Raw genomic sequence first — 55,474 nt, forward strand, 5'->3', positions numbered from 1 at the left:
TTGGTAAAGATGCAACCTTTATTTTAGATGAAGCTGGTGTTTCATACACGGGTCATCCAACGGTTGTAATCTTTGAAGCTAAGAAAGATCACCCATTAGTAACAACAGAAATGTTAATGCCATTATTGCCGATTGTTTCCTGCCCAACGTTTGAAGATGTTTTGAAGACAGCGGTTGAAGTTGAAGGTGGCAACCATCATACTGCTTCAATTCACTCAGAAAACATTCCTCATATCAATAAAGCTGCACATCGGATGAATACTTCAATTTTTGTTGCTAATGGCCCAACCTTTGCTGCAACGGGCGTTGGTGATAATGGTTACTGGAGCGGAGATGCTGCATTAACAATTGCTACTCCAACTGGTGAAGGAACAACAACTGCTAAGACATTTACCCGTCGTCGTCGCTTCAATTGCCCAGAAGGATTCTCATTACGTTCATGGGAGGTCTAATACAAGATGGAAGAAATTCGGATTCCAACTAAAATATTTTCGGGTAATGATAGCTTAGACTGGTTACAGAACCTAAAGGGCAAGAAAATTTTGATGGTTTGCGATGCCTTTTTACCTAATACACCAACGTTGGACAAAATTAAAGGTGAAGTTGACGGTAACAATGACGTGTCGATTTTCTCAGACGTTAAACCTGATCCACCTTTGGATAATATTATGGAAGGCGTTGAACAGTTTGGTAAAGTTAAACCAAACATCATTGTTGGGATTGGTGGTGGCTCTGCCATTGATACCGGTAAAGCCATCCGGTTCTTTGGTGAAAAAGTTTATCATTGCAAGATTGAAAGCTTCGTTGCCATTCCGACGACCAGTGGTACTGGTTCAGAAGTCACCAATACAAGTGTTGTTTCAGATACGAAGAATCATACCAAAATGCCAATTATGAAGGATTATTTAACCCCAGATATTGCGTTACTGGATCCCGAGCTGGTAATGACTGCACCAAAGAGTGTCACCGCATTCTCCGGGCTGGATGTTTTAACCCACTCGCTTGAATCACTGGTTTCTCGTGATGCCAATACCATTACAGATGCTTTGGCTGAAAAGGGAATTGATGTGATTACCCACTGCTTAGTTGAATGTTACAAGCATGGTGATAATGAAGCGGCCCGCAAAGTTGTTCACGAAGCATCGTGTGCAGCCGGAATCGCGTTTAACAACGCCGGTCTAGGAATTGCCCACTCACTAGCCCATCAATTGGGAGCTAACTTCCATGTTCCTCATGGATTAGCTTGTGCAATGCTTTTGCCACACGTTGTTGAATACAATGCCAGTCATTCGGAAACTGCTTTGCACAAATACGGTGCAGCTATTAAGAAAGCTGGTTTAGTATCACAGGGAATGAGTGATCGAATTGCCGTTCAACGAATTGCGGCTAAGATTCGTCAAATGATGGTTCAAATGGATTGCCCACAAACATTACGGGCATTTGGCGTTGACCCTGCTGATGCTGAAAAGAAGACTGACATTGTTGTCGCGGATGCTAAAAAGGACGGTACTTTCCCAGGAAATCCTGTCGTACCAACTGATGACGACTTACGAGCAATTTATCATAAGGTCATTAAGTAATTAAATTATAGACAGAGAGGAAGCACAGTATGATAGAGAAGATTCTTGCAATCAACGCAGGTAGCTCATCGTTGAAGTTTAAGCTGTATTTAATGCCGGATGAACAGGTCATGATTCACGGAATGGTTGATCGAATCGGCCACCAAGATGCCGTGTTTACTTATCAAACGACAAGTGGAGACAAACACAAGACGACTGAAGCCGTTAGTGATCATACAGCTGCAACTGAACTAGTTATCAAAGCGTTGAATGAGAGTGGCGTCATCAAGGATAAATCAGAAATTGTTGGCGTCGGTCATCGAGTTTCTCACGGTGGCAGTTATTACACCCAGTCCGTTGAAATCAACGATGACGTTGCCAAACGAATTTCTGAATTGTCAGTGCTTTCTCCTTTGCACAATCCGGCTAACCTACTAGGAATCCAGGCTTTTGAAAAATTGCTTCCGGAAGCTAGAGAAGTCGCGGTGTTCGATACGTCGTTTCATAGCACAATGCCACCTAAGGCATACACTTATGCGCTACCCTATCGCTATATTGAAAAGTATGGGATTCGCCGTTATGGCTTTCATGGGCAATCACACCAGTATATTTATAGCGTGGTGCGGGAACGATTTGGCGAACAAACGGCGGACAAGCTTATCTCTTGTCACTTAGGAAATGGTGCCAGTATCTGTGCAATTAAGGATGGCAAATCCGTTAATACGTCCATGGGCTTCACACCATTAGCTGGTCTAGTAATGGGAACCCGTTCTGGCGATATTGACCCAGAAATCCTCCCATTTCTTGAGGAAAAAGAACATCTGAATTCAGAGGACGTCAGAGATATGCTGAATCATGAGTCTGGGGTTTTAGGAATTTCAGGCGTTTCAAATGATATTCGAGACGTTTTGAAAGCAGAATCTGAAGGTAACCAACGGGCCAAGTTGGCTTTGGACGTTTATGTCCATCAAATTCAAGAGTTTATTGGTGCCTATACAACGGATCTTGGTGGCCTGAAGGTTTTGTCCTTTACCGCTGGCGTGGGGGAGCATTCCGCCCCAATTCGGGCTCGAGTTTGTCAAGGGCTTGCCTATTTAGGCATTAAGATTGATGACGCCAAAAATGAGGCAAATGACATTGAAATTCAAACAGCAGATAGCAAAGTGAAAGTGGTTGTCATTCCGACCGATGAGGAACTAATTATTGCTCGTGAAACGGCAAAAGTCATCGGTTGAATTGATGATCAAAAGGATGGGGTGGTAAAAGTGGCTAGAGATATTGAACGAAGCATTCAAGAATATGTACCTGGTAAGCAGGTAACGCTGGCTCACATTGTTGCCAACCCGACATCTGATATCTATGAAAAGCTTGGGCTGCAAGCGCATAAGAATGCAATTGGAATTTTAACAATTACACCAAGTGAAGCGTCAATTATTGCGGGTGATATTGCCACTAAGTCAAGTAATGTAACCTTGGGGTTTATTGATCGATTTAGTGGTTCAGTGGTCATAATCGGCGAAGTTTCAGAAGTAGAATCAGCACTCAAAGCAGTGGTTGAAAAGCTTCACGATTTGTTAGATTTTGATATTCCGAAAATCACGAGAACGTAAAGGTGGAGAACAGTGTGATGCAATTACAACAAATTTTGACTGATTACCAGATCAAGAAAGATTTTAAATTGAATAATCGGCTTGTTCTTGCCCCGTTAAATATCCAATCGTCCTTATTTGATGGCAGTGTAAGTCTTAATGATATCGTCTTTCACCAGCAACATGCGCAAAAAGTTGGGATGGATGTTGTCGGTTCTGCCTATGTTTCTCCTGCTGGTAATACCGATTATGGGTCGATAAGTGCGGCGGATGACAAGAGAGTGCCGGGATTGGCTCAGTTGGCTAATGTAATTCACCAGAGTGGCAGTAAAGCAATTCTCCAGCTGGTGCATGCTGGACGAATGACTAACAGGCATATTACCCAAGGCCATCGAGTGGTGGCGCCAAGCGCTATTAAAGCAACGCATGGTCACGTTGATCAGCCAAACGAGCTTACTGAAGCAGAAATCAGTGAGATTATTGATGAATTTGCGGCTGCCACTCGGCGTGCAATTGCAGCTGGTTTTGACGGGATTGAATTGCATGGCGCAAATACGTTTTTGATTCAACAATTCATGTCGCCGCTTTCTAACCAGCGGGAAGATGCTTTTGGGGGATCATTAACCAAACGAATGAAATTTCCAATTTTCTTGGTGAACCAAGTTAAGGCGGTTGTCAAACAACTCGCAACCAAACCATTTATTGTCGGCTATCGATTATCACCAGAGGAAGTTGAAGCTGGTGGTCTGAAAATTAAAGATAACCTGATGTTGGCGATCGTCTTAAAGGAAATCGGCATTGACTATTTGAGCCTGTCATTGCATCAATACAATCAATTACCGTTGACTAGCGATAAACTGCAAGGCTTTTCAATTCCTGATATCTTTAGGCAGGCAGTGGGAAATCAGTTGCCCATTATGGTTGCTGGCGCAATTAATTCAAAAGCGAGCTTGGAAGATGCTCATGCAGATCTAATCGCGGTTGGTAGTAAATTATTTGTCGACCCATATTGGCCAGATGAATTGGCGACCGGTAACCCACATCAAGGGGCACCGATTACCGGCGGCGTTCCTTATAGTAATATTTGGCCGAAATAATTTTTGGAGGGCTGGAAATGGCAGTAGCTAATCGACATATCGAAGTTTCTCATAGCGTTAATATTCGGGACCTCGGTGGCTATCCAACTGTTGACGGCCGGAAAATTAAGTGGCACAAGTTAATTCGGGGTGGCGATCTGTCGGAACTATCAGTTGTCGATCAGCAAACGTTAGTCGACTATGGCATAACCGTTGCCGTGGATCTACGGTCAAATGCCGAACGTCAGAAATATCCTGATCAGGTTCCTGACCAGATTAAATTAATGGCACTACCATTATTTAATGATGACGAGACCGAAAGCCGGACGACGACTCAGCGACTCCAAAAAGCTTATTCTAGTAATCCTCGCAGCGGGTATTTGCGAATGCTGTATGCTTATCGGCGATTAGTGGTCAACGAGCAGCCACAAAAAGCTTATCGTCAATTTTTCTCCTATCTCGAACAGTATGGAACAAATGAAACCGTTTTATTTCATTGCTCAGCGGGCAAAGACCGAACGGGGATGATGACGGTTTTACTGCTCAGCGTTTTAGGCGTTAATCCGGAAATCATTCGAAGGGACTATTTATTAACGAATAAGTTTTCAGTTCCCCGGATTAATCATCGGATCGAACTAGCAAAAAAAGCGCATATGAACCGCTCATTCATTGCTTCACTGAGGGATCTTTCATCAGTGTCGATTGATTACTTTGATCAGGCGATGACAATTATTAATTATGAGTTTGGCGGAATCCAAGCATACTTGAAAGATGTTGTAGGATTGACTGATGCGGATTGCGAAAGATTGAAAGATATATATCTTGAATAAAAAACATAACGATATTAAAAGGCGTTGAATCCAGAAGTTTGGATCCAACGCCTTTTAATATCGTTATGACTGCAAGTACTTTGTAAATTTGGCAACGTTTTTGCCAGTTACCGCCGATACTTGGAACACTTGACTTGCGCCAGCATCTTTAAGCCGGTCGTTTACGAGATTGATCTGTTTTGGTGTCGCAACATCGATCTTAGTCACGATGCCTACCGTTGGCTTAGTGAACATCGTGCTAAAGCCGGTTGGCAATACAACTCGCGGATCGGTCGCGCTTTGCATCAGTACAACGACATCGGCGTCAATTGCCGATGTCATGAGATTTGAGTACATCGCTCGGTGCTCGACATATTCGCCGGGCGTATCGATGATATTGGAATAAAATTCAAGTGTTTGTGTTTTATTGTACGTGAGTTTTAATTTATCTAATCGTTGAATTAAGGTGGTTTTACCGCACCCAATTGCGCCGATAAAGATTGCTTTTTTCAACAAATTCACCTTTCTGTATTAAGTGATGGGCAACGCGACTAGAAGCTGTCAAATAGGCGAGGCCTTTCTAAGTTCGTCGGAGCTAAAACCCACTGACAAATAGGCTTGGCATTCTTTACCAGTAGATTTAAGCGCAGCCTTTGCCTCATAAATCATTGTTCTAAAAATGGGCAAGACCAGATGAATAAAAACCAATCGATACGTCGTTATCAACAAAAAATTTCCAAGTTTGGCATCTTTATTGATAATCCTTTTATCTCTATGGGTTAGTAGCATAGCTATCCCCAATTATTTGCCATTCAAGCCATTAACAGTGAAATACCAATGAACCTTATCGCCAGCGGTAATTCGCTTTTGGTCAGCAGCTTTATCGACGTACTTGCCATTAACCGAATACATCCAACCACTACCGACCTTGATATCATTTTGCTTAAGTCCATTAATCGAGCTGACGTAGACGTGGGGGCTGCTTTGGTAAACTAGCTTGAGGTGAGTTTGCTTTAACAAGGAAAACGCCGTTGTCTTCTTGCTAATCTTTAGGTGGCCGGTATAAAACGTCTTCTTGTATCCTGAAACTTTGATATAGGCTGTGCCGACGGAATTATCTTGTGCGGCCGCCTTTTTTGACTGGCGAGTATGAGTGGCCGTCGTTGTTCTTGGATGGGTACTTTTTGAGTCTTTTGACTTCTCGGAATTAGTTGTTGCGGCTGCCCGAGTTGAAGATGTCTGGCTAGCTTTAGCGTGAGCCCCTTGGCTACTAGTTGCCCCGGACTTGTTTGATTGATCTTGAGTACTGGCGGCGCCTGATTTGGTCTTATGAGCAGTTGGCTTTTTCTGGTTTGCCGTATCCTTTGTCTTCGATGATTTCTGGTTGTCAGCATCATTGTTTGATGCGCTGTTTGAAGACGCGGCTGTCGACTTTGAAGAAGCACTTGTTACTGGTTTGTGATCAGCTCGGTTAGATAACACTTGTTGGACACCAAAGCCAATGCCAATGATTAGAATAAACGCTAAAATGATACCAACGAAACGTCCCTTTTTCATAGATGCCTCACTTTTTAACGGTTAATTACTTCAATGCATAGACTGACTTGTTACTAAGCGCTTGACGATAGGCAGCTGTAGCTAAGCTAACTTGGCCAATCCCAATTAATTGGCTGGTAGCGCCTTTAATTGAGCCGGTCTTATTAACGTAGGTCAGCATTGCATATAGCGGCGAAGCGGTTTGACTTGATTTGCTGGTGCCATTGACGTACTGGAGTGAGCCGGCCTGGGCAGACAAAGCAATGATTCCTTCAGCGGTTGAATTGGCATTTTGAATGGTCTTGCCATTAAACGTGTAGCCATAAGCACCGGAAGGATTAACGGCATTTCGAAGGTATGATTGGCCCTTAGAAATGGCTGATTTGACGGCACTGGTAGTTGCGTTACCACGAATCAAGGCAGTGGTGGCCATTGCGGTAGTGTCGGAGTCAACGCTGGCAGCCTGGTTATTGTAAGCCCAGCCGTTATTTTTCTGTTGATTCTTAACAATTGAGTTGCTCAAACTGTTAATGGTAAATTTAGCGGCCGATGGGCGTTTGAACGATGAACTCATCGTAAGGGCGATCAGTGCTTGACTTTTAACATTGACGGTTTGTTTGGTCATCGATTGCCGATAAAGGGTGGTGACTAAGTTAACGGCTTTCTTGCTGCCGGTTGGGCGAAATTTGGTTGGGTTCATGCCAATGGCTTTTAAGCCTTGGATGGCGTTAGCTAAATCAGCCGGGGTACTTTTACTGTTAATGACTAAATTTGAAGCAACCCGTTTCTTTTGATTAGTCGTGAAGTGATAACCCCAATTTTTTAAGCTAAGTAAGAAGTCGGCGTAACCGCCAGCGGCACCAGTTGTTGGGTAGGCCTTTTTACTGAAAATATAAGCAGTTTTGCCCGACAAGCCGGTCTTATTTTTGGTCATCATTTTTTTAGCATATTGGTAGCTGGCCTTAATTTTGGTGTTTTGGTAGCTTCGACTGGCAGTCTTAACACTGGCAGCCCCAGCACTAATTGAAGGACTAACAGCTCCAAAGGTTAGTAATGCGGCAGCGGAAACTAATAATAAGCGACTTGTAAATTTCATCTATAAAACCGTCCTTTGCATAAATTATTTGGTTGGTAAAATCCGGTATTTTTTAACCAGACGATTGAACAATTTTCCCCATCCTTTATAAAACAAGGTAATGAGAACAGCGTTTGATAGGGCATGGTTAAGATCGAACGGGAAACTTGAAGCATAGGCTAGCAAAAAGCTCTTAATTGTTAGCGGCGAAACATAAGCCAGGGCATACCATAGATCCATGATCCACCCAAAGATGAACCCCCAGGCAAATCCAAAAATGATCATGAAAATCAAGCTATGACTAATTTTGGTTTGAGCCAACAAACCTGCCGTTAACCCCATCAATCCCCAGGCAACCATTTGCCAAGGCGTCCAAGGGCCCTGGCCCAAAAACATATTTGAAACTAATGCAGTTGTTGATCCGGTGATGAATCCCAATTCCGGCCCTAAGCTAACGCCGCCTAAAATGATTACGAAACTAGCTGCTTGAACGCTTGGAATAGAGGCTAAGGGGACTCGTCCAGCTACTGCCAACGCAATTAAAACGGCAATAAACATCAGCGTCTGGGTGCTAATATTGTCTCGTTCAAATCGCCAGTAAGCTGGCAGCAAGCTGCAGACCAGAATCATAAAGCTAAATAATAAATAATGCTGTCCCTTAAGTAATAGAACTAAGGTTAGAAAGGCTGCCATCAGCAAGGTGGCGATTAATAAACGGTAAACATAAGTTATTTCAATTAATTTTCTCAAATAGTGATCACCTCCCTTCAGATATAGGCGTGATGTCGTCAACTAAGAGGGCATCGGCTACCTGATCACGGACGATCCGGTTGATTGGCGTTGTAAAGAAGAAATTATTGGCAAAAAATGATTTGGTTGGCAGCAGGGTATTGACGTGACCGTCAAACATAAAGGCGCAGTGATCAGCAAATTGAGCACAAAATTCCATATCGTGGCTCGCCATGATAATTGTGGTGCCGGCTTGTTGATACTGCTTTAGTAGTCGGCCAATGACAACTTTGGTATACGGGTCTAATCCCTTAGTGGCTTCATCTAAAATTAACAAGTCAGGTTTTGCCAATAATGCAATCGCTAACCCCAGCAGTTGCTGTTGACCACCGCTAATGTCAAACGGATTTTGGTTAAGAATCGACTTTAGGTGGCATTGTTGAATGACGTTGGCAATTCGTGTTGGGGCATCAGATAAGTTGAGTTCGTTGGCCTGAGTGGTGAGTTCATGGCGGACGCTGTCGGCAGTGAATTGTAGCGTTGGTGTTTGTGATAAAAATGACAGCTGACGAATTCGATCAGCGACTTTGATTTGCCAAACGATTTGCTTGTTCAAGTACACTTTGCCGTGTTGAGGGGTTCGCAATCCAGCCAAGAGCGACAACAAGGTTGACTTGCCAGACCCATTTTTGCCAATAATTGCTAACCAGTCATGCTGTTGAACAGTTAAGTTTAAATGATCAATGACGTTTTTAGTTCGATCAAAGGTAAATGAGATATTCTTAACGGTCAACATAGCTGGGGAATTGTCTGTGGTAGATGTCGCGGATTGCCTGGCCTTGGTAAATTTTAAATGGGCGTTTTGGATGGCGGCTTGCCCATCGGCGACCGAGATTGGCAACTTGCTTTCAGTAAGTCGGTTTGTGAGGAACAACTTAGGAATTGATGGGACAAAGTAAGCCAGTTGGTCATCCTTGATCATTTCTTTGATCCCATCTCGCGGCGTTCCATCGAAACTAATTGTCTGGTGTTGGAGGAGGATCATGCGATTAGCCAATCCGGCAATCGTGCTCAACCGATGTTCGGTCAAGACAATGGTGATCCCCAACTCTTGTCGAATTCGGCTTAAAACGGTTAAAAAGTTTTGAGCAGTTAGCGGATCCAGTTGTGATGTAGGCTCATCCAACAAAATGAGCTTTGGCCGAAGAATCAAAACAGAGGCCAAGTTGACTAGTTGAAGTTGGCCGCCTGATAATTCAGAAATGGCGCGGTTGATCATCTGGTCTAATCCCAAAAAGTTAGTGAGTTCCGTAATTCGCCGTTCGATTTCGTCGCTTGGACAACCGATATTTTCAAGCGGAAAGGCTAATTCATCAATAACGGTTGACATGACTGGCTGGGTTTGGGGATCTTGGGCGACGTAACCGATGGTTTGAGCACTCTGCAGTTTAGTCAAGTTAGTAATCGGCGTATTGTTAATCAGGACGTGGCCATGATGAGTTCCAAGCGGGGTCAGTTCCTTTTTTAAATGGTTGAGAAGCGTTGTTTTGCCGCTGCCAGTGTTGCCGGCGATCATTAAAAAATCACCGGAATTGATTGTGAGGTTAATATCTCGGAGTGCTTGATCGGGTTCTTCGGGATAAGCAAATGAGAGGTTTTGAATCGAGACTAGTTTTGACATGCGCGATAGACCCCCTCAGAAAGAATTGGTAACAAAAAGAAGATAAGTAAAAAAACGATTGGTAAACTATCAGCAAACCGAAAAGCAACTGTAAAGTTGGTAACCGAGCGGCTCCAACCAAATTTTAGTAAGCGGATGATAATCATGTTCAGGAGCAATAAAGAAGACAATCCGATAAAAATCCAATCGGAAACCTGCCAGTGATAGGAGCGATAGTGGCTACGTTTTGCTGCGCCAAAGCCGCGGGCATCCATCAAGTTAGCGGTTTCCATTGCTGATGATAGTGAATCTTGGAGCATAATTTCAAAAAGGTGGAGAATCTTTTTGATTCTAGTCATGAGCGAACCACTAGTTGTATCCAAATTTCTGGTTCTTTGTAAGATTAGTAATTTTTTGAATCTCAGAATAAAGTTAGCAACTAAAGTAAACGAAATGGAAACTAACATTGCCAATCTTGGGGCGATGGGGGAAAAAACATAGATTAATCGACTGGGTGTTAGGATTTGATTGAGAAGGGCAAAAACAAATAACATAGCGATTAAGATCAAAGCCATCGCAAGCCCATATAAGAAAGCGGCGTATGAAAACTTGTAAGTTAAAAATCCCCAATGGAACTGCCAAAGAATTGGGTGAAATTTTTGGTTGAGTAACGTGTTAAAGAATAAGATCATAATTAAAAACGAAGCGGCAAATTTTAATTGGCCAATCATTGACTTTTTACCTAGATAATAAAAGCCGCAAATTGTGAGACCAATGACTTCAGTAAGCGCGACGCCAACATGATTGAACAACAAAAGGCAGGTCATCAGCTCTGCAAAATAAATCGTTGAAGCAACCGGATGAACCTGTGAAAAAAATGTCATTTGTAGGGGAACCCGTTTCATGAAAAGAAACCTCTTTCTAGACTGTTCGTAAGCCCTTCCAATAGTATAACATCTGAAAATAAGTGGGTAAATAAGGAGTCAATGGCGTGCAAAATTTTCATATTGTGTACAAGATAATAATGATATGTGGCTGTGATGAAGACGATTTTTTGTTATATATTTAACATTATTTGGCTGCCGGAAGTAGCGAAAACAAATTTTGAGTTATTTGGAATTCTTAATGATTTTTACGGCTAATTATTGGTATGATAAGAGCAGATATATTGTGAAAGCGCTATGGCAATATACCAGGCATCAAATAAAACCGATAGATTGTGAGGAATTGATATGAACAAAATTTCTATTCGTGGCAGTTTGCAGACGAAACAAATCGTAGGTAGTTATTCAGATGTTGAGAAGCGAATCATCGCGGACTTAGATGCCGCCCAAGAGCGTGACGGCAAAAAGCCATTTTCAAAAATTGCCGATGAGGTAGTTGTTGAACCTTATCGTGACGGTGCCTATGCTTATCATGCGTTATTAACGGAGGCCGCCAAGATGTATGATTTGTCGCCGGAAATCCAAAAAAGTGCGAATGTGAGCGGAGAGTGAACATAAAGCATAAAGTGATCATAGTTTGTGATAATAATTGAGAAGGTGACGGTGTGGTATCTAAAAAGCCACCGCCATCTTTTTGGTACTTAACGACGGGATAATCTTTAGTTTGGTTTATGGTGTATATTTCTGGACAAGTTCTTATTGAGAAATTGTGTTGCTTGAATTGCAACTTAATGAAAAATGGGTATCTTGACTTTTGAGGATGGCGGTATGATAGGGATCGTTCAGTGTATTCCCCACGTATGTGGGGGTGATCCCAAAAATCCAGTGTTCGCCTCAGTCGAGTGACAGTATTCCCCATGTATGTGGGGGTGATCCTGATTGAGTTTAATTTTTCGACTTTGTATCGATGTATTCACCACGTATGTGGGGGCAATTCAAGTCAATTTACCTCTCAAGAATATTCAGTTCATATTCTTCATGTGTTAGAAAGCATCTTATTGCATGCCTCTTAACGGCAAAGTCATTTAGCTTAGCGAACATTAATAACACGGCTTAGACTGATTGAAACTGACACTCATTAAGGCTAAAATGTGACCCATAGTCTATTCACCTAGAAGGTGTCACTTTATGACCACAATCGGTTTTTGTTCACCATCAACGCCAATAACGGCGATTTCTCCCATTAGGTTTGAACGCGCACGACATTTCTTAATAAGCAAAGGATTCCGTTTAGTTGCTGGTAAGCTGACTGGCAAGCAGGATTTTTATCGATCTGGCAGTATTCGAGAGCGTTCAGAGGAAGTTAATGATTTAATTCATGATCAGGCCGTTGATATTATCATGACAACTATTGGTGGTACGAACACGAATGCTATTTTACCTTACGTCGATTATGACTACTTGAATCATCATCCTAAAACTTTGATTGGCTACTCAGATGCAACGGCGCTTTTACTGGCTGTTCAAACGCAAGCTCCTAAATGTCGGGTTCTTTATGGGCCGGCTTTGGTTGCTGGCTTTGGTTGCTGGCTTTGGTGAGTGGCCGCCATTTGTAGATGAAAGTTGGCGTCGATTTGAAAAAATAATCAATGCTTCCTATGGAGATAAAGTCACCATTGAATTCCCAGCCTTTTGGGATGATGGATCACTAAACTGGAACGACTTCCAAAAGCCCAAGCAAAAGCACCCCAATCAGTGGAAATCGATTGGCTCACCAGTTCTATCAGGAAGGATAATAGGTGGGAATTTGAATACGATTTACGGTATTTTAGCTTCTAAATATTTCCCCAAATTAACCAAGAACGACTTGCTCTTTATTGAAGATGCCGAAAAGGACGCTTCAACTGTTGAAAAAAATTTTGCAATGTTAAAAGCGGCGGGGATATTTGATCAAGTCAAAGGCACTGTTTTGGGTAAACATGCCTTGTTCGATGATGAAGGTACTGGCAGACAGCCAATTGATATTTTAGTGGAAGTATTAAATGGCCAATCTATTCCGATTATTTACGATTATGATAGCTGTCATACAGTTCCAATGATTACAACTCCATTAGGCGCACGGACAGTAATTGATGCGGTAAATGGTACCATCACCTATACAGACTTCTAAGAGCTAGAAATGGTATCCTACAATCGGCAAATTACTGTTATAATTGAAGCTTCAGTTGGTTATCTTATCTATCTCAATCTTTTTATAAAAATATTGAGATTTGATTTATGGCCCCTAACCAAACCAGAAACGTATATAATATAATCAATGATTCTTCAATTAGAAAGTGTGTATCCTTATTATGAATAAGAAAATCATGTCCGGGTCCTTCTGGCTGTCGTTTGGCAGTATCTTCTCGCGGGTGTTGGGAATTGTTTACCTGATTCCTTGGCTGTATATGATCGGGTCACCAGCTCATAAGAGCGTCGCGATGGCCTTGTTTAATGCTTCGTATAACCCATACGCGCTCTTTATTGCGCTGGGGACGGCCGGGTTCCCATCAGCAATTGCCAGGCGGGTTGCGATTTATAATGGTGAAAATCGTTTTCTGGATTCGAAACAGTTGGCTAAAGTGGGATCGTTTGTGATGCTGTTGTCCGGCATTCTTTGCGGTACCATTCTATGGATAATCGCGCCGATTATTGCTAAAACCAGCCCGGTCGTTTCAACCAGCAGTGCCGTGATATCAATTCGGGTATTGGTTCCAGCAATTGTCATTTTGCCATCAATGAGCAGTATTCGTGGTTGGTTTCAAGGCAATCAAGATCTGAAGCCATACGGGGTTTCCCAACTCTGGGAACAGTTTATTCGGATTGTGTTTATTTTGGCAGCGACTTACGTTGTGATTAATGTTCTCCATAGAAGTTACATAGAAGCCGTTTATTTAAGTGTGATGGCGGCTTTTGTCGGAGCAGTTGCCAGTTACCTTTACTTGGGGATTTATTACAAACGAAAATCGGCTGACTATGCCGCTTTAGCAGCGAAAAGTAAACCTTTTGATCTAACGAGTATTAGAAAAATTTTTTTAATGATTGCGTATGAATCCATCCCGTTTGTGATTGTTGGCTCGGGGATTACGCTGAGCCAGTTGATTGACCAGTTATTTTTCAAACAAGTGATGGAGGGCGTTCAGCATTATTCTGCCGTTTACACCCAGTATATCTATACGCTGTTTTCAGCTAATCCAACTAAAATTACGACGGTGGTTGTTTCATTGGCGTTGGCAGTTGCCGAAACGACGTTACCTTTATTGGCAAACAGTCTAGCTGCTAAGAAGGGGGATATTGGCCAACTAATTTTTCAGAATATGAACATGCTACTGTTCGCATTGTTGCCGATTGTTGCAATTTTGGGCGCACTGTCTTATGAAGTTAACGGCATCTTTTTCAGCTTTAGTTCACTTGGCGGTGACTACCTATTCTGGAATATTATTCAAAGCCTCTTTTTAGGGTTAGCGATCAACGGACTCACTCTCTTGCAGGCCCTACATTATAGTCGAAAAGCTATGTATTACTTATTCATTGGTTTAGTGGCCAAGCTCTTATTCCAGCCACCGCTGGTTATTTTGATGCAGGGCTTTGGTGCCATTCTCTCGACAGCGATTGGGTTTGGCTTCGTTATTTTATTAAGTTACGGAGAAGTTCGTCGTGAATTCCACGTTCCGTTTGGCCGCTTGAAAGTTAACATTCTTGTGAATATTGTCTTCTTTGCGATTGTTATTGGCTTGGCATATGGTATTCATAAGTTGTATGTTCCAAACGGCTTGATTACAGCGTTTTTATTCTGCAGTGTCTTTGGATTGGTGACGCTATTGATTTACCTATTCATGGCAAACCGTACCGGTCTGTCCGCCACCGTCTTTGATCGCAAAATTGGGTATAAATATTTTAGGTATAAGCATTTCCAATAAAAAACTAGCAAACCAATGCTAGTTTTTTTGATAGCCTCATTATTTAACGGGGATACTGATCCAGCCGATAGTATCAAGATAAGAAAAATGCCATACTTTATCGGTTGTCATCTCTTTAACAACCATTGACTTAGTTAGCTGATAATCCGTATGCGATTCAAGGGTGCCCCGATAAGTGAGCGTCACCTGGTTATCGTGGCTGGTTGCTTGGAATACCGTAGTAGGACGATTACCAACGTGATAAGTTTTTGCTGGAAAAGATTCTTGTGACTGTAAAAGATATGTGGGTGGGTTTGACTTGGAGAATAACTTTGTGATATCAAATCCTGGTGATCCAATGATGCCGCTGCCAAAAACGTTACCGCCTGAATTCATTGCTGGCACCTCCTAAAAGTAGTGAGCCAAAGCGGCTAGAAAAAACTAAGTAGGCTAAACCGTCTAAGCTTGTCGGCGTTTAAGTCTGCTTAGTCGGAAATTCTAAATTTATAGTCAATTAAATTTAGTTGTAAGTTACGCCGGAAGTATCATTTTGTACTCAAATTCAGTTTAATGATTACCAAGCAAGCGTCAAGCAAGTTGGCTTAAAAAAACGTCATCCTTCAAGTTGAAGAATGGCGTTTTAGCCTTCCAAGCGTTATTGATAAATCCGATCCATCATTGATCTGCGTAATGAAATGCACCCTTTACTAGCTTAGATGTTTGAACCCAACCATGACCCTTTACATAGTAGAAGGTGTGGTTCTTCTTAGTTGAGAAGCTCTTAACTTTCATTGTTCGGTTGACCTTATATGTTGTACTTGGTTTTAACTTGCCTTGAACCGTCATGGTGACGTAGCCTCTATCAGCGGCGCCAACACTATCATAATAGTTCACAGCATTATCTTTGGTGTGATAATTCTTTGCTTTATAAACTTTCGTTGTTACGTATGAGAACTTGTAGCTCTTAGCTTTGGCGGCGTTGGCACTCAATGGGGCAACGCCAATAAATGGGGCGGCAAGTACGGCGCTTGCGATAACCGTTGCAAATTTGTTCATCACAAACAACTCCTTCCAAACAATTTATCCTTTGAACAACACTAGTGTACAATATGACAAAAAGATGTCAAGAAATGACGTTTCGTTACATAAATGTAACATAAAGCCGTAATACACGGCTGCTAATTAATAACTAATTGGTTAAAAGATTGATGATTTTTTGTCTGAAGCCGGATTATTTGTCCGGTCATCTATTGACCAAATTGGCGTAAACGTCAGTCTAATAATGGCGGAGTCCCTAATAAGTTCATTGTTGCTAACTAATTACCAGGTGGTTCGATGAAAAAAACTGCCGCAATTTTAAATTGGCAGTTTTGGGATTAACTTGGATGAATAAGCTGCATATAAGTTTCGTATACGGGTGAATTATCAAAGTCAAAATGGTGATAAAGCTGCAGTCCCAGCTGATTGGCTGACTTTAATCTAAGTGCAACGCTTTTGGCTTCTGATTCATGCGTGGCCAGCCAAGCTAACTGGATATGGATTAAGGTCAAGAGGGCGCCGGATTGTACCTCAGCAAACTCGCCAAGGATAGCTCTTTTTGACGAGCGGTAAGTAAGGCAATAGCTGGCAAGCTTACCTTGATCATCTAGTAAAACAGTTGGCACCTGTTCGATCAATTGATTACGCAACAGTGCTTGCCAATCAGCTAAAGTAATTTCGCCAACTAGATTATTTGGATGGCCTTGTCGATAGTGTGTGAGGCTAATCTGGGCAACCTGCTGCCATAGTTTTTGTTGGGCCAACAGTTGCGAAGCGGTTACGAGACGGTTGGTTGTTAAAATGCTGGGCGGGTTAGTTTTAAATGCCGACAGTGATAGGAACGGTTCAGTCATTTTTTCAGTCAACCGAAACCCTTGGGCCACCAGCCATTTATTAAACGGATGTTGGGGCGCGTAATCCCGGGTGATGATTCGATCGACGTTGAATTTCCAAGCTAATCGGTGGATGTCAGCCAAGATACGGTTGGATAGCCCCAACTGATCATCGGCTTTGGGGTCGACAAATGCCGCAAAATTGAGTGCGGTGGGGTGAAGCTTATTTAACCAAAAAACCGAAGTGGCATCAATCCGTCGATGGGGGTGATAGATTTTGGCATTATCAGGATAAAGCCGCATTGCTCGGAAAATTTCGTGCTCGTTGTGGGGCGGGGTGGGGATGAAGGTGGTTTTGTTTGGTAAATGAGAATATATCATGGAGGACCTCATTGATTAGATTGCTTATTGACAGAATTTTTAATATGTTAGTTAAATAAGGAATATCTTTGAACTGGGTTATAGCTTAAACTTAAAAATAATTGAAGATATAAATCTGGGATGGTAAAGAACGAATGAAATGCCGTATTTTATAATGACTAAAGTAATGACTAAAGTAGACATAAAATTATCTGCAGGTTATCTGCAGGTTATCTGCAGATTAATTAGAAGAAAATTGCCGGGAAGCTTGGTAATACGGGAAATTACAATTATCCTTTTCTGCAGGTTATCTGCAGGTTATCAGTTGATTGGTCAATTGAAAGTAATTGGAGTGAACAATGTGATTGATTATAATAAGAAATTACCACAAGAGGATGAACACATTGAATATAAAACCAGTAAAAATGCATTTCCAAAGGATGCATGGGAAACTATTTCGGCGTTTATGAATACTGATGGTGGGGTATTAGTTCTTGGCATTGAGGAAATTAAAGGGCATCAATTTATGATCGCTGGGGTTCACGATTCACAGAATATTAAAGACGAATTTTGGTCTAGTATTAATAATAAAAGTGTTCTCAGCTATAATGGCTTCAAAAACAGTGATATTAAAACTATCCGAACGGATACTACAGAAGTTATTCAAATTCAAGTTCGCGAAGCTCCTGATTCAGAGAAACCTGTATTTCTTAGAGGGGATGAACGGCAAGCATATGTCCGTAACGGGGCAACAGATGCTAAAGCCAGAGGAGAGTCGTTAATGACATTAGTGCGTCTTTCAAGAGATAATTTGGATACAAAAGTTTTACCTAATTATGGAATTGATGATTTGAGTGAAAACAGTATACAAGATTATAAAAGTATGCTGGTAAAACGTGAAACCTATCGTTATTATACGAATTATCCTTTGGAGAAATTTCTTCGGGGTATTGGGGTTTTATCAAAAGATTATGATAATAATGGAAAAATAGGGGTGACAGCTGGTGGATTATTGTTTTTTGGACTTAATAACTCTATCCTACATGCCTTTCCAAACTTTCAACTAGATTATTTTGATAAAAGTCATCCGGAGCATGATCGATGGAGTAGAAGAATTTCATCAATTGAAGAAGATTTGAATATATTTTCATTTTTTAGAAGAACTGAAGAAGCATTGCTAGCCAATACCCCCGGAAATTTTGAAATGGATCGAAACGGGCAAAGAATCGATACGTTTGGTTCTATGGCAGTGGCCTTACGCGAAGGACTGATTAACATGTTAATGCATGCAGATTATTTTGGAGAGTCACCACTTGTTGTGAACAATCTAACCAAATATTATGAATTTCAAAATCCGGGGAAAATGAAGATTCCTTCTAATGAATTTTTCACAACTAATAACTCTAGCACAAGAAACCCAATAATTTCAAAGCTGTTTATCCAAATGGGGATTGGTGAACGCGCGGGTCATGGTGGTGAAAAGATATATGAATCCGCGGTTACAAACCATTTCAGACAACCTGAAATTAGGACTGACTTGAAAGGCACTCAACTAACTATTTGGAAAGTAGATTATGCAGAATCCTTTGGTGGAAAAGACATCAATAAAAGAGAAAGAGCTGTTCTGAAAGCGATTGTCAGTTCCCGAAGACCGGGATTATCTCACAAAGAAATCGAAACGCAAACTCAACTTTCAAGATCTAGGGTTACAACAGCTCTAAATTCCTTAATTTTAAAGCAAATTCTGGTAGTTAGTGGTAGAGGACCCTCAACCAGATATGGGCTTCCGCAAACCAATGAACAAATAATTGCCCAAGCGCAGGCTATTCCTGATATGCTGAGGCAATTAATGAGTACAAATAAAAATTCAAAATCTAAAAAATAATTCACTCAAACGGGTGCTCATGCAACAACTTCGTATAAAAACGAATCTCATGAAAAGCATCGTCCAAACGCTCAGAAAAATGATCACTATTTTTGGCATCCAAAACCAAATGGCCAGTGGGCGTGAAGTTCGTATTGGCGTTCCATAGCAAGACCGGCGTTGGTAATACGATCATCTTTAGCATCTGTAGGATTTCCACAAAGGAAGCTGCTGCCAGCATGCCACCGTCGCTATAGTAAGAATAGGAAATGATTTGGACTGGCTTGCGATTGACTTCTGGGCCGACGTAATCTAAGGCGTTTTTTAAAGTTCCCGGGATAGCATGGTCGTATTCCGGGGTCACAATTACGTAACCATCTTCATGGTTGAGTTGACTGAGCCAGCGCTTTTCGTTAGCTTTCAAGTCTTGAATGCCCTCAGATAACGGCGTTTCGTCGTGATGATACGGCTCTAATGGGAAATCATCTAACTTAATCCAATCAAACTGCACATCGTTAGTGTCTGAATACGTCGATTGCAAGTAATTAAAAACGGACTCCCCAAGCTTGCTTCTAACCGATCCTAAAATAACACCAATTTTTACCATTAATTTATGCCTCCCGAATATACTCACGCTTGAAATAAGTTACCACAATAAAACGGGTGCCAGCTATTTGGCACTCCAGTTAAAGTTGAGCGAGCGACCTACTTTGAGGTCAACTGACGATAAAGCTCGTCGCTGATGATGTGGTTGGTCCACATCCAAGCCATGTGACCTAAAGCTTCTGAGAAGTGTTCTTCAACTGGTTGGTCAACGGGTGCTGGAACGGTACCCATTGCCGGCATGACGCCAAGATGACAGGCTCCCCAAACGCCGAGGCCAAATAGTGTCCCTTGGCCGAGTCGAATGAAAGGAACGAAGTGGCCGGCGACACTATAAAAGACGGCAAATGAAGTTGAAAAACCAAAGTGAATGAGATAGCTGACCCAGGGAAGTTGTTGTTCCGAATAGGTGTATGTGGCATGGGTCACTTTTTCAGGCACGCCAAACTGTTGGAGTAATTTCTGCGGCGGATTGGTTTGATCCCGCTTAGGTGTTCGTGGCGGCAGCACATTTTCCCAGCCTAACTTTACTAGTCCAGAAACAACGCCGGCCACGCCACCAGCAATGACGGCTGCTTTCCAATTAATCATTTTCAAAACGATCACGCTCCTTTGAACGTCAAAAGTCACAAGCAACTTTATTAATATAACTTCATTATAACGAAAAACCAATATAAGAGTGAAACTTCTTTCTTTGATGTATGATGAAGGCGAAAAATGAGGAGGTGTTGGTAATGAGGTGGACTGGTTGGCGAATTTCAAACTTGGTATTAGCACTTATCTTTATGATCGTTAGCTTAGTGATTTTGATTCGAAAAACCGATGGCGCCGGGGTTGCGCAATCACCAGAACTAAGAATGATCACGCTAATGATTTGGGTTGGCTTCGTGGCGGCACTGGTGGTTTTGGAGGTGATTGTTCGATTGGTAATGCGGAAGCGAAAGCAGTAATTAGCTTTGATGGAAGGATTACTAAGATGTAATTAATCATAAGAGGGTGCAGTGAAATGAAAAAAGCTGATGAGGGCAGCCAAATTCATCGATTAACAATGACTGCCGGATTATTTTATGTTCAAACAGCGATGCTAATTGGAATTGTGATTTATGATTTTTTCAAACATGGTACTAGTTACGTTGCTAGTCACCCAATTATCTTGGTATTATTTGTTACTTTATTTTTATCTGGTATTTGGGAAATGTGGCTTTCAAATGACTTATCCAAGTCCCACGGCCTTCTCCAAGCCGGAATCGGCATCTTACTTTTTGATTTAGTTGCTGCAATCTTTCTGTTACTTAATTTAGGGAAGCCTGGTGTCATTATTTACGTGAGTTGTATTGTACTGGGTTCACTAATTGTGTTTATTGCAGCTGCTTTGATTATACGAGCCAAGAAATCTTAATGGTCAGTAAGAATAAGTTGCTTGTTACGTTAAAATCCCCTTGGTTGTTGAGCAACTAAGGGGATTTTAAGAACGATTACGGCGTTTATTTTTGTACATAGTTAATGCTAAATCTAATTTACATTACTATAATCCTTTCTCAATTGGTTGATGATTTATCCATTCGTTCAAATCATCAGGTTATTGATAATCCTCAGAAGTCTCTCCGTAGGTTACATATTTTTCAGACAGCATTTCTTCCGAAATCACTGTTTGATGTTTATTGATTTTCCATATTTAAAAAGAAAACATGATTATTTTCTGATTTTACCAACTTTGTCTCGCAGTTACTATTTGTCATGTGAGATCCCCTATTTTCTATTTGATGATTAGAATAATCGGTTAGCATGGTAATAACAGCAGAAGAAAGTAAATTGTTGTCTGACGATCGCCCAACTCAAGATAATATTGACATTCACAGTGACTGTCTTTATATTAAATATAATTCAAAAGTTAAAGTAAAATGATATTTTAATGTGAGATCGAAGTTTACTATCATTGAGGTGATTCACCATGAAATTAAGAGTGATCCTACGCTTTGCTCTTCAAACTGCCATTATTTTGGTGCTGGGTTACTTTTTCAATTTGAACAAAAACGCTCAGTTCAATTTTAATTGGAATGGGTTTAATATCTGGCTCATAGTCTCGTGGGCTTGTCAGTTACCGCTCTGTATTCGAAAACAATTGTACCCGGCATACCGGTCGCTGGCGACTCAAGGGCTTAAGCAATACGGTGAGGATGTTAAGCAATTCGGCGCTAAACAGGTCACTAAGAATGATTGGAGCATCACTAATCCAAGAGCTATTCAGGCTGATCAGACTGTTTTTTATTCCAAACTGCATGATGATCAATATGGGGCAGTGCTCAAAATTGCACTGGCGGTGGTTTACGGACTGCTGGGGCCGGTGGTTTTGTTGGGCTTGGTTGGATTTGACTTTGTGTATCACTCCGGTAGAAGGAGAATTAATAAACGTAGTTAGTAGTAAAATAATCGTTAAAAGGGAGACGCTATTTTATTCAAGAAGATGTTCTTAGTGCTTTCGATTAAAAAATAGCCAGCCAATTAATTTCAGAATGCTAATAATCAAACTATGAGTTTTAATGGACATCGCGCTCTCCTTTAAAATGATTATGACTTTTGCCTATCAAAATATAAAAAATGAGGATCACTTCTTTTATCTATTGAAGTTTTCCTCATTTTATTTTTAAGGACTGCTGTCTCTCATCAAAATCCCAAAAACCAATACCAAGGGCGATAATCAATATTTCCGGGATAGTTAAACATATTAAAATTAAAGCCACCAAGTGCCAACCCGGCCACAAACAGCACGACACCTAAGACCAATAGTAAACCAGCAATTCGCCAATAATTATCTTTTAACCAAATCAATAACATTTTAATAGGCCTCCTTGAACTTACTAATGAGCCACTTTGAAAAAGCAATTGAGGCGATTGAAAAGTATTTAATGCTCCACCAAGCGATGGCACCAACCAGTAGTGCCAAGCTGAACCCAATTAAGGAAGCGCCAAGTTCAGCCGTTCCAATCGCCGAGCCAACCTTGAATAAAGAAACAATTCCGGCTGGTAGCCCATATGCACCAATAATTAGAAATGACAGTGATAAAAGAATGAATCCAGCCGGGATCATCCAAACCAGTAAGTACCCAAGTAAGATGAGGATAATGCCAAGTAGCAACAGAGAACACCAGAGCGGTGAACCAATGACTAGCGCCAGAATAAGCAACACTAACCAGGTAGTCGGGAAATGAGTCTTAGGGTGATCTTCACTCATGATATTCTTGACAATTGTCTTAGGATTATCCAATCCATTTACAACTTGATCTTCACTAATGGACCGCTCTTCTGACTCATCCGCAATGAGTTCGCGGTAGTCTTGGAGATAACGATCGATATCGACAACGTGTGATCGTTTCAAATTAGTTTGTAATTGGTCTAAAAACTCAGCTTTATTCATTTTCGAACGCCTCTCTAACGAATTGATAAATACTTTCAATCTGCCCTTGTTCGGTTAAAAATTCTTTGGCCCGAGTGATGCCTTGTGACGTCAAATGATAGTAGCGCCGGACACGATTGTTATAAATTTCGTTATGACTGGTAATATATTCGTTCTTCTCTAGCCTCTTTAAGATTGGGTATAGTGTTGATTCTGAAATCGGGAAAGTTGCTTCCACATCTTTAATGATCTTGTATCCATACGAATCACCTTTGTTTAAGACTGCCAAGATACAATATTCCAAAAAGCCTTTTTTTAACTGTGGATTCATTACTATCCCTCCTTTCGAGAATACTATACAACGCATAGTATTAAAATTCAATAGTATTACTTTAATAATTGATGGTTTAACCAAAAAATCTTATGGTATCCGATTTCTGGCGGAGAGGGTCGCCAATTAATTCTAACTGGCGTAAACTAAAAATAATAATCAAACTGATGGATAAATCAAAAGTGGGTGACTAAGCACGTGAAATTTGTATTTGATGTAGATGGGACGATTAGTTTTGATGGCAGATCAATTGATTCTAAAATTATTGAGAAGATTCAGGCGCTCACGACTAATCGACAAGATATTATATTTGCTTCAGCCAGGCCAATTAGGGATTTACTTCCCATCATTAATGGCTTTTCAGCTGGCCCGTTAATTGGTGGCAATGGGTCGATTATTTCCGTAAACGGACAAGTTCAGGTTGTGAAATCAATTAGCTTACCGGACTATGAGCTGCTCCGATCGATTATTCAATCAGAACAATTGGATTATCTAGTTGACGGCAGTTGGAATTATTCGGCAAGGGTAACGTCAACTAATGCGATCTTAAACCAACTAGATCAAGGACACTTGGCCCGTAAAGTCCCACTCGTTGAGATTAAACAGCCAATTAAGGTGATTTTGCTGGATTTATCTGATCAATTGCAGGCTTCAATTAGTGCGATATTAAAAGAACAAACGGCTTTATCAATTGTTGAGCATCAACAGGAACATAACCTTGATTTAACAGCCCAAGGTGTCAATAAATTCACAACATTGCAACAACTGTTTCCAGACGAGTCATATGTCGCTTTCGGCAATGATGTTAATGATAGCGAATTGATGATGCATGCAAAACGAAGCGTTTGGATTGGTCGTTCACCAGCAAATGACTTCTGGCAGCCAGATTTTAACGGGGCTGCTAACGTTTCTGGCGTATTGGGGGCGCTCAGCCAAGTTCAGAGTTGGCTAAATCACTGAATGACCTGTAATGATTAGTAATAAGGGCAGAAAAGTTAAATGTATTTTTGAGGCCGTTTTGAAGGTCAATGACTAATAAAGCAGTATTTTTCATGAGAGACTCCTTAGTGACAATGTTTAAGCAAAGTGTGCGCCAGGATGCTTCAAAGTCAAATTAGCTAAGACGTTAGGGCGCTACACGATTTATGAGATTTACTAAAAAAATTATAAAAACATCCGATGTCAGAAGATATAACGTGTATAATATCAATTAAGGAATCCCTAACAAAAAGCTTAGAGTGACCTTAAAAATCGATTATGACGGGGGCTTTTGATGAAAACTGCTGATGATATTCGGAAATTAGCCAAAGACGAAGATGTTGCATATTTAAGAATGAGCTTTTCTGATCTCAATGGGGCGTTGAAAAACGTCGAAATCCCAATCGATTTGTTAGATGTCGCATTGAATAATCAAGTCAAAATTGATGGGTCATCAATCACCGGTTTTTTACCGATTCAGAATTCTGATATGTACTTATATCCTGATTTGAATACGTGGACGGTCTATCCTTGGATTACGACGGGTGGCAAAACGGCTTCAATGATCTGTGACGTTCACAATAGTGATGGCACTCCATTTGTCGGCGACCCGCGGTTTGTTTTAAAACGCCTGGATGCTTCTCTAAGCGAGATTGGTTGCGGTCACTTAAACGTTGGTGCGGAAATGGAATATTTCTTATTCAAGGCTGATGAAGCTGGTAAGCCAACCAATCAACTAAACGATCAGGCATCGTATTTTGATGTTTACCCAGATGATCGTGGTGAGGCTTGTCGGCGAGAAACGGTTAACACGTTAAAGGCGATGGGCTTTTCAATTGTCGCTAACCACCATGAGGTTGCTCCCGGACAATGTGAAATTGATTTTAAGTTTGATAATGCAGTCAAAACAGCTGATCGGATTCAATTGTTGAAATTGGCTACGAAGACCGTTGCGGTTAAGTATGGACTGCGGGCTACATTTATGCCGAAACCCAAATCTGGTGTGAACGGTTCAGGGATGCATTTGAACACGTCGCTATTTGATGATTCTCGGAATTTGTTTGATGATTCGAATGCCAAAAACGGTTTGTCAGAATTAGCAATGCACTATTTGGCAGGCATCTTGGCGCATGCCCAAGCGTTCACTGCGATCACCAACCCCACCATCAATAGTTATAAACGATTAGTTCCAGGATACGAAGCGCCAACCTATGTTGCTTGGGCTATCGCCAACCGGACGGCCTTGGTTCGAGTGCCAGATGGTCGCGGACCGCAAACCCGGTTTGAATTGCGAAGTGGTGATCCGGCGGCCAACCCGTATTTGGCAATTGCCGCAATCCTGGCTTCTGGCTTGGACGGCATCAAGAATAAATTAACCCCGCCTAAGAACGTTGAAGACAATATTTATAATATGTCAACTGAACAACGAAGCACCGCGCAGATTACCCAACTCCCAACCTCGTTGCCCAAAGCGTTGACAAATTTGCAAGCTGATCAAGCACTCTTTGAAGCTTTGGGGAGCGTTACTTCTAAGTATCTGCAAGTTAAGCAAACAGAATTGACCCGTTTTCAATTGAGTGTCACTGACTGGGAGAAGCAGACTTACTTTAATGTTTAACCGATAAAAAAGACGCCTGAAAAAAACAAATGCACCACTATTAGATGATGAGATAATCGGCTAAATTTTGATTCGAATTTTTAGGCGACCACTTTACGTGTCAAAACGTGATTGACAATTGAACGCTAGTTTGGAACCCTCTGATTCTAATAAATAGTTAGGAGAGGAAAGATTGAAACAAACTAATTGGTACGCAAATCTAGCCAGCCAATATGCCATACTTTGGCTCATCTGGTTGGGTGTCCAAGATTACTTGTACGGCGAACTTATCAAACTACCAGCCACCGCAAACGATGCTGACTTCATTGTCAATACGGTGATCAAATCTATCGTGTGGCTTGGGTTGGGGATTTGGTGGCTTCATTCAGATCGAGCTCAGCTGTGGTTGAGTGGAAAACTATATAATCGTCACTTTCCAACCTTGTTTTGGGAATTGCTCATTTTATTTGTCGGTTATCTTTTAGTAACTGCTATCTATGAACATCATTCGCTAACCATTATGCCAGACTTGTTTACCCGTGAGCGTCATGGATTCATTGGGGTCGCCCTAATTGCGGGAGTGACCGAAGAATTCATCTTTCGGGGATACTTCATGAATCGATTACTGCACCGCTACGCCTTTATGACCGCGAACATCATTCAAGCACTCCTATTTCTAGGCATTCACTTGCCAATTTATTTCGTTGACCACTTGTCGATGATGGGGTGGTTGAATAATGTCTTGACGGTTCTGCCACTGGGGTTAATTTTTGGCTGGGTCTTTTATCGCTCAAAGAATTTGTGGCCGAGTACAATTTTGCACTGTGTGTGGGATGCGATGATATTTGCGCTAATATAAATGGTTCGACTGTCGATTTTAAACAGTATGTAAAAGCGTTGGCAAGCAAAACCGCTGATGATTAAGAGTATGAAAAAAAACGCCAAACTAGATTTTTATCTAGTCTAGCGTTTTTAGTTTGGCATTAGCTTTTTGGATAAAGGTCGTTCAGTCTTTTCGGGCACTAGATTTACCACTCATGTCGAGGAAACCACTTTCGTAATGCGCCCAGCAAGAGTAGATCGTGACCACTTTATTGTCTTTATCAATGGTATAAACAACTCGGTGCTGACCATTAATTCGGCGGGAATAGAAGCTAGCCGCCGGGGGTGTCAGCTTTTCGAAGGATTGGGTTGGTGAAAACGGGTCGATTGCAAGCGTTGCTTTAATGCGTTCAAATGATGGGCGTAAAGGGCGCTTCAATACTTTTTTTAGATCGCCTTTGGCAGTTGACTTAATTTTTAGCTGCCATTTATTCATGATCGATGTCTCGCATCATTGTATCTAGATCAACGTCTGGATCATCCTGACGTTTAAGGGCATCAGGCAGTTGACCATTCATTACCAGTTCCAATGTTTCTTGCCAAGCATCGTAGTCCCGCTTACTCATCAAGACAGCACTTTTCTCATCGTCACTGCCAGCGATGAGTACAGGCTTAGAGTCTTGATTAGCAGCTTTAATTAAAGCAAACAATTCAGCGCGGGCCTTAGTTGGGTTAATAACCTTCTCCATGGGGATTCCTTCTTTCAGTGGTTCATTACGTTATTAGCCTAATTGTAACGTACGTCATCATGTACGTTAATCAGTTTGATTTGCAGGCTAATTAGCCTACAATAAGCTATTTTGACACCCTTTTAGCGGCATTTAAATAATGAATGGAGGAATATCAGCGTTTGTTCAGCCAATGGGCAAACTAGGTGATGATTAATCCAACCGAGATTGGATTAATCAGGTTTGCTAGAATGAGATACCAAAGGATCAGTTTTTTTCCGGTATACAGCCCCTCTCATAGGCCGTAAAAAGTTTACACCAAAAAAGATCGTCACAGCTTCATGAAAAGCAAGACGATCTTTTTTATAACTTACTTTCTGGTCACAAACACAAACAAAGTCGTAGTCGAATATCCCAAACTAAACCGAACCCCATTCGAATAGAACGTCGGTGCGGTGGTTGAACTAGATTTCTTAGCCTTTGCAGCTTTTTGGAAATCCTTGAGGACATGTTTGGCATTGGCGCCAACACTATCTGCCAGGATTGAAAACGACGTGATAAATGGCTTCAAGTCTTTTTGATGCTTCAGGCTGGAAACTGGCACCATCATGGCAATTCCCAAGACTTGGTTGTGATCCACATTAGCCCTTAGCGTTAACTTATCAGCTGAAATTAAATTGTGAACCCCATCTTTGGGGTTAGTTGGCAGCAATTGAGCCGCCACATTTGCTTTGGCTTGCTTCATTGCTGGTGCTAGTTGTGCTTGACGTTGCTTGAGCTGTTGGGCTTGCTGTTGAAGTGCAGCGGCTTGTTTAGTTTTTTGCTGCATGGCAGCCATCCCGGTGGCTTTGTTTGCCTTTAGGGCTTGGGATGACTTTTTCAGTTGAGCGGCCTGTTTAGCCAACTGAGCGGCAAGTTGTTGGTCTTTTTTTGATAACGCCGCGCCGGTTAGCGCTTGGTTATAGGCTTTTTGCATCTTGGCATAATTTGAAACGACCGCGGCCTTTTCGACCGTCACTTTTTGGTGCTTACCAGCCGTTGTTAACTTAACGGTTTGCTGATCATGTTTGGTGGGGACGCTAATCACAAACGCCCCGTTTTGCGTTTTCGCCGTTTTGGTTGAGCCGTTATTCACTTGATAATGGACTTGTTTTTGGTTGCTCTTGCCCTTGACCGTCACGGCCAAAGCGTTAGCGCTTAAATGGTGATTGGCAACGGTCAATGTTGGGGCCCCACAGCCACTCAAAAATAAGATGAGCGAAGCGGCTGTCATTAATAAGCCAATTAATTTTTTCGTCATTGCATCCCTCTCCCCTAATCAAACGACACGTCATCTGAGAATTGACTGTTATAAAGGTCAGCGTAAAAGCCGTTCTTTGCAAGCAACTCGCTATGAGTGCCGGTTTCAACGACCGCACCATGGTTCATCACGATGATGTTGTCGGCATTTTGAATGGTTGAAAGCCTATGAGCAACCACAAAGCTGGTTCGGTTCTCTAGTAAGGTACTCATCGCGTGTTGAATCTGAACTTCAGTCCGGGTATCAACTGAACTGGTGGCTTCATCCAAGATTAGGATTTCTGGATCCGCCACAAATGCCCGGGCAATGGTGATTAACTGACGCTGACCTTGAGAAATGTTTGAGGCTGACTCATTTAGGACAGTATCATAGCCATTTGGGAGCTTACGAACAAATTCGTCGACGTGAGCGGCTTTAGCAGCTTCGATAATTTCATCTTTAGTGGCAGCTTCTCGACCGTATTTGATGTTGTCGTAAATTGAACCGGTAAATAACCAGGTATCTTGCAGCACCATGGCGAAGTGTGCCCGCAGAGCTTCTCGATCCAAGTCACGCGTGTCGACGCCCTTGAGGCGGATACTACCGCCCTTCACGTCATAAAAGCGTTCCAATAAGTTGATGATGGTTGTCTTACCAGCCCCGGTCGGGCCGACAATGGCAACTTGCTGCCCTGGTTTAACTGCGAGGTTGTAGTCTTTCATTAAGAGCTCATCCTCATAGCCAAATTGAACGTGTTCCAATTCAACCAAATTGTCAGTGCCTTTTTCCACTGGCCGGCTGGCTTTGGTATTCTTCATCTCTTCTTCATCGATAACTTCAAACACCCGCTCGGCCGAAGCAATGGTCGATTGAATCGTGTTCATCAAGTTGGCAAGTTGTGAAATTGGCTGGGAGAATTGGTTGGTATATTGCAAGAAGGCCTGCACGTTACCAAGCGTCACGGTTCCATTGGCAACTTGAATCCCGCCAACCACGGCAACGAAGACGTAGCCAATGTTGTTTAAGAAAATCATTAACGGCATGATAATCCCGGAAATAAATTGGGCCTTCCAAGCAGCCTGATAATACTTTTTATTTTGGACTTCAAACTGATCGATGGTGTCCTTTTCCTTATTGAAGCTCTTGAGGACAATTTGGCCGGCATAGTTTTCTTCGACTTGGTTATTTAACAGGCCGAGGCTCTTCTGTTGGGCGGCAAAGTATTTTTGTGACCTTGGGGCAACAATTCCGACGATTACCAAGCTTAATGGGATGGTAACCAGCGCAATCAGGGTTAATTTCCAGCTAATGGTAAACATCATCCAAAGCGTGCCAATGAAGGTGACGAAGCTGGTTACCGCTTGGGTTAAGCTTTGCTGAAGCGTGCTGGCGATGTTATCCATATCGTTAACGGCCCGGCTCATGATATCGCCGTTGCTATGCGTATCGTAGTATTTAATTGGCACCAGCCGCATCTTTTGTTTCATTTGCCGCCGAAGCTTATAAACCGTATTTTGAGAGATCCGGGTCATAATGTATTGCTGCAAGAAGCTGAAGACAGCTGCTGCCAAGTACATGACGATCACAATCAAAATGATTTGAAAAATCTTCTCGTAATTAATTGGCAGCGAGCCAATCTTAAAGCCGGCCTTCTGCTGGGCAGTTCCTTTCATTAAGCCTTTGAAAATCTCAGTTGTTGCTTCCCCCAAGATCTTTGGGGTCCGAATTTGGAAGATGACACTAATAATGGCAAACGCCATCACTAAAATCAATCCGATCAGGCGATCTTGCATGTAATTGAGTAGGCGGGCAGTGGTTCCCCAGAAGTTATGGGGCTTTTCAACGACGCCTTGAAACCCGCCACGGCCACCGTGATTTCGATTTGCGGGCGGGGTCGGGGTTGAATCCTTTTCAGCCATTATTTGTCATCCTCCTCTCGTAATTGTGAATGAATAATTTCTTGATAAATCTGGTTATTGGCCCGAAGTTCATCGTGGGTGCCTTTACCGACCAATTTGCCGTTATCCAGCACTAAAATCAGGTCGGCATCAGCTACCGTGGCAATTCGTTGGGCAACAATCACCGTAATGCTTTGTTTGATATGTTCATCAGCGCGTAGAGCCGCCCGCAAATCAGCATCAGTTTTGAAGTCTAATGCGGAAAAGGAGTCGTCAAAAACGTAAACGGCTGACTTTTTAACTAAGGCCCGGGCGATGGCTAGCCGCTGCTTTTGGCCGCCAGAGAAGTTATCGCCGCCCTGTTCAACCTGCATGTCAAGGCCTTTGGGATCTTCTTGAATGAAGTCTTTGGCCCGGGCAATTTCTAAAGCGTGCCAGATTTGATCATCTGTGGCGTTATCGTTGCCGTATTTCATATTATCGCGGACCGTACCGGTAAATAGGGTGGCTTTTTGCGGCACCAGCGCAATTTGATCACGAAGGTTGGTCATTGACAGGTTATTAATGTTATGACCATCTAAGTCAATTTCACCTTTGTCGACGTCATAGAAGCGGGGGATTAGGTTGACGAGCGTCGTTTTGCCGGAGCCAGTTCCGCCGATGATTGCGATAGTTTGGCCACTGTGAGCTTCAAAGTCGATGTCACTGAGTGCAAGTTGTTCAGCACTGCGATAACGATAGTCGACATGGTCGAATTTTAAGGTGTGACTTTTAGCATGGGGATCAATTACTGCCGGTTTGGCCGCTTGCTTCATAGTTGATTTTAAGTTTAAGACCGTCTGAATCCGTTTGGCCGAAGCTTGAGCCCGAGGGATAAAGACAAACACCATGGAGAGCATCATGAAGCTCATTAGAATCTGCATGGCATAACTCATGAACGCGATTAAGTTGCCGACTTGCATGGCTTGGCTGCCGATTAATCTGGCGCCAAACCAAACAATTGCAACGTTAGTGCCGCTCATGATTAAAGTCATGACTGGAAAGGCCAAGGCGATAATGGTGTTCACTTTAATGGCGTTATCGGTGTAGTCGCGGTTGGCATCTTCAAAGCGGTCTTGTTCAAATTGATCTTGACGAAAGGCGCGAATGACTCGAACCCCGGTTAAACCTTCCCGAAAGATCCGATTAATTTTATCGGTTTTGGTCTGCATCGCTCTAAATAACGGAACAGAAAAATAGAGTAAGAGACCGACAAATACAATCATGATGGGTAGAACCACCAAGAAAATCATTGTGAGCTGGTGATCTTTGGTGTAAGCCAAAAAACTTGCGCCAATAAGCATGATTGGCGCCATTAGCATCATCCGCAGCATAATAATGGCCACGTTTTGTATTTGAACCACGTCGTTGGTTGTCCGGGTGATCAACGAGGACGTTTCGATTTGATCATATTCGTCTTTGGTGAAGTTGATGACCTTTCGATAAACGTCGCTCCGTAAATTTTGGCCGAGCTTTTGAGAAGTTCTGGCTGCCAAAAAAACGTTGCAAATCGCCGCGAAGATACTAATGAGCGAAAACCCGGCCATTTCGGCGCCGACTTTCCAGATGTAGGGAATATCCCCCTTGGCAACCCCGTTGTTGACGATATCAGACGTCAGACTGGGCAGATTCAAGTTGGAAATCACTTGAATGGTCATGAAGAGGACTGCTCCTAGGACTGCCAGGTAGGAAACTCGGTTCTTGGCAATTTTCAGCATGTTCATACTCCTTCCAATGTGTAAAAATAATAATTAGTCGCTTAATTAGGTACCGAACTATACTACTGCTTACTCATGAAAAATACAAGCACGCATTATCATAAGTTAGCAAACCAATAACAATCATTATGAACTAAATTGGCCGTAATTTCACGCAACTAATCGTTAAAATAGTCGATTTTTTAGTTTAATTGTGGCAAGTGATGCAAATAAGCGATTGCCTGCTTGTGGGGTACCAGAATAATTTTGGACATTTCTTGTAACCGTTCCCATCGTTTTGTGCTATCTTAGACGTAACTTAAGTGATTCGTTATTGAAAGCGCCGAAGGGAGGCTAATCCATGAAATCAGTTCAAACAATCTTAAACGATCAGTATCAGCTCATTCAAACCGAACGCATTCGTTTCTTGAATAACCCGTACTCGGCTGAGCGGGTTCATGATTTGCGGGTGGCCATTAGAGCCTTGCGGGGCCTCTTGAAATTTTTGAAACGGCGCTTGCCACCGGCGACTTTTACAGATCTTGACCAGACGTTGGGGCAAGCTGCTCAGCTCTTTGGCCCCCTAAGAGAAATTGATGTGCTGATTGATAAGGCGGGTGACTATGCCTATGCCCATCCTGAAGCTCAGCCACAGATCGCGGCCTTATTCGAAGACTTCCATGATAAGCGTCGCCAAGAAATGCAGCGAGTGTTAGCCGAATCGGTGCAACAGCGGTTGACTAGCGATTTGGACCGGGTACGAGAAGCGTTGCGGGACTTAAACTTAGATTCAGCTACAGGTTGGTCAGCTTATGTCTTAAAAGAATTTCGCCGGCGTTATCAAAAGCTAAAGAAAAAGTACCGGCAAGTAGACTTCAACGATTACGCGCGCGTTCACCAAATTCGAAAAAAAGCCAAAACGTTACGGTATTCAGCAACTTACTTCAACGAATTTGCGCCTAAACTGACGACTAAGGTTGGCCGCCATGCGGAAAAAATACAAAATAAAAGTGGTACCATCACCGATGCCCACGTTAATGACGACTTGCTGCGAAAATTTGCCGCCCAAACGACTAATCCGGCCGAAGCCGCTTTATTATTAAGAATTGCAACGGCGCAACGAGCGGTAATCGACGCCCAAAAGTAGTGCTGGCTTAATTGACAGCTTATCAAGTCAATGAAACTGACAAAAAACACGACTCTCCCAATTTATGAGATGGTCGTGTTTTTGGATTATGCGGCAATTTAATGCGGTTGGTTTCACGCTGCATGATGGTTAATTAAGGACGCACCTTGTTAAACGCGCGCTCCTTGACTCGCGTCCACTGCAGTTCGAACCGACTTAGTGAAAGTTTCAATCGCTTGCGGTGCGTTTTGCTTTTCTTTAGCGACAATGTCTACAATGGCGCTGCCGATAATCACCCCATCGGCAATTCCAGCCATTGTCTTAGCTTGGTCCGGAGTGTGAACGCCAAAACCAATGGCCGTTGGCACGTCGGTATACTGTCTAATATTGGCAACCAAATCCTTCAATCCCGTAAAGAATTCGTTTCGTTCACCAGTAATTCCAAGTGAAGAAACAACGTAAATAAAGCCACTGGCCGCCCGAGCAATTTTTTCGATTCGATGCCCTGAAGTTGGCGTAATTAATGGGATGATGTCGATGCCGGCTTGGGTTGCTGCCGGTAGGATTTCGTCGCGGCTCTCATAGGGCATATCAGGAATTACTAAGCCGGCAACGCCTGACTGTTGGCATCGTTGACAAAAAGCATCGTAACCATACTTGAAGACGACATTTAAATAGGTAAGAAAAACAATCGGCACGTCAGTCTGTTTGCGGGCGGCGTCAACAATTTCAAAGACGGTTTCAGTCCGAACGCCGGCCGCAAAAGCTCTTAAATCAGCTGATTGGATAACTGGCCCATCGGCAATTGGGTCCGAAAAGGGGATTCCCACTTCAACGATGTCTGCGCCGCCCTTTGCCAAAGCAATGATGTTTTTAACCGTGGTGTCAAAATCAGGGTCATCGGCCACGACGAATGGAATGAAAGCTTTATGATTTTTAAAAATATCACTTAGATTACTCATCAATATCGACTCCTTTGTATTTGGCGATGCTGGCAACGTCTTTATCGCCGCGGCCGGATAGGGTGCAGACGATGATTTGGTCTTTGCGCATCGTCGGAGCAATTTTCTCAACGTAAGCGATGGCGTGGCAGCTTTCGATGGCGGCCACGATGCCCTCTTGTTTAGCGATGTATTCAAAGGCTTGAACAGATTCGTCGTCAGTAATGCCAACGTACTGGGCGTGGCCTTCTTTGGCCAGGGCGGCATGTTCTGGCCCAACGCCGGGATAATCCAAGCCGGCCGAGATGGAGTAAACTGGGTTGATTTGGCCATCCTCATTTTGTAAGAAGAGCGACTTCATGCCGTGGAAGATGCCAACTGATCCTCGCTCAATGGTGGCAGCGGTCTGGTCAGTATTAACGCCTTTGCCGGCAGCTTCAACCCCCACTAATCTGACGCTTGGGTCATCAATATAATCCGCAAAACTGCCAATAGCGTTGCTGCCGCCGCCAACACAGGCAACAACCATGTCTGGCAGGGTGTTTTCCTTAGCCTTTAATTGGGCTTTGGATTCCTTGCTAATCACGCTTTGAAAGTGCTTGACGATTTCTGGAAATGGGTAGGGGCCAACCGCTGAACCCATGACATAGAAGGTATCTTCCGAACGGGTTGCCCATTCCTGCAAGGCGGCATTGATCGCGTCTTTTAGAACCATTGAGCCAGTGGTTACCGGATGAACTTTAGCGCCTAATAATTCCATTCGGTAAACGTTGAGCTTTTGGCGATCCGTATCTTCCTTGCCCATGAAAATCTCACATTCCATGCCGAACAATGCCGCGATGGTTGCCGTGGCCACGCCGTGTTGGCCGGCACCGGTTTCGGCGATCAAGCGCTTCTTGCCCAGATGTTTAGCCAGCAAGGCCTGGCCAATCACATTGTTAATCTTGTGCGCGCCAGTATGGTTTAAATCCTCGCGCTTGAGGTAAATTTTGGCACCACCAAGGTCTTTAGTCATGTTTTTGGCATAATATAGCAGGGATGGCCGGTTGGCATAGTTGACTAATAAATCATGGAGTTCGGCTTTGAACGCTGGATCATCCTTTAAGGTATGAAAGGCATGATCGACCTTCTCTAATTCGGTCATTAAGGTTTCTGGGATGTACTGACCGCCATATGTACCGGCGTAAATTCCGGCACGGGTCTTTTGAGCTTCTGCTTTTAATTTTGTCATAGGACGTATTCCTCTCTTGCGTTTTTAATAAAGGCGTTTATTTTAATTGGGTCTTTCATTTGGTGGGTTTCGACGCCACTAGAGACGTCGACGATATCCGGATTAACGATACGACTAGCTTGGCCGACGTTTGCAGGGGTCAAGCCGCCAGCCAAAATCAGTGGTTGACTAAAATGAGGCATTGGCTGCCAATCAAGGACTTGGCCGCTGCCCTTGCCGCTGTCGACCATCACGTAATCTGCTCGGGATGTCGGATCGATTGCTTGCCGCTCAAATACTTGAATGACTTTGAGGCCGGCCGCCTGCAGCTTGGCAATCTCTTTTGGCGTACTTTTGCCGTGAAGTTGGGCGATGTCAATGGCGCCAGCTTGATAAGCTGCTAAAATATCATCGACAGATTCGTCAACGAAGACGCCAACGGCTGGAATGGCGGGGCTTAGATGTGCCCGGAGTGCTAATGCAGTTGCCAGTGTCACTTGGTGGCGACTGGGCGCAAAGACAAACCCGGCAAAGTCGGCGCCAGCTGTGTTAACGGCTTCAATATCTTGGGGACGCATTAAGCCACAAATTTTAACTTTGACCATCTTCATGCCTGCTTTCTATTAAGAATTGAGTGAATCACCGTTTGGCTGGCGATGATTCTGGTACATTATTCAGTCGGTTTAGATTCAATCAAATCAGCGGCTGCCCTAAATGATTGAATCAGGGCTTGCTTGTCGGTGGCCCGCATTAAGGTTTCCCCGATTAAGACGCCTTTAAATCCAGCGCCCGCTAACGTGGCAACGTCTGCTTGGGTTTGAATGCCACTTTCGGCAATTACCGGAATTTCGGTGGGCACCAAGGCTTTCATTTTTAAACTGTTATTGAAATCGACGTGAAAGTCTTTAAGATTGCGATTGTTGATCCCAATGATTTTGGCCCCGGATTTGAGGGCTCGACCCACTTCTGCTTTCGTGTATGCTTCAACGATTGCCTGCATGCCCAGCTGTTCGGCTAGCTCCCGGTATTCTTTGAGCTGGGTATCATCTAAAATTGCGACGATTAATAAGATTATTCCGGCCCCGTTGGCTTTGGCCTCATAAATCATGTAAGGATCGATCGTAAAGTCTTTTCGCAAGGTTGGCACCGAGAGGGCTTGGCTGATTTCATTGAGGTAGTTCAGCCGGCCGTTAAAGTATTTGGGCTCGGTTAGTACTGAAACTGCCTCCGCGCCGGCTGACGCATACGTTTGGGCAATTTGTAGGTAAGGGAAGCTGCTTACGATGGTGCCTTTGGATGGGGATGATTTTTTGACCTCGGCAATAACGTGCAACCCTGGGTGATTTAATATAGAAAGAAAATCTGGTTTGAGGTTAACTGACAGTTGATCAACCTGCCGTTTTAAAGCCGCGAGTGGCAGTTGGGATTGGTGTTTTGCCAATCTGGCTTTGGTTGCCGCTACAAGATCATCTAAAATCATGCCACCACATCCTTACGTTGATTTGAAAAGGCAATGAGGCGGTCAAGTTCAGCTTGAGCTTTGCCACTATCAATGGTTTTAGCCGCTAAGTCGATGCCAGCTTGAATGGACAATTCCGGATGGGCGAGGTGTAAGGCTGAACCGGCATTTAATAAGACGATATCGCGTTTTGGACCCTGCTTGCCAGCCAAGATATCGCGGGTGATTTGGCCGTTTTCTTCAGGCGTGCCGCCGACTAAATCATCGCGATTGGCTCGTTTGAAGCCAAATTGTTCTGGCGTTAAGACGTAGCTGGTTAATTGCCCATTTCTTAATTCAACGACCGCCGTTTTATCGGCAACTGTCATTTCGTCTAAGCCGTCGCGGCCATGAATAACCATGGCATTTTGGACACCCAATTTTTTAAGGACGTTAGCCAGTGGTTCAAGTAAGCTTTCATCATAAACCCCGAGTAATTGTTGAGTTGGGTGAGCGGGGTTGGCTAAGGGGCCGAGAATGTTGAAAATGGTGCGAATGCCCAGTTGCTTTCTAACTGGTGCCACGTACTTCATGGATTTGTGATACTCTTGTGCGAATAAGAAGCAGAGGTTGTTTTCCTTTAGGCTTTCAAAGCTGGTAGCGGGATTTTCGTTAATATCCAACCCCAAAGCTTCAAAGACGTCGGCAGCGCCACTCTTGGATGAAGCGGCCCGGTTGCCGTGTTTAGCAACCTTGGTGCCAGTAGCGGCTACTACAATGGCGCTGGTGGTTGAAATGTTGAAGGTATTCGCGTGATCACCGCCTGTACCAACGATTTCTAAGACGTTGCCGGCTTCAGGGAATTTCAAGGCGTGATTGCGCATGGATGAGGCCGCCCCCGCAATCTCGTCGATGGTTGGGTTTTTAGCAGTTAAAGCAGTTAAGAGACTGGCTGTTTCGATTTCAGACGTTTGACCGTTCATAATTTCGTCAAGAACGGCTTGGCTTTCATCAAAGGTAAGGTTTTCGTGGTTGACAACTTTTTCAATGGCTTGTTTAATCATAATAAATTCCTCCAAATATAGTGAGCGGAGCAAAGCGGTTAGAAAGCGGAGCCTAAGTTAACTTGGCCGGAAATCCCGGGCTTGGATTTTTGGACAAGTTGACTTAGGTGCAGCTTTCTGCTTTGCGCAGCTGTCCTAGTAATAGTGAGCGGAGTAAAGCGATTAGAAAGCGTAGTGTAAGGCTCCTCAGCCAGAAATTCCCGGTTCTGGAATTTTTGGTTGAGGTGCTTACACGGAGCTTTCTGCTTTGTGCAGCTGTCCTAGTAAGTGTCTAGTGATTGACTAATTGAAATTCAGTATGTGAGTTGCCATCGTTTAATTTCGTTAGTATTCATAGTGGAAACCTCCATTTAAGTAAAAAAATAATCCGCCCATAACTTCATACAAGTTAAGGACGGATTATTCCGCGGTGCCACCTTAGTTCAATTAATCAGGGTAGATAAATAAAGTTAACTTCATCTATTAAGTTCCCCAATTAATTACGCTTAGCAAGGGACTAACATCCCTCCGACAACTGACGTATGCCAACACGTTTTTCCGTACTCGTTACCTTTCGGGAAAACCCTCAGTGGTCCATTTAATTATCTGCGTTCGGCTGCACTCTCATCAACGGCAGCTCTCTGTGCGTGCACAATAATCTTGATCTCCACTTCATCGGTTTTATGGACGAATTAATTGTTGCTTTGTATATTAGAGGCTTATCATGGGAATGTCAATAGATTTTAATTAAATAATTTAAAAATTACGGTTGTAAGGGACGGTAAAGCTGGAAAAAGCGATTGTGAATACGATTAAGAAGCTTTTCCATGCTAAAAACAGTTTCTTCAGCTTGGAAAAGCTTCCTGTTGAAATCATGTTGTTGAGAAAATAACTTAAATCACGGCTAACAATTCCCTTTAATTTAAAGAAATTTCTAGCTTCTTACCAAGAGCAGTTGCTAGCTTTTCTAAGGTAGCCAAACTCGTATTATCTGCTAACTCAACGCGGGCAACTGTACGTTGAGGCACCCCGGCTGCGTTCGCTAGATCTCTTTGTGATAAGCCAGCCGCTTCACGCGCCTTCATAAATCTATGAGCAGCGATTAGTCGCGTCTTTCCTTGTTCATATTCAACTTTTGTTTGAGGGGTGTCCGTGTATTCTTGAATAAGTGAATCGAGTTTTTCAGTTTTAGGCATCTAGCTCACTTCCCTTTCCTAAGTTCTCGTAAGAATTCTTGACGGATTTGTTCACCGTGTTGAATTTGTGCTGGCGGTGTTTTGGGCGTTTTCTTGGTAAAACCGTGGGTAATTATATAACGGCCATCAACAACGTGAAAGTAAATGACTCGCTGGATGTTAGAACCCACTTTAGATCGAACTTCAAACAGCTTATGGCTGAGCCGTTTAACCCACTTCATTTTAGCCGCATCTTGAATACCTACCTCAGAGATTGCGTCCAGCGTATACAAAACTTTGCGCGCATCCTTATCTGGAAGACTAGCAAGAAACTCTCGAAATTCGTTATGACCATTGGGCCGGATGTAAGCTTCAAAGGTTATTTTTTTCATGAACTAATCATAAACTACTTTTCAATATGAGTCAATATATTTACTCATATTAAAATTGATCAATTATTTTCTAACCCAATTCTTTCGCCAATTTAGTGCCCGCAAACTGATAAGTCACTTCTAGCAAGCGCTTAATTGTAAAATTAGTCGATTGATTTGGCTGAGCCCTAGTATTTTGTTAACAGACGTGGTATCACAGAGCAAGAGAGAATGTTCCAGAGATTTTGAAGACAGTCGCGCAAAGCAGAAGGCTACGCGTAAGCACCTCAGACAGAAATTCTAAACCCGAAAATTTCTGTCTGAGGGGACTTGCGTTTTGATTTCTAACGGCTTTGCCCTGCTCACTTATTTTTAGGAGGAATTTTTTGCAAAATCAACTGAGCCACCCAGGCGGCCATTCAGTACATTCAGGGAAACATATTCTAAGGGAAGATCGGATTGTTGGTGATATTGCGACAATTGCCAACATGATTATGTACATTTCATACATAGGCGAAATTATGCAAAATTTGAACGGCAACCCAACGTCGTTCATTCAGCCGTTTTGTGCGGCGATCAATGCCGCGCTTTGGGTTGCTTACGGCTGGGTTAAGCCCAAGCGGGATTGGATCTTGATCGTGGCCGATGTGCCGGGAGTGATATTTGGATTGATTGCGGCTTTCACAGCAATAACATAATGATCGTAATACATCGTAAAATGGTTAGTAATCACTAAATAGGTTACTGTTTTGCAAGGCTGCCTTCAAAATAATAATATTGGCGCAAGCATAGTGTGAAAAATTGCCGGGTTGTCAGCTGCGGCTGTTTCTAGGATCTTAGACGGATATAGGCGACACAGCGATTGCATCGATGCTTTAAAGGCGTTGAGAAGAATTGTTTTGTGAAATATTCGATCGTGATATAATGTGATTAGTAATTACGGGTGAATACGAACGACATTTTAGGAGGCATTTTATGAAAACACCAACTAATCATGAATCCGTTAAAGTACGTAAGCAAGGAAATTCAACGACGATTACGCTTCCAAAATATCTCAATGTCAAAGTTGGTCAAGAATACTATCCTATTAAACAAGATAATGGACAAATTATTCTCATTCCTAAGGTTGAAGACTATTTTTCTTCCAATGAAATGGATTTGACGCAACATGAAAGTTATAAACCTGAGGGAGCAGAATGGCATGATTAGAAGCCCTAAGCAAAAGGACGTTATATGCTTAAATTTTAGTCCAAGTAAAGGATATGAAATTCAGCAGCCACACCCGGCTTTGGTGTTAAGCCGCACAGAATATAATCAGAAAACTAACCTGGTCATTGTGTGTCCAATTACAAGTAACACGGTTTTAAGGCATCAGGAGGATAATCACACAGCAATATACAAGAGTGATAAGCATCCTTATATGATAAAAATTATCGATTATCGTTCCGCTGGTTTGGAACACGAAAGTTTAGTTAATCCAATTCAAATGTACAGTTTAGATTATCGCAAACGTGATTTTAACATTCTTGGAAGCGTATCAGATGACCTATTATTTCGGGTTTGGCAACAAGTCTTGCTCAACTTTAACTTGCCACAGTTTTAAGACTAACTAATTAGGCAGTATTGGAGGCTCTCAAATGAAAATAACCATTTCCCTCGCCCAATTAAACGTTTTCTTCGGTGATCCAGATAAAAACTTTGCTCAAATTGAACCCGCTGTTAAGCAAGCTGCGGCCGAAGATGCCGATATTGTCGTGTTTCCGGAGATGTGGAATACCGGCTATGATTTAACTAGGTTGAGTACGGTCGCCGATAAGAATGGTGAACGCACTCAAGCGTTGTTAGCAGCGTTGGCTAAGAAATACCAGCTTATCATCCACGGCGGCTCAGTTTCAACGGCTCAAAACGGCGCCTTTTATAACACGACCTATATTTTTGGCCCGGACGGGAATTTACTGACGACCTATGACAAGGTTCATCTGTTTGGCCTGATGAACGAGGATAAATATTTGGCAGCCGGCCACGATGAAGACCATTTTCAGGTCAAAGGGATTGATGCCACCAGTGTGATTTGTTACGACATTCGGTTTCCAGAATGGCTGCGGACATTGAGCTTGGATAACAGTCGAATGATTTTTGTGCCTGCTGAATGGCCAACTAGTCGCATGAACCAGTGGCGGCGATTGTTGGCGGCCCGGGCAATCGAGAACCAAAGCTTTGTCGTTGCCGTGAATCGTGTGGGCAGCGATCCAGATAATCCATTTGGCGGCCATTCAGGCATTTATAACCCGATGGGCGACGAAATCGTAACGTTAGATGATCAGCCCCAGCTCAAAACGGTGACGATCGATACCCAAGAAACGGATGACGCCCGCGGTTTTATGCCAGTGTTTGCCGATCGACGGCCGGAATTGTATCGATAATTGAGCAAAACAATTTGGCAGATACGACATATAGAAAAATAGGTCGTATCTCTAATTTGAGATAAACCAAATAAAGTGCCAAGCAAGATTAAGGAGACTACCTTAACTTTGTTTGGCACTTTATTTGTCAAAAGAGTTCTTTTTTCAAATGAATATCGTCTTCCTTGGTAATCTCTCGAATCACTCTACAAGGATTGCCAACCGCTAATGAATTCGCTGGAATATCGCGAGTGACGACGCTGCCGGCACCAATGACGCAGCCGTCGCCAATTGTCACGCCACCGATAACGGTCACGTTACTAGCGAGCCAACAGTTGCTGCCAATCGTAATGGGCTTGGCGTATTCGTCGTCATACTGGGTGCCATCGGCCTTGAGTTTAACGTTGCGGTCTTGGAAGCGCAGCGGGTGAACCGGTGTGACTAAGGTGGTGTTTGGGCCTACCAAGACGTTATCACCAATGGCTACTGGGCAAGAATCAAGCACGGTGAAGTGGGTGTTGGCGTAAAAATTCCTACCGATTTTGGTGTGAATCCCGTAGTCGAAGAAAATCGGGCCTAAAAAGAACGTGCCAGCTTTGCGATGAGGCAGTAGTTTAGCTAAAATGGCATCACGCGTTTCGACTTCATCTTCAAACGTGTCATTATAGCGTTTAGAAAGCCGATGGGCGGCGACTTGCGCTTTAGCCAGTTTGGGATCGCTGGGGTCGTAAATTTTGCCACTAAGCATTTTGTCGGTTTCGGTCATGATGTTCCTCCAGTAAAGTATTTGATGGGTTAAATTTTATGCTAAATGAAAACGCTTGTCGAACTGTAAAATTTATGTATCTTTTGTCTAAGTTTACTTTACTTTATTAAATGTATAATTTATACTCATTAGCAAAGGTGATGGTGATGAAGAAGAATTTTGGTGATTCAATTTCGAATAAAGTATATGAATATCGCGTTTTGGCGAGGATGTCCCAAAAAGAACTTGCTGAAAAAGTTGGCGTAACTAAACAAACAATTTTTGTGATGGAGAAGGGTAATTATATACCTTCGCTTCTATTGGCCTTTAGGATTGCGGATTTTTTTAAGGTTGATGTAGCAGATATTTTTGCGTATTTGAAAGGAAATGATGAGAATGATAGGTGATACTTGGTTTGAACCATTAAGAGCATGGGCGGAACAGTCTGTTGGAAATTATAATCAATTAATTGGGAGTTGCCTTGTGTTTTTCTTGGCTACAAGTATTTTTTACTGTTATGAATGGTTATATCTCTGGCATACTGATGAAAGGACTAAAGTTATTCGTTATGCGAGTGCTTACTGGATGTTTAGTGTACTAGTCCTCTGCGATTTTTTGTTACCTAAAGCGTACATGTGGCATGTTTTCTTCTTACTTAAGTATGGACTGGTCTTCATGGTCGGGGCGTTTTATTTGGTTATTCAAAAGTATCGAGATGCCGCTTAAATTGAGTGCCTGCTACGGGAGAGATGCAGATGATTAAGTTGATTTTTCAATTTGGAATCCATATCATGCCGGTTATTGCTTTACTGGGATTGGCATTTGTGATTGGTTTTACCGTTGGATTATATTATTGATCTGTGCAAGGTTGGATATACTTTAGGGACGTAAATGGCGACATGAACGAGTACAGTGAAAGGAGAAGGCTAATTTGAACTCAGTACTATCTGTGCAAAATCTCATCAAGAACTTTAAAAGTAACCAAGTTCTCCATAACGTTACTTTTAATTGTAAAAAGGGACGCATTGTTGGCCTGATTGGTGCCAATGGCGCAGGCAAAACAACAATTATGAAATCAATCCTTGGATTGGTGAAAAGTCGAGGTGCTATTAAGATAAACGGTGAAACTGTCCATTTTAATCATGCTGGAGGTGTTGATTCTGTCGGTGCATTAATTGAATATCCAGGAATTTATCCTTATTTAACTGGTAAAGAACACCTGAATATGCTTGCTACGAATGAAAACAAACAAGCAATTAGTAAGTTGATTTCTGACCTAAAAATGGCTGGTTATATTGATAAACGTGCAAAGAATTATTCACTAGGAATGAGACAAAAGCTCGGTATTGCAATGGCATTAGTGAATCATCCAGATTTAGTTATATTAGATGAACCGATGAATGGATTGGATCCTCAAGCAACCTATGATTTAAGACAATTGATTTTATCCAGGGCACAAGCTGGTACAACTTTTTTAATTTCAAGTCATATTTTATCCGAGCTACAAAAACTAGCAAATGATGTCATTGTTCTTGATAAGGGTCGCATAGTTAGAAGTACAACAATGGGAGAGCTTCTCTCAAAGAGTTTGAAAAGGGTTATATTCAAAACCAGTGATGATGGCAGAGCAAAAAGTATTTTACAAGCGAGCGGTTATCATTTGGAATTGGGCAGCCAGGTTAAAATTACTCTCAAGGAGGGGGAGGGCATTGAAGAAGCAGTTAAACAACTAACTAGACGAAACGTTCTTATTGAGGATATCGTGCAGGAAAACAATGACTTGGAAAAAGTGGTCTTAAACTTGATTAAAGGTTAGACAAAGGAGGCTATAGTATAATGACTACCTTATTCAAACAAGAACTATACAAATTAATTAAAAGACGAAGCACGTGGGTATGTATTGTGGGCATCATGCTTATTGCTACTTTACTTGCAATTACAAGTAAACTTTATCCGCAGCACTTTATACCAAGAGAATTATTCGTTTCAAATTATGCCGCGGATACGTTTGTCGCATTATTATTGATTGGCTCAGCAGCATCCATCATATCGTCAGAGTACCAATACAACACAATGAAAAATATCGTTTGTCAAATACATTCTCGCCCTAAAATACTATTGGCAAAATGGCTTCTCTTATTTACATATTCGATGTTTTTGTATCTTTGGTTCTCTGGATTTGCATACTTTAATAAAGTAATTTTCTTTAGAAATGACTATTCTTTGACTAGCTTGTTAAGAAATCAAAAAACCTCTTTGTGGGAATACTGGATAGAAACTATTTTTAGTAATTTCCTAACCACGTGGTTGGTGTTAAGCGTGGTTTTACTTATATCAGCACTTTTCAAAAAAAGTAACCTAGCAATAACTGTTGGTGTTGTGGGATATTTTGCAATAACTATTATTGGTAAGGTTACCGCTCAGCTAATACAGCGCTGGCATTTCTTAAAATGGAACCCTATCAATTTATTGAACTATTCAGCGCAGATTGCTCAGCCTGCTATGCAAAAAATAACCGGTCTGAATTTAGATCAGTTGTTTGTTGGCAATCTCATTTATATCATTCTTTTTATGATAGTTGGCATGTGGTTATTTTCGAATAAAGAGATTTAGTTTCTCAGATTAGCGGGAAATGAGGCTTTTATATAAATGGTCGGCGATTACTGTTACTACTTGAGCGTTCTAGGTACGTCATTATAATTACCACAAATAAGGTGAGCGTAATACTATCGCCTTTATCACTCTACACAAAAAGCCGGTGTTAGAATCCTTTAAAACTTTGTAACGGCACTTTGTGACTATTTAATTCGCACTCCAGCGAATAAATCCACTCACATTTGAAAAATGAAGGCCAAGTCCACTTGGGATTTGACCTTCATTTTTTATACATAGAATTATTGCTCCTGCTTCAACTCAATATCCTGGCTCGCAATCCGGTTGCGCATTAGAATTGCCGCGCCAAGGGCTCCAAGAAGTACGATTGCTCCCGAAGAAATTGCTACGGCGGCCATCCCGTTATCGTATGCGGCAATTACAATCTTTTGAAGTGTTGCCGCAAACGGCATGTGCTGCATCTGGGTTGAAAATGCAATGGTGTGGCCTGAAAACGGCCCGGCGTTGATTAACGCGTCTTTGATCCCGCTGATGACTTTGGCGGGCATTTGAATGAGGTGCAGATTGTTATTCAAGTGGGCTTCGTAATGGGCGTCTTGGATTAAGCCTAAACCAACCACCCCAACCGTTGTGCCGAACTGCCGAAAGACATTTAATAGGCCAGACACCATCCCCATTTCCTGCGGGCGGGCGCCTTCCATGCCGGCGGTGTTCAAAAGTGGGTTCACCATCCCGTTGGTAATGCCCATCAAAACCATGCCCGGCCAGAGTTCAACGAAGCTGACCGTTGGGCTGATTGCGTAGGCCATGGCAAAGAAGCCAACGCCACCGATAACCATGCTGCCGACGATCATCCGCTTCTTCGAGAACCGCGAGCTTAAGATTCCAGCGACCGGTCCTAAAACTAATGACCACCCACTAATCGTCAACTGCCGGACACCGGTTTGAACGGCTGAATAGCCAATGTAGTTCTGCATTAAAGCAGTTAAGAAAGCGTTATAGGCATAGATGCCAGACCCTAACGCAAAGGCAATGATGATGGTTCCAAGGAAATGAGGACGTTTGAACATCTTGATATCAATCATCGGATCGCTCACCTTGGTTTCGATGAAAACGAACACAATCATTACTAAGATGCCCCCGACCAGCAGGCTGCTGACCCGTGCATCCAGCCATGACCAGTGGGGATGACTTTCTTTGACAATTAGCCCATAGATCACAGCGAATAAGCCAATGGCCGAAGTTGCCATCCCGGCCAAATCAACTTTGTGATCCTTGCCATAACTTGGGGTTTCCCGAACGTAAATTAAAGTTAAAATAACGGCAATGATTCCAAACGGCACGTTCACGTAGAAAATAGCTGGCCAGCCGAAGTGTTCGACCAAATAGCCACCGATCAGTGGGCCGGAAGCCGCGGACGCGCCGATGATTGACCCTAAGATGCCAAGGGCAAGCCCGCGATCTTTGCCATCGAAGTTAGAAGCAACCAGCGCCATTGAAAGAGAAGTCATTCCCGCGCCACCAATCGCTTGAACGCCACGGCCGATATCTAGGATTAATAAGTTAGGTGCCATACCGTTAATTGCGGAGGCAGCCACGAACAGGATGAGTGACCCCAAGAAGATTTTCTTGCGCCCATACATATCGCCTAACTTCGACATGATCATCAACGTAACGGCATAAACCAGTGTGTAGGCGTTCAGCACCCATTGCAAATCGGTAAAAGTTGTTTTAAACCCACGAACCATGGTGGGCAGGGCCACGTTGACAACCGTGACATCGAGTAATCCCATAAAGACCCCCAGACCCATGGCAGTCAGGGCGATCCATTGTTGTGCTTTAGTTTGTTTCTTCATTGCTTTTCTCCATATAATTAGTGAGTGGCGCCAGGCGGTTAGGGATCGGTGCATAAGTCTTTTCTGGCGAAGAGTTCCCGAGCTTGGAATCTTTCCCCGGGATGCTTGCACGTGGTTCCCTGCTTGGCGCGGCTGGTCTATTGATTAATTTCTTGTTGGTACTGTTTGATCCATTGCAGCTTTGTATGGCAAAGGGAAATGCTCAAGTTAAGTGATCGAATTGCTGAACGCAGATGCTCGCGGTTGTCAGGATTGGCAGCCACTAATTGATGTAGGTGGTCGTGAACTTCTTGGTAGGCTTGAAGGTCAGCTTGAACAGAGTCCCGATAATCACTGAGAATTTCTAATTGAGTAGCAGAATCAACGCCAGCCATCCCTCGAAATTTGAAGCGAAAAATCGACTCCCGTTTGGCATCTTGGACAACGGGTTCGTGCATTAACTCAGCGAAGCGTTTCGTTCCCAGCTCGGTAATGTGGGCTAACTTTTTATTTCGATGATTCTCTTTAATAACCTTGAATTCAATGTAGCCATGACGCTGTAGCTTTTGAAGTAATGGATACATCACGCCGTTGGAAATCTCGCGGCGGGGCACTAGGCTGCTTTCTAAAATGCCCCGTAATTTATAACCCGACATGTCTTTTGAGGTGAGCATGCCAAGGATTAGTAGTTCGTACAAGTGATTCCTCCTCTTCTTAATATGTCGAAGCGACTTATCTATAATAGGTCGTAGCGACAGGTATTGCAAGCAGAAAATGATGGCAGATGTCCAAATTAAGTTATCAATCACCGCCTGATGGAACTCGAAAACCAATCAACCACGACAAAAACTGGCCGCAAATGGCTTGCAGCCAGTTGAAAGTGCCATTGGATTAATTGTCACTCAACACGCTAAGTCAGCTATTATCGCCGATTCATCCGCCGATAAATCAAGTACAAAATCAGCGCCAAAATCAACCCAAAGCCGACCATTGGATTCTCTTCAAAAATCAAATGCAAAAAGTGAACGGAGTGGAGGCCGTGAAGTCCTACGACAAAAAAATTAAATATATTCATGAAATTCGGCTTCTTTCTAGTATACTAACAGTATGTGTAATCTTATTTTAGACCAAAAGTGGCCGTCAGGAGGAAATAATGAATATTGATTGGTCATTGCTATTTAATATAGTCGTTGTGGTCAATGCCGTTCTTGCGATTTTTACTGTGTTTAGGGAGAAACGAGACATCGCCGCGATCTGGGCATGGCTGCTAGTGCTGGTTTTTTTGCCGCTGGTTGGCTTCATTGCCTATGCCTTTTTAGGCAGAAAACTTCCCAGAAACCGATTGTTCAAATTACATAAACACGTTCAAATGCAGTTAGACGAACGGTTAAATGAACAAAGAAAACAGTTGGGGCATAATGCCAAAACCTCAGCCGACGAAGTGGTTCAGCGTTCGCGGACGGCCGTCGATATGTTCATGACAACTGACGCGGCGTTTTTGTCACGACAAAATAAAGTCCATATCTTTACAAATGGCAACGACTTATTTCATCGGGTTATCGAAGACATTGAGGGCGCCAAGAAAAGCATTCATATTGAATTTTATACCTTTTATAATGATCAAATCGGCAAAGAAATCTTAAACTTGTTGGTTCAAAAGGCTAAGCAAGGCGTTGAAGTCCGGGTGATCTATGATTCTTGGGGGTCGATGGGTACTACTCGTAAATTCTTTCAACCCCTTGTTGACGCGGGCGGTTTCGCTTATCCGTTCTTGAACACCCGCTCAGTTCTGTTGGATTTCCGGATTAACTTTCGGGATCATAGGAAGATTATCGTGGTGGATGGCACGATTGGCTACACTGGCGGCTTTAACATTGGGGATCAGTATTTGGGCCGTAAGAAAAAGTTTGGCAATTGGCGTGATACCCACATTCGAATTATCGGCTCTGGTGTATTTGGTTTGCAGGCCCGGTTTATCCTGGACTGGAATGCCACCAGTCCACGGGATCAGATTGATGAAGAAGAAGTGGAAGCTAAGTACTTCCCGGTAACCACTACCAAGGGCAACGTTAACATGCAGATTGTATCGAGTGGACCGGATTCCGATTTGCAGCAAATCAAAATGGGGTATATTAAGTTAATTACGATGGCAACGGACTATTGCTGGATTCAATCGCCGTATTTGATTCCAGACGATAGTGTTCTGGACGCCCTGAGAATTGCCGCGATGTCGGGCGTAGACGTTCGAATTATGGTGCCGAGTATGCCGGATCATCCGTTTGTTTATCGGGCAACCCAGTACTATGCCCGCCAACTAGCTGATGATGGGGTTAAAATCTATTTCTATAATGATGGGTTTATCCACTCTAAGACGATGGTGATTGATGATGAAATTGCGTCAGTGGGATCGGCTAACCTGGATTATCGCAGCTTCAAGCTGAACTTTGAAATCAACTCATTTATTTACGACCAGAAATTTTCGATCGACATGCGGAATATTTTCTTGAACGATATTGATAATAGTACCTTACAAACGCCGGAATTATTTAACCAACAGTCGCTGTGGCTGAAATTCAAGCAGACGTTTAGTCGGCTGTTATCACCGATTTTATGATTGGAGGGGCCAATGTTAGTTACGGATAAACGGTTGCGATTTGAAGACATCGAGGCTGGTAATACCTATACAAACTGTACATTTACAACCTCTATGGCAACAATTCGCGTTTCGGATGCAGTGTTTAATCATTGTCAGTTTGAACAAGATCATTTTGGCGGCAGCGAGTGGCTGGATTGTACGTTTAATGATATTTCGTTTGCCAACTGCCGGTTTGAAGGCAGTACGTTTTATCGCGATCAGTTTAAAGGCTGTCAGCTGATTGGGGCCGAATTTATTGAGAACAACTGGAAAAAATGTACGATCAGCGATTCTCGAGTTGATTATGCCAACTTTAGCAGTTCAAAGATGGCCCATTGCCGGTTCACCGATTCGAGTTTTAAGGAAGTTTACTTTAGATACCTTAAGTTAGTTGGTGGTTTACAAACCAGTGGCTGTGAATTTGAAGGGGCCAGTTTTGTGGCGACCAAACTAGCTGGCGTTGATCTGTCTGAAAGTGAATTCGGTTATTTGGAAGTCAACCCCGGTGATTTGAAGGGGCTAACCATCAACCAGTTTCAAGCAGCGTCACTGGTTGGCTTGCTAGGCGTTAAAGTGAAGTAACTGGCAGGCAAATCAATTGAACCACACTGGTTATTGGACGTATAATAATGGTGGAAGGTGAATGACTAATCACCTGTCAGACAAGCGAGGGAGATACAGAAATGTAGATAGGCGCTAAGTCATCGGGCTTAGATCCGTGTAGCTTGTCAGTATCATCCGACAGAAGCATGAAACGAAATGTTGACGCGACCAGAATTGATGGTCAATGATTGGTCTGATACCTTTCGAAAAATATTGTTAGATAGTGCCGCAGCACCTAGAGGGTGATGGGGCGCTATTTTTTTGGATCATTTTGGTAAATGGGGTTTTATTTTGAAAATGGGGGGGTATACTTAGCTACATAGAATTACATATTAGTTATTTAAACGTTAACGTAACGTAAGTAATTGAAAAATAAAGGAGCGACTCGCTATGAATGCATTTCAGAAATTAACTCAACTACATGATTATGTCAAAAAGAATTACGAACGAGGCAACTATGACGGTGCGAAAGAAAGCTGGTCGACTGAATCGGTTCACGCTGGTCAGGCAACGACCGAGCCAATGAGTGATTACCAAATGGGGTTTGACCAAGCGGTGAAGGATCATGAACAGCACCGAGCTTTCCACCATTATCCTAGTGAATTAGTTAAGTTGGGGAATGCCGTGAGTGATCACAAACTGGCTGAATTATCTGAGTTTATTAATGGCTATAATGCTGCCAAGAAGCACATTCAGGAACAATAACGACGTGGAACACCTATTATCGCCCTTTCAGTCAGGAGAAGCTTGATTGATAGGGCGATTTGTGATGTAGTTTGGCAGTGGTTGATTTAAATGACTTATGAGAAAAATTCAGTTTACTGACGATGCTTTGGCAGACTTAGGTTACTGACAAGAACACGATGAAAAGAAAGTTAAGCGAATCAAACAATTGCTTGCCAATATCCTTGATTCGCCTTTTAGTGGTTTGCAAAAGCCTGAGCCGTTGAACCGTGAGTTCTCTGGGGTATCGTCGCGAAGAATTGGCCCAAAACATCGACTACTCGATAACGTTACCAGTACCACAAATTGTTTATCAGTTGCGTCATCATTATTAAAGCTTGAAGCGTCAGTCGTTGGGCTGGCGTTTTATTTTACCTTTGGAAATCTGAAGATCAAGCACCTAACCAACAACTGGGGGACGGTAAAATTCGCAGTCAATAACTTTGTTAAGTGAATAGCCGCCATGTTAAAATAACTATGAAGTAATAGATAGCATAGGCCTTTCAGAATTGTGAGGGACGAATGATGAGTAAATTTAGACAAGTTCTTGGGGTATGTATTGGGGCTTTATTAATTGGGATGGGGGCTATTTCAACCAACCACGACTTAACGAAGCCTGATATTGCATTTGCTGATAACACGACAACTGATCCGCATAGTAACGACAGTATTACGAATCCTGTAAATTGGAACGATTGGCAGAAGAATCCGCAAGTTCGGTACGCACTGGATGGCAGCTTAAAGCAAAACGGCACAACTTACGAGGCCAGTAGGGGAATGTCTTATAGCTGGGATAGTGCTGGCGACACGATTGCGTCACTTAATTTAAAAGAACCATATCAAATCACATTTAATCGCTTTCCTACTACTGATTTTAATGATTTTAAAATTTGGGACTTATCTGTAAATGGTGTCAGTATTCCAGACAATCAAATTTCAATAACCGCTGATCAAAATAATGCTTCCACCATTCGGAGCACGTTTTCACTTCCTTCGGGTATTCCCCAAACGATGAGTAGCGATTCTCCAGATCAATCACTTAGGGTAGTGCTAAAGTACAAAGCGCCATATAGAAACGGCGCTGGTCCAAGCCGTGAGTTTCTTGCTGTAGCGACCGTCCCACAAGTGATCAGAATTTTTTATAAAGATGCCAAGACGGGCAAAGACCTCAAGCAACCAATCACATTGGGAACTGGGATGAAGATTGATGCAGCAATCAAAGATCCGATTGTTGCCCCTCACATTAATGGCTATACCTTGAAAACGCAAGATAGTATTCAACACCTAACCGCCGAAGTTGACCCTCAGTTAAAATTAAAGACCATTAGGGACTATATCGAATCTGTTCAATCAGGATTACCTGACGCGCAATATGAAGAAATCGCAAAATCCGAAGCGCAATTCTTTCAAGATGTTGTTGGCGGCATCCCCTTACGAGATTCCATATTTGGTTATGTTAACAATCGGGATAATGAAGGTAATCCCTTTAATGTCGACATTTATAAGATGTTAGCAACTAAAACCAGCCAGTTTAAAAATGGCAATAGTGTCACTGGCCTTAGTCTAAGCACGGTTCCCCAAGCAATTGTGTTTTGGTACGATCAAAACACAACTCCTCAACCGGCGCCTAATCCCACAACGCCCAATTCTTCGCCACAGGCACAACTAGCACCAACCCCGACGCCAAAGAGCAATGGTGATGATAAGGCAGCTAACGACAATCCCACCACTAACGACAATCCCGTTACTGATGCCAAGAATGCTAACGAAACCGTTCTGGCAACCGACGCTGTGGAAAAGGGCTCGGTAGTTTATGCAACTAAGAAGATTTATCTGTATCAGCAGCGAACCTTTAAGAAATCCCAGCGAATCGCGACGTATCCAAAGCAGAAACGGGTTAGTCGACCGATGTTTGTCGTGACGGGTTATGCCCATTCTAAAGGCGGTGCCCTCCGCTACAAAGTGCGTGACGTCAACCATCATTCCAAGACGGCTGGCAAGAAGGGTTACATTACCGCTAACCACAAGTATGTTGTGAATGCTTATTATAAGACGATGCCGAAGAATAAGCGGATTACGGTGATTAATCCGAAAGGGGTTCATGTTTACAAGAATCAGAACTTAACTAAGCAGGCCAAGACTTATAAAAAGGGGAGTCATCTGCGAGTTAAGAAATTGGTTAAGCACAATTTGACCACACGGTATCAGTTGACTAACGGGTATTATGTGACGGCGAATAAAAAGTTGGTTAGTCAAGGTGACTATTAGAATTGACAGAAGATCCCGATGAACAGTCGGGATTTTTTGGTTGGTTGATTTTTCTATTGACCTAGGTAGGACTATCTGTTAAGGGCTGACTTTGTTCAAATTTTTGCCCGGTGCTTTCGGCGATAAATAAGTTCAGCTATCAATTGGGCGGTGACGTAACCAAGTGCGATGGCGCCAGCAACCATTGAAACAGTTACGGTCTTCGATATTGCGAGGAGGTAGTTATGATTAATAAACGCCGACGTCAATGATTTTATCATCCATATTAATTTCTCCTCGTTTGTCATTAAAACTTATTTCATACCATTTGTCTCGTAGTTGGGTGAATAAACTGTTAAATATTTAACGAGTAACCAATGTATCGAAGACTATCGTGATTAACTTTGAAGATTTGGCAAAAAATGGTCATTTTGAACAAGTACATCAATTTTAGCTTACAATCTTTTCTTGATATAATGTATGTAAGGAAAGGTAAGGAGAAAACACCATGACAAAAAGCAATCGCAATGTTGCCGTCGTTTCAAAAATAACCTCAAAAAATCAAGTCACAATTCCAAAAGCAGTTCGCGAAGCTTTGAATGTCAAATCATCAGATGAAATTGAATGGGAATTAAGATCCGATGGTCAAATTACCGTTAAACGGATGTCTCCTGAAAAGGACGATTTTTGGAAGATGGTTGATGAACAAGAAAAAAAGTATGGCAAAGTGGACACCCCGGAAATTGACTGGGGACCAGATGCCGGTTCGGAGGACTTTGACTAATGGGATTACATCAAGGAGATATTCTGTTCATTGACCTTAATCCCGCAAAAGGGACTGAAACCAAGAAGAAGCGGCCATGCATGATTGTGAGTAACGATGAATACAATCGACACTTTAACACCGTTTTAGTAATACCGATCAGTTCTTCTGATAAGTATCGGACGCAGGAAAAATTTATTCACTCACCGTTCTTTAAAAGGATTGACTTAAAAACGATTCAAGGCACGGCTCTTCTGCAACACGTGCGGGCAGTTGATCCCCGAATACGATCTAACGGCGAAGTAGTCGGACGAGTTCCTGTAGCTGACATTAGCGCCGTTTTGGATGTTCTCAAGGAATTTTGCTAGAATAGTCGATCCCAATCACTTTCATGGTAAGATCGCTCATAGTCTAACTTTTAGTTACTGATTGAAAGGCAGTGAATTGAATAAGGCGATGCACTTTAATTTCATTAAACATAAAATTCCCAACTAATTGAAGGGTTCTTCAATTAGTCGGGAATTTTTTACTAATCTCAATAATTTTTCTGAATTATCAATTTTTTATTGTTTCGATTGCGTGTTATTTGGACTTTAAAACGAAGTGGCTTAAAGATTGTTAATCATGCCTTCAAAGCCCAATCCGTCCATAATGATTTTAGCTGTTTGCATGAAGTCTATGCTTGTGGCTGTTTCCACAAATTCAATGTGGCGCTCGCTTGCCATAAAATCAATTGTTCGTAATTGTGAGGCATTGATTTGACCGTGTAACTTATTACCGTGTAAAGTGATGAAAAATGGTAAGTCTCTAATCGTGATGGTAATGGGGCAGATGGTTACAAAGCCAGTCCGCAAGTTGAATATATCACTGCTAACCACGATGGCTGGACGACGCTTTTTGATTTCACGACCAATACTCGGATCAAAATTTAAATAAACAAGATCACCTTGCTTGGGAGTGTAACCATGATAGTTGTAATTGGATATTGAATTGTTTGCCATTAAATTTCCTCACGTCCAACTGAACAGTCGTTGGTGTCCTCGGGGACGAATCTTAGATTGGTTTCAGCATATTTGGGGTCTTGGTAAATGTTTGGCGCTTTGGGCGTATAAATGAGGCTGCCATCAGCGGCTTGCATACTCATGAACTCAGTGCCTTCAGCAACTTTGAATTGTTTAGGAATGCTTAAAACTAAGGTGTTACCTTGTTTACGTGCTTTCAAAACGCTCGCCTCCTTATTTATTAAATACACAGTAACACTGAGTAATTATTAACGCAACGAAAAACG

At 42.6% G+C, this 55,474-nt stretch carries 64 protein-coding genes, 1 pseudogene and 1 other annotated feature (1 of these 66 running past the window's edge); of the genes and pseudogenes, 32 read left to right on the top strand and 33 right to left on the bottom strand.

Annotated elements, in window-relative coordinates:
- The 6 genes in view from YK48G_RS03775 to YK48G_RS03800 are tightly spaced (at most 30 nt apart) and all read left to right on the top strand, a layout consistent with a single transcriptional unit that may run on beyond the window.
- A protein-coding gene (locus YK48G_RS03775) for an aldehyde dehydrogenase family protein (RefSeq protein ID WP_203629373.1) crosses the window boundary here: on the top strand, window positions 1-452 show its 3' portion. The gene continues 991 nt to the left of window position 1, outside the view; the window shows 452 of its 1,443 coding nt (coding positions 992-1,443); its start codon lies off the left edge, out of view; its stop codon occupies window positions 450-452.
- 6 nt (window positions 453-458) lie between these two features.
- Complete coding sequence (locus YK48G_RS03780; RefSeq protein ID WP_203629374.1) at window positions 459-1,580, top strand: 1-propanol dehydrogenase PduQ; 1,122 nt, start codon at window positions 459-461, stop codon at window positions 1,578-1,580.
- Between the two features lie 29 nt (window positions 1,581-1,609).
- The gene (locus YK48G_RS03785) at window positions 1,610-2,794 is read left to right on the top strand and encodes an acetate/propionate family kinase (protein ID WP_203629375.1); all 1,185 of its coding nucleotides are present in this window, start codon (window positions 1,610-1,612) and stop codon (window positions 2,792-2,794) included.
- Between the two features lie 30 nt (window positions 2,795-2,824).
- Window positions 2,825-3,169 (top strand): BMC domain-containing protein, encoded by a 345-nt coding sequence (locus YK48G_RS03790; RefSeq protein ID WP_203629376.1) that lies wholly within the window; start codon window positions 2,825-2,827, stop codon window positions 3,167-3,169.
- A gap of 17 nt (window positions 3,170-3,186) precedes the next feature.
- The gene (locus tag YK48G_RS03795) at window positions 3,187-4,245 is read left to right on the top strand and encodes an oxidoreductase (protein WP_203629377.1); all 1,059 of its coding nucleotides are present in this window, start codon (window positions 3,187-3,189) and stop codon (window positions 4,243-4,245) included.
- A 17-nt stretch (window positions 4,246-4,262) separates the two neighbouring features.
- On the top strand, window positions 4,263-5,054 hold the full coding sequence (locus YK48G_RS03800) for a tyrosine-protein phosphatase (protein ID WP_203629378.1): 792 nt from the start codon (window positions 4,263-4,265) through the stop codon (window positions 5,052-5,054).
- A 63-nt stretch (window positions 5,055-5,117) separates the two neighbouring features.
- On the opposite strand, the gene YK48G_RS03805 is transcribed toward YK48G_RS03800, so the two are convergent.
- The 6 genes from YK48G_RS03805 to YK48G_RS03830 form a co-directional block, all read right to left on the bottom strand.
- Window positions 5,118-5,546 carry a EutP/PduV family microcompartment system protein gene (locus YK48G_RS03805; RefSeq protein WP_203629379.1) on the bottom strand — a complete coding sequence of 143 codons (429 nt, stop codon included), beginning with the start codon at window positions 5,544-5,546 and terminating at the stop codon, window positions 5,118-5,120.
- A gap of 288 nt (window positions 5,547-5,834) precedes the next feature.
- Window positions 5,835-6,590, bottom strand: a complete 756-nt coding sequence (locus tag YK48G_RS03810) for a DUF4430 domain-containing protein (RefSeq protein WP_203629380.1) — start codon at window positions 6,588-6,590, stop codon at window positions 5,835-5,837.
- A 25-nt stretch (window positions 6,591-6,615) separates the two neighbouring features.
- Window positions 6,616-7,665 carry a prenyltransferase/squalene oxidase repeat-containing protein gene (locus YK48G_RS03815; RefSeq protein WP_203629381.1) on the bottom strand — a complete coding sequence of 350 codons (1,050 nt, stop codon included), beginning with the start codon at window positions 7,663-7,665 and terminating at the stop codon, window positions 6,616-6,618.
- 24 nt (window positions 7,666-7,689) lie between these two features.
- Window positions 7,690-8,337 carry an ECF transporter S component gene (locus YK48G_RS03820; protein ID WP_203629453.1) on the bottom strand — a complete coding sequence of 216 codons (648 nt, stop codon included), beginning with the start codon at window positions 8,335-8,337 and terminating at the stop codon, window positions 7,690-7,692.
- A 64-nt stretch (window positions 8,338-8,401) separates the two neighbouring features.
- On the bottom strand, window positions 8,402-10,054 hold the full coding sequence (locus tag YK48G_RS03825) for an ABC transporter ATP-binding protein (protein WP_203629382.1): 1,653 nt from the start codon (window positions 10,052-10,054) through the stop codon (window positions 8,402-8,404).
- Window positions 10,042-10,938, bottom strand: coding sequence for an energy-coupling factor transporter transmembrane component T (locus YK48G_RS03830; protein ID WP_203629383.1), 897 nt, complete (start codon window positions 10,936-10,938; stop codon window positions 10,042-10,044). Before YK48G_RS03830 ends, YK48G_RS03825 begins: the two co-directional genes overlap by 13 nt.
- Window positions 10,939-11,265: 327 nt before the next feature.
- Between YK48G_RS03830 and YK48G_RS03835 the strand changes: the two genes are divergently transcribed.
- The 3 genes and pseudogenes from YK48G_RS03835 (at window position 11,266) to YK48G_RS03845 (ending at window position 14,876) form a co-directional block, all read left to right on the top strand.
- Complete coding sequence (locus YK48G_RS03835; RefSeq protein ID WP_203629384.1) at window positions 11,266-11,529, top strand: hypothetical protein; 264 nt, start codon at window positions 11,266-11,268, stop codon at window positions 11,527-11,529.
- A gap of 576 nt (window positions 11,530-12,105) precedes the next feature.
- Window positions 12,106-13,087 (top strand): annotated as a pseudogene (locus YK48G_RS13650) (S66 family peptidase).
- Window positions 13,088-13,268: 181 nt separating this feature from the next.
- The gene (locus tag YK48G_RS03845; RefSeq protein WP_203629385.1) at window positions 13,269-14,876 is read left to right on the top strand and encodes a putative polysaccharide biosynthesis protein; all 1,608 of its coding nucleotides are present in this window, start codon (window positions 13,269-13,271) and stop codon (window positions 14,874-14,876) included.
- A gap of 39 nt (window positions 14,877-14,915) precedes the next feature.
- Here YK48G_RS03845 and YK48G_RS03850 read toward each other — a convergent pair whose 3' ends face one another.
- The 3 genes from YK48G_RS03850 to YK48G_RS03860 form a co-directional block, all read right to left on the bottom strand.
- Complete coding sequence (locus YK48G_RS03850) at window positions 14,916-15,251, bottom strand: hypothetical protein (protein WP_203629386.1); 336 nt, start codon at window positions 15,249-15,251, stop codon at window positions 14,916-14,918.
- Window positions 15,252-15,530: 279 nt separating this feature from the next.
- A complete protein-coding gene (locus tag YK48G_RS03855; RefSeq protein WP_203629387.1) occupies window positions 15,531-15,911 on the bottom strand; it encodes a signal peptide protein, YSIRK family in 381 nt (126 codons plus the stop codon).
- Between the two features lie 320 nt (window positions 15,912-16,231).
- On the bottom strand, window positions 16,232-17,107 hold the full coding sequence (locus YK48G_RS03860; RefSeq protein WP_203629388.1) for a hypothetical protein: 876 nt from the start codon (window positions 17,105-17,107) through the stop codon (window positions 16,232-16,234).
- Window positions 17,108-17,273: 166 nt separating this feature from the next.
- Between YK48G_RS03860 and YK48G_RS03865 the strand changes: the two genes are divergently transcribed.
- Window positions 17,274-18,971 (top strand): RNA/DNA-binding domain-containing protein, encoded by a 1,698-nt coding sequence (locus YK48G_RS03865; protein ID WP_203629389.1) that lies wholly within the window; start codon window positions 17,274-17,276, stop codon window positions 18,969-18,971.
- A 1-nt stretch (window position 18,972) separates the two neighbouring features.
- Here the strand turns inward: YK48G_RS03865 and YK48G_RS03870 are convergent, their stop codons facing one another.
- Together YK48G_RS03870 and YK48G_RS03875 are read right to left on the bottom strand one after the other, a co-directional pair.
- The gene (locus YK48G_RS03870; protein ID WP_203629390.1) at window positions 18,973-19,557 is read right to left on the bottom strand and encodes an NADPH-dependent FMN reductase; all 585 of its coding nucleotides are present in this window, start codon (window positions 19,555-19,557) and stop codon (window positions 18,973-18,975) included.
- Between the two features lie 98 nt (window positions 19,558-19,655).
- A complete protein-coding gene (locus YK48G_RS03875) occupies window positions 19,656-20,144 on the bottom strand; it encodes a DUF1440 domain-containing protein (protein ID WP_203629454.1) in 489 nt (162 codons plus the stop codon).
- 143 nt (window positions 20,145-20,287) lie between these two features.
- Here YK48G_RS03875 and YK48G_RS03880 point away from each other — a divergent pair, with 143 nt between their 5' ends.
- The 3 genes from YK48G_RS03880 to YK48G_RS03890 all read left to right on the top strand — a co-directional run bounded on the left by YK48G_RS03880 (window position 20,288) and on the right by YK48G_RS03890 (window position 21,972).
- Window positions 20,288-20,503 carry a DUF3923 family protein gene (locus YK48G_RS03880; RefSeq protein WP_203629391.1) on the top strand — a complete coding sequence of 72 codons (216 nt, stop codon included), beginning with the start codon at window positions 20,288-20,290 and terminating at the stop codon, window positions 20,501-20,503.
- A gap of 56 nt (window positions 20,504-20,559) precedes the next feature.
- A complete protein-coding gene (locus tag YK48G_RS03885; protein WP_203629392.1) occupies window positions 20,560-20,952 on the top strand; it encodes a hypothetical protein in 393 nt (130 codons plus the stop codon).
- Between the two features lie 552 nt (window positions 20,953-21,504).
- Window positions 21,505-21,972, top strand: coding sequence for a hypothetical protein (locus YK48G_RS03890; protein ID WP_203629393.1), 468 nt, complete (start codon window positions 21,505-21,507; stop codon window positions 21,970-21,972).
- A gap of 245 nt (window positions 21,973-22,217) precedes the next feature.
- On the opposite strand, the gene YK48G_RS03895 is transcribed toward YK48G_RS03890, so the two are convergent.
- From YK48G_RS03895 to YK48G_RS03905, 3 genes are read right to left on the bottom strand one after another with little or no spacing between them, the layout of a single operon-like run.
- Window positions 22,218-22,388 (bottom strand): hypothetical protein, encoded by a 171-nt coding sequence (locus YK48G_RS03895; RefSeq protein WP_203629394.1) that lies wholly within the window; start codon window positions 22,386-22,388, stop codon window positions 22,218-22,220.
- Window position 22,389: 1 nt separating this feature from the next.
- Window positions 22,390-22,968 carry a DUF1700 domain-containing protein gene (locus YK48G_RS03900; RefSeq protein ID WP_203629395.1) on the bottom strand — a complete coding sequence of 193 codons (579 nt, stop codon included), beginning with the start codon at window positions 22,966-22,968 and terminating at the stop codon, window positions 22,390-22,392.
- Complete coding sequence (locus YK48G_RS03905) at window positions 22,961-23,278, bottom strand: PadR family transcriptional regulator (RefSeq protein WP_203629396.1); 318 nt, start codon at window positions 23,276-23,278, stop codon at window positions 22,961-22,963. The genes YK48G_RS03900 and YK48G_RS03905 overlap by 8 nt, the downstream gene beginning before the upstream one ends.
- Before the next feature lie 198 nt (window positions 23,279-23,476).
- On the opposite strand from YK48G_RS03905, the gene YK48G_RS03910 reads away from it, so the two are divergent.
- From YK48G_RS03910 to YK48G_RS03920, 3 genes are all read left to right on the top strand, one after another.
- On the top strand, window positions 23,477-24,238 hold the full coding sequence (locus YK48G_RS03910) for an HAD-IIB family hydrolase (RefSeq protein WP_203629397.1): 762 nt from the start codon (window positions 23,477-23,479) through the stop codon (window positions 24,236-24,238).
- A 313-nt stretch (window positions 24,239-24,551) separates the two neighbouring features.
- On the top strand, window positions 24,552-25,874 hold the full coding sequence (glnA, locus tag YK48G_RS03915; RefSeq protein ID WP_203629398.1) for a type I glutamate--ammonia ligase: 1,323 nt from the start codon (window positions 24,552-24,554) through the stop codon (window positions 25,872-25,874).
- 172 nt (window positions 25,875-26,046) lie between these two features.
- Entirely contained in the window at window positions 26,047-26,712 is a 666-nt protein-coding gene (locus YK48G_RS03920; protein WP_203629399.1) for a CPBP family intramembrane glutamic endopeptidase, read from the top strand.
- A 147-nt stretch (window positions 26,713-26,859) separates the two neighbouring features.
- On the opposite strand, the gene YK48G_RS03925 is transcribed toward YK48G_RS03920, so the two are convergent.
- The 5 genes from YK48G_RS03925 to YK48G_RS03945 all read right to left on the bottom strand — a co-directional run bounded on the left by YK48G_RS03925 (window position 26,860) and on the right by YK48G_RS03945 (window position 32,337).
- Window positions 26,860-27,171 (bottom strand): Txe/YoeB family addiction module toxin, encoded by a 312-nt coding sequence (locus YK48G_RS03925; RefSeq protein WP_203629400.1) that lies wholly within the window; start codon window positions 27,169-27,171, stop codon window positions 26,860-26,862.
- Complete coding sequence (locus tag YK48G_RS03930) at window positions 27,164-27,424, bottom strand: type II toxin-antitoxin system Phd/YefM family antitoxin (protein WP_203629401.1); 261 nt, start codon at window positions 27,422-27,424, stop codon at window positions 27,164-27,166. Before YK48G_RS03930 ends, YK48G_RS03925 begins: the two co-directional genes overlap by 8 nt.
- Window positions 27,425-27,773: 349 nt before the next feature.
- Window positions 27,774-28,703: a hypothetical protein gene (locus tag YK48G_RS03935; protein ID WP_203629402.1), complete on the bottom strand. Its 930-nt coding sequence runs from the start codon at window positions 28,701-28,703 to the stop codon at window positions 27,774-27,776.
- 14 nt (window positions 28,704-28,717) lie between these two features.
- Window positions 28,718-30,601: an ABC transporter ATP-binding protein gene (locus tag YK48G_RS03940; RefSeq protein ID WP_203629403.1), complete on the bottom strand. Its 1,884-nt coding sequence runs from the start codon at window positions 30,599-30,601 to the stop codon at window positions 28,718-28,720.
- Window positions 30,601-32,337 (bottom strand): ABC transporter ATP-binding protein, encoded by a 1,737-nt coding sequence (locus YK48G_RS03945; protein WP_203629404.1) that lies wholly within the window; start codon window positions 32,335-32,337, stop codon window positions 30,601-30,603. The genes YK48G_RS03940 and YK48G_RS03945 overlap by 1 nt, the downstream gene beginning before the upstream one ends.
- A 340-nt stretch (window positions 32,338-32,677) precedes the next feature.
- Between YK48G_RS03945 and YK48G_RS03950 the strand changes: the two genes are divergently transcribed.
- Window positions 32,678-33,463 carry a CHAD domain-containing protein gene (locus YK48G_RS03950; protein ID WP_203629405.1) on the top strand — a complete coding sequence of 262 codons (786 nt, stop codon included), beginning with the start codon at window positions 32,678-32,680 and terminating at the stop codon, window positions 33,461-33,463.
- 149 nt (window positions 33,464-33,612) lie between these two features.
- On the opposite strand, the gene trpA is transcribed toward YK48G_RS03950, so the two are convergent.
- From trpA to YK48G_RS03985, 7 genes are all read right to left on the bottom strand, one after another.
- Complete coding sequence (gene trpA, locus YK48G_RS03955) at window positions 33,613-34,404, bottom strand: tryptophan synthase subunit alpha (RefSeq protein WP_203629406.1); 792 nt, start codon at window positions 34,402-34,404, stop codon at window positions 33,613-33,615.
- On the bottom strand, window positions 34,397-35,614 hold the full coding sequence (trpB, locus tag YK48G_RS03960; protein WP_203629407.1) for a tryptophan synthase subunit beta: 1,218 nt from the start codon (window positions 35,612-35,614) through the stop codon (window positions 34,397-34,399). Before trpB ends, trpA begins: the two co-directional genes overlap by 8 nt.
- Entirely contained in the window at window positions 35,611-36,198 is a 588-nt protein-coding gene (locus YK48G_RS03965) for a phosphoribosylanthranilate isomerase (RefSeq protein ID WP_203629408.1), read from the bottom strand. Before YK48G_RS03965 ends, trpB begins: the two co-directional genes overlap by 4 nt.
- 65 nt (window positions 36,199-36,263) lie before the next feature.
- The gene (gene trpC / locus YK48G_RS03970; protein ID WP_203629409.1) at window positions 36,264-37,073 is read right to left on the bottom strand and encodes an indole-3-glycerol phosphate synthase TrpC; all 810 of its coding nucleotides are present in this window, start codon (window positions 37,071-37,073) and stop codon (window positions 36,264-36,266) included.
- On the bottom strand, window positions 37,070-38,095 hold the full coding sequence (trpD, locus tag YK48G_RS03975) for an anthranilate phosphoribosyltransferase (RefSeq protein ID WP_203629410.1): 1,026 nt from the start codon (window positions 38,093-38,095) through the stop codon (window positions 37,070-37,072). Before trpD ends, trpC begins: the two co-directional genes overlap by 4 nt.
- A 387-nt stretch (window positions 38,096-38,482) precedes the next feature.
- Window positions 38,483-38,759, bottom strand: a binding site (T-box leader).
- Window positions 38,760-38,991: 232 nt separating this feature from the next.
- Window positions 38,992-39,270, bottom strand: coding sequence for a helix-turn-helix domain-containing protein (locus YK48G_RS03980; protein ID WP_203629411.1), 279 nt, complete (start codon window positions 39,268-39,270; stop codon window positions 38,992-38,994).
- Window positions 39,271-39,275: 5 nt separating this feature from the next.
- Entirely contained in the window at window positions 39,276-39,641 is a 366-nt protein-coding gene (locus tag YK48G_RS03985) for a type II toxin-antitoxin system RelE/ParE family toxin (protein WP_203629412.1), read from the bottom strand.
- Window positions 39,642-40,006: 365 nt separating this feature from the next.
- Here YK48G_RS03985 and YK48G_RS03990 point away from each other — a divergent pair, with 365 nt between their 5' ends.
- From YK48G_RS03990 to YK48G_RS04005, 4 genes are all read left to right on the top strand, one after another.
- A complete protein-coding gene (locus YK48G_RS03990) occupies window positions 40,007-40,318 on the top strand; it encodes a SemiSWEET family transporter (protein ID WP_203629413.1) in 312 nt (103 codons plus the stop codon).
- Window positions 40,319-40,595: 277 nt separating this feature from the next.
- Window positions 40,596-40,829 (top strand): type II toxin-antitoxin system PemI/MazE family antitoxin, encoded by a 234-nt coding sequence (gene mazE, locus YK48G_RS03995; RefSeq protein WP_203629414.1) that lies wholly within the window; start codon window positions 40,596-40,598, stop codon window positions 40,827-40,829.
- Entirely contained in the window at window positions 40,822-41,223 is a 402-nt protein-coding gene (locus tag YK48G_RS04000; RefSeq protein WP_232365276.1) for a type II toxin-antitoxin system PemK/MazF family toxin, read from the top strand. Before mazE (YK48G_RS03995) ends, YK48G_RS04000 begins: the two co-directional genes overlap by 8 nt.
- Window positions 41,224-41,257: 34 nt before the next feature.
- Window positions 41,258-42,043: a carbon-nitrogen family hydrolase gene (locus YK48G_RS04005; RefSeq protein WP_203629416.1), complete on the top strand. Its 786-nt coding sequence runs from the start codon at window positions 41,258-41,260 to the stop codon at window positions 42,041-42,043.
- A gap of 127 nt (window positions 42,044-42,170) precedes the next feature.
- Here the strand turns inward: YK48G_RS04005 and YK48G_RS04010 are convergent, their stop codons facing one another.
- On the bottom strand, window positions 42,171-42,788 hold the full coding sequence (locus YK48G_RS04010) for a sugar O-acetyltransferase (protein ID WP_203629417.1): 618 nt from the start codon (window positions 42,786-42,788) through the stop codon (window positions 42,171-42,173).
- A gap of 146 nt (window positions 42,789-42,934) precedes the next feature.
- Here YK48G_RS04010 and YK48G_RS04015 point away from each other — a divergent pair, with 146 nt between their 5' ends.
- From YK48G_RS04015 to YK48G_RS04030, 4 genes are all read left to right on the top strand, one after another.
- Window positions 42,935-43,174 carry a helix-turn-helix transcriptional regulator gene (locus YK48G_RS04015; protein WP_203629418.1) on the top strand — a complete coding sequence of 80 codons (240 nt, stop codon included), beginning with the start codon at window positions 42,935-42,937 and terminating at the stop codon, window positions 43,172-43,174.
- A 76-nt stretch (window positions 43,175-43,250) separates the two neighbouring features.
- The gene (locus YK48G_RS04020) at window positions 43,251-43,493 is read left to right on the top strand and encodes a hypothetical protein (RefSeq protein WP_203629419.1); all 243 of its coding nucleotides are present in this window, start codon (window positions 43,251-43,253) and stop codon (window positions 43,491-43,493) included.
- Window positions 43,494-43,698: 205 nt separating this feature from the next.
- Window positions 43,699-44,583 carry an ABC transporter ATP-binding protein gene (locus YK48G_RS04025; RefSeq protein ID WP_203629420.1) on the top strand — a complete coding sequence of 295 codons (885 nt, stop codon included), beginning with the start codon at window positions 43,699-43,701 and terminating at the stop codon, window positions 44,581-44,583.
- Between the two features lie 20 nt (window positions 44,584-44,603).
- Window positions 44,604-45,380, top strand: a complete 777-nt coding sequence (locus YK48G_RS04030; protein WP_203629421.1) for a DUF2705 family protein — start codon at window positions 44,604-44,606, stop codon at window positions 45,378-45,380.
- 281 nt (window positions 45,381-45,661) lie between these two features.
- Here the strand turns inward: YK48G_RS04030 and YK48G_RS04035 are convergent, their stop codons facing one another.
- The 3 genes from YK48G_RS04035 to YK48G_RS04045 all read right to left on the bottom strand — a co-directional run bounded on the left by YK48G_RS04035 (window position 45,662) and on the right by YK48G_RS04045 (window position 48,290).
- A complete protein-coding gene (locus YK48G_RS04035; protein WP_203629422.1) occupies window positions 45,662-47,236 on the bottom strand; it encodes an MFS transporter in 1,575 nt (524 codons plus the stop codon).
- 137 nt (window positions 47,237-47,373) lie between these two features.
- Entirely contained in the window at window positions 47,374-47,913 is a 540-nt protein-coding gene (locus YK48G_RS04040) for a PadR family transcriptional regulator (RefSeq protein WP_203629423.1), read from the bottom strand.
- A gap of 224 nt (window positions 47,914-48,137) precedes the next feature.
- On the bottom strand, window positions 48,138-48,290 hold the full coding sequence (locus YK48G_RS04045) for a hypothetical protein (protein WP_203629424.1): 153 nt from the start codon (window positions 48,288-48,290) through the stop codon (window positions 48,138-48,140).
- Window positions 48,291-48,368: 78 nt separating this feature from the next.
- Between YK48G_RS04045 and cls the strand changes: the two genes are divergently transcribed.
- From cls to YK48G_RS13500, 5 genes are all read left to right on the top strand, one after another.
- Entirely contained in the window at window positions 48,369-49,829 is a 1,461-nt protein-coding gene (cls, locus tag YK48G_RS04050) for a cardiolipin synthase (protein ID WP_203629425.1), read from the top strand.
- 12 nt (window positions 49,830-49,841) lie between these two features.
- Window positions 49,842-50,432, top strand: a complete 591-nt coding sequence (locus YK48G_RS04055; protein WP_203629426.1) for a pentapeptide repeat-containing protein — start codon at window positions 49,842-49,844, stop codon at window positions 50,430-50,432.
- Window positions 50,433-50,843: 411 nt separating this feature from the next.
- A complete protein-coding gene (locus tag YK48G_RS04060; RefSeq protein WP_203629427.1) occupies window positions 50,844-51,158 on the top strand; it encodes a hypothetical protein in 315 nt (104 codons plus the stop codon).
- 187 nt (window positions 51,159-51,345) lie between these two features.
- Window positions 51,346-51,630, top strand: coding sequence for a type II toxin-antitoxin system YoeB family toxin (locus YK48G_RS13655; protein WP_203629428.1), 285 nt, complete (start codon window positions 51,346-51,348; stop codon window positions 51,628-51,630).
- A gap of 68 nt (window positions 51,631-51,698) precedes the next feature.
- On the top strand, window positions 51,699-53,444 hold the full coding sequence (locus tag YK48G_RS13500) for a DUF5776 domain-containing protein (protein ID WP_232365272.1): 1,746 nt from the start codon (window positions 51,699-51,701) through the stop codon (window positions 53,442-53,444).
- A gap of 95 nt (window positions 53,445-53,539) precedes the next feature.
- Here the strand turns inward: YK48G_RS13500 and YK48G_RS04075 are convergent, their stop codons facing one another.
- The gene (locus YK48G_RS04075) at window positions 53,540-53,704 is read right to left on the bottom strand and encodes a threonine/serine exporter family protein (protein ID WP_203629429.1); all 165 of its coding nucleotides are present in this window, start codon (window positions 53,702-53,704) and stop codon (window positions 53,540-53,542) included.
- A 227-nt stretch (window positions 53,705-53,931) separates the two neighbouring features.
- Here YK48G_RS04075 and YK48G_RS04080 point away from each other — a divergent pair, with 227 nt between their 5' ends.
- Window positions 53,932-54,207: an AbrB/MazE/SpoVT family DNA-binding domain-containing protein gene (locus tag YK48G_RS04080; protein WP_203629430.1), complete on the top strand. Its 276-nt coding sequence runs from the start codon at window positions 53,932-53,934 to the stop codon at window positions 54,205-54,207.
- Complete coding sequence (locus tag YK48G_RS04085; RefSeq protein ID WP_203629431.1) at window positions 54,207-54,554, top strand: type II toxin-antitoxin system PemK/MazF family toxin; 348 nt, start codon at window positions 54,207-54,209, stop codon at window positions 54,552-54,554. Before YK48G_RS04080 ends, YK48G_RS04085 begins: the two co-directional genes overlap by 1 nt.
- Before the next feature lie 240 nt (window positions 54,555-54,794).
- Here YK48G_RS04085 and YK48G_RS04090 read toward each other — a convergent pair whose 3' ends face one another.
- Window positions 54,795-55,187 (bottom strand): type II toxin-antitoxin system PemK/MazF family toxin, encoded by a 393-nt coding sequence (locus tag YK48G_RS04090; RefSeq protein ID WP_203629432.1) that lies wholly within the window; start codon window positions 55,185-55,187, stop codon window positions 54,795-54,797.
- A complete protein-coding gene (gene mazE / locus YK48G_RS04095) occupies window positions 55,187-55,408 on the bottom strand; it encodes a type II toxin-antitoxin system PemI/MazE family antitoxin (protein WP_203629433.1) in 222 nt (73 codons plus the stop codon). The genes YK48G_RS04090 and mazE (YK48G_RS04095) overlap by 1 nt, the downstream gene beginning before the upstream one ends.
- Window positions 55,409-55,474: the final 66 nt, after the last annotated feature.

Source organism: Lentilactobacillus fungorum, assembly GCF_016860605.1.
Lineage (GTDB): Bacteria > Bacillota > Bacilli > Lactobacillales > Lactobacillaceae > Lentilactobacillus > Lentilactobacillus fungorum.

Coding starts and splice junctions, on each gene's coding strand:
- YK48G_RS03780 (WP_203629374.1), top strand. CDS start 459: ATGGAAGAAATTCGGATTCCAACTAAAATATTTTCGGGTAATGATAGC.
- YK48G_RS03785 (WP_203629375.1), top strand. CDS start 1,610: ATGATAGAGAAGATTCTTGCAATCAACGCAGGTAGCTCATCGTTGAAG.
- YK48G_RS03795 (WP_203629377.1), top strand. CDS start 3,187: ATGCAATTACAACAAATTTTGACTGATTACCAGATCAAGAAAGATTTT.
- YK48G_RS03800 (WP_203629378.1), top strand. CDS start 4,263: ATGGCAGTAGCTAATCGACATATCGAAGTTTCTCATAGCGTTAATATT.
- YK48G_RS03810 (WP_203629380.1), bottom strand. CDS start 6,590: ATGAAAAAGGGACGTTTCGTTGGTATCATTTTAGCGTTTATTCTAATC.
- YK48G_RS03815 (WP_203629381.1), bottom strand. CDS start 7,665: ATGAAATTTACAAGTCGCTTATTATTAGTTTCCGCTGCCGCATTACTA.
- YK48G_RS03820 (WP_203629453.1), bottom strand. CDS start 8,337: ATGGCAGCCTTTCTAACCTTAGTTCTATTACTTAAGGGACAGCATTAT.
- YK48G_RS03825 (WP_203629382.1), bottom strand. CDS start 10,054: ATGTCAAAACTAGTCTCGATTCAAAACCTCTCATTTGCTTATCCCGAA.
- YK48G_RS03830 (WP_203629383.1), bottom strand. CDS start 10,938: ATGAAACGGGTTCCCCTACAAATGACATTTTTTTCACAGGTTCATCCG.
- YK48G_RS03835 (WP_203629384.1), top strand. CDS start 11,266: ATGAACAAAATTTCTATTCGTGGCAGTTTGCAGACGAAACAAATCGTA.
- YK48G_RS03845 (WP_203629385.1), top strand. CDS start 13,269: ATGAATAAGAAAATCATGTCCGGGTCCTTCTGGCTGTCGTTTGGCAGT.
- YK48G_RS03850 (WP_203629386.1), bottom strand. CDS start 15,251: ATGAATTCAGGCGGTAACGTTTTTGGCAGCGGCATCATTGGATCACCA.
- YK48G_RS03855 (WP_203629387.1), bottom strand. CDS start 15,911: ATGAACAAATTTGCAACGGTTATCGCAAGCGCCGTACTTGCCGCCCCA.
- YK48G_RS03860 (WP_203629388.1), bottom strand. CDS start 17,107: ATGATATATTCTCATTTACCAAACAAAACCACCTTCATCCCCACCCCG.
- YK48G_RS03865 (WP_203629389.1), top strand. CDS start 17,274: ATGACTAAAGTAGACATAAAATTATCTGCAGGTTATCTGCAGGTTATC.
- YK48G_RS03870 (WP_203629390.1), bottom strand. CDS start 19,557: ATGGTAAAAATTGGTGTTATTTTAGGATCGGTTAGAAGCAAGCTTGGG.
- YK48G_RS03875 (WP_203629454.1), bottom strand. CDS start 20,144: ATGATTAATTGGAAAGCAGCCGTCATTGCTGGTGGCGTGGCCGGCGTT.
- YK48G_RS03880 (WP_203629391.1), top strand. CDS start 20,288: ATGAGGTGGACTGGTTGGCGAATTTCAAACTTGGTATTAGCACTTATC.
- YK48G_RS03885 (WP_203629392.1), top strand. CDS start 20,560: ATGAAAAAAGCTGATGAGGGCAGCCAAATTCATCGATTAACAATGACT.
- YK48G_RS03890 (WP_203629393.1), top strand. CDS start 21,505: ATGAAATTAAGAGTGATCCTACGCTTTGCTCTTCAAACTGCCATTATT.
- YK48G_RS03895 (WP_203629394.1), bottom strand. CDS start 22,388: ATGTTATTGATTTGGTTAAAAGATAATTATTGGCGAATTGCTGGTTTA.
- YK48G_RS03900 (WP_203629395.1), bottom strand. CDS start 22,968: ATGAATAAAGCTGAGTTTTTAGACCAATTACAAACTAATTTGAAACGA.
- YK48G_RS03905 (WP_203629396.1), bottom strand. CDS start 23,278: ATGAATCCACAGTTAAAAAAAGGCTTTTTGGAATATTGTATCTTGGCA.
- glnA (WP_203629398.1), top strand. CDS start 24,552: ATGAAAACTGCTGATGATATTCGGAAATTAGCCAAAGACGAAGATGTT.
- YK48G_RS03925 (WP_203629400.1), bottom strand. CDS start 27,171: ATGAATAAATGGCAGCTAAAAATTAAGTCAACTGCCAAAGGCGATCTA.
- YK48G_RS03930 (WP_203629401.1), bottom strand. CDS start 27,424: ATGGAGAAGGTTATTAACCCAACTAAGGCCCGCGCTGAATTGTTTGCT.
- YK48G_RS03935 (WP_203629402.1), bottom strand. CDS start 28,703: ATGACGAAAAAATTAATTGGCTTATTAATGACAGCCGCTTCGCTCATC.
- YK48G_RS03940 (WP_203629403.1), bottom strand. CDS start 30,601: ATGGCTGAAAAGGATTCAACCCCGACCCCGCCCGCAAATCGAAATCAC.
- YK48G_RS03945 (WP_203629404.1), bottom strand. CDS start 32,337: ATGCTGAAAATTGCCAAGAACCGAGTTTCCTACCTGGCAGTCCTAGGA.
- YK48G_RS03950 (WP_203629405.1), top strand. CDS start 32,678: ATGAAATCAGTTCAAACAATCTTAAACGATCAGTATCAGCTCATTCAA.
- trpA (WP_203629406.1), bottom strand. CDS start 34,404: ATGAGTAATCTAAGTGATATTTTTAAAAATCATAAAGCTTTCATTCCA.
- trpB (WP_203629407.1), bottom strand. CDS start 35,614: ATGACAAAATTAAAAGCAGAAGCTCAAAAGACCCGTGCCGGAATTTAC.
- YK48G_RS03965 (WP_203629408.1), bottom strand. CDS start 36,198: ATGGTCAAAGTTAAAATTTGTGGCTTAATGCGTCCCCAAGATATTGAA.
- trpC (WP_203629409.1), bottom strand. CDS start 37,073: ATGATTTTAGATGATCTTGTAGCGGCAACCAAAGCCAGATTGGCAAAA.
- trpD (WP_203629410.1), bottom strand. CDS start 38,095: ATGATTAAACAAGCCATTGAAAAAGTTGTCAACCACGAAAACCTTACC.
- YK48G_RS03980 (WP_203629411.1), bottom strand. CDS start 39,270: ATGCCTAAAACTGAAAAACTCGATTCACTTATTCAAGAATACACGGAC.
- YK48G_RS03985 (WP_203629412.1), bottom strand. CDS start 39,641: ATGAAAAAAATAACCTTTGAAGCTTACATCCGGCCCAATGGTCATAAC.
- mazE (WP_203629414.1), top strand. CDS start 40,596: ATGAAAACACCAACTAATCATGAATCCGTTAAAGTACGTAAGCAAGGA.
- YK48G_RS04000 (WP_232365276.1), top strand. CDS start 40,822: ATGATTAGAAGCCCTAAGCAAAAGGACGTTATATGCTTAAATTTTAGT.
- YK48G_RS04005 (WP_203629416.1), top strand. CDS start 41,258: ATGAAAATAACCATTTCCCTCGCCCAATTAAACGTTTTCTTCGGTGAT.
- YK48G_RS04010 (WP_203629417.1), bottom strand. CDS start 42,788: ATGACCGAAACCGACAAAATGCTTAGTGGCAAAATTTACGACCCCAGC.
- YK48G_RS04015 (WP_203629418.1), top strand. CDS start 42,935: ATGAAGAAGAATTTTGGTGATTCAATTTCGAATAAAGTATATGAATAT.
- YK48G_RS04030 (WP_203629421.1), top strand. CDS start 44,604: ATGACTACCTTATTCAAACAAGAACTATACAAATTAATTAAAAGACGA.
- YK48G_RS04035 (WP_203629422.1), bottom strand. CDS start 47,236: ATGAAGAAACAAACTAAAGCACAACAATGGATCGCCCTGACTGCCATG.
- YK48G_RS04045 (WP_203629424.1), bottom strand. CDS start 48,290: ATGAATATATTTAATTTTTTTGTCGTAGGACTTCACGGCCTCCACTCC.
- cls (WP_203629425.1), top strand. CDS start 48,369: ATGAATATTGATTGGTCATTGCTATTTAATATAGTCGTTGTGGTCAAT.
- YK48G_RS04055 (WP_203629426.1), top strand. CDS start 49,842: ATGTTAGTTACGGATAAACGGTTGCGATTTGAAGACATCGAGGCTGGT.
- YK48G_RS04060 (WP_203629427.1), top strand. CDS start 50,844: ATGAATGCATTTCAGAAATTAACTCAACTACATGATTATGTCAAAAAG.
- YK48G_RS13500 (WP_232365272.1), top strand. CDS start 51,699: ATGATGAGTAAATTTAGACAAGTTCTTGGGGTATGTATTGGGGCTTTA.
- YK48G_RS04075 (WP_203629429.1), bottom strand. CDS start 53,704: ATGATAAAATCATTGACGTCGGCGTTTATTAATCATAACTACCTCCTC.
- YK48G_RS04080 (WP_203629430.1), top strand. CDS start 53,932: ATGACAAAAAGCAATCGCAATGTTGCCGTCGTTTCAAAAATAACCTCA.
- YK48G_RS04085 (WP_203629431.1), top strand. CDS start 54,207: ATGGGATTACATCAAGGAGATATTCTGTTCATTGACCTTAATCCCGCA.
- YK48G_RS04090 (WP_203629432.1), bottom strand. CDS start 55,187: ATGGCAAACAATTCAATATCCAATTACAACTATCATGGTTACACTCCC.